The 57,671-nt window shown below is 72.5% G+C and carries 45 protein-coding genes and 1 tRNA gene (2 of these 46 running past the window's edge); 11 read left to right on the top strand and 35 right to left on the bottom strand.

Translation table 11 applies throughout. From position 1 onward, the window contains the following. The 9 genes from KV381_RS31715 to KV381_RS31675 all read right to left on the bottom strand — a co-directional run. Positions 1 to 812, bottom strand: the 5' portion of a protein-coding gene (locus tag KV381_RS31715) for an aldehyde dehydrogenase family protein (protein WP_086777673.1). Its footprint begins 691 nt before the window's first position; 812 of the gene's 1,503 nt are visible here — the first part of the coding sequence; the start codon lies at positions 810 to 812; its stop codon lies off the left edge, out of view. A 210-nt stretch (positions 813 to 1,022) separates the two neighbouring features. Continuing rightward, entirely contained in the window at positions 1,023 to 2,876 is a 1,854-nt protein-coding gene (locus KV381_RS31710; RefSeq protein WP_218786873.1) for an HEXXH motif domain-containing protein, read from the bottom strand. Between the two features lie 364 nt (positions 2,877 to 3,240). Beyond that, positions 3,241 to 4,392, bottom strand: a complete 1,152-nt coding sequence (locus tag KV381_RS31705) for a caspase family protein (RefSeq protein ID WP_078611026.1) — start codon at positions 4,390 to 4,392, stop codon at positions 3,241 to 3,243. Then, positions 4,389 to 5,561, bottom strand: a complete 1,173-nt coding sequence (locus tag KV381_RS31700) for a hypothetical protein (RefSeq protein ID WP_030623481.1) — start codon at positions 5,559 to 5,561, stop codon at positions 4,389 to 4,391. The genes KV381_RS31705 and KV381_RS31700 overlap by 4 nt, the downstream gene beginning before the upstream one ends. A 97-nt stretch (positions 5,562 to 5,658) precedes the next feature. Beyond that, positions 5,659 to 10,104 (bottom strand): FxSxx-COOH system tetratricopeptide repeat protein, encoded by a 4,446-nt coding sequence (gene fxsT / locus KV381_RS31695; protein ID WP_218786872.1) that lies wholly within the window; start codon positions 10,102 to 10,104, stop codon positions 5,659 to 5,661. Then, positions 10,104 to 11,192, bottom strand: a complete 1,089-nt coding sequence (locus KV381_RS31690) for a MoxR family ATPase (protein WP_218786871.1) — start codon at positions 11,190 to 11,192, stop codon at positions 10,104 to 10,106. Before KV381_RS31690 ends, fxsT begins: the two co-directional genes overlap by 1 nt. Beyond that, positions 11,189 to 12,706: a hypothetical protein gene (locus KV381_RS31685; RefSeq protein ID WP_218786870.1), complete on the bottom strand. Its 1,518-nt coding sequence runs from the start codon at positions 12,704 to 12,706 to the stop codon at positions 11,189 to 11,191. Before KV381_RS31685 ends, KV381_RS31690 begins: the two co-directional genes overlap by 4 nt. A 204-nt stretch (positions 12,707 to 12,910) precedes the next feature. Next, on the bottom strand, positions 12,911 to 14,164 hold the full coding sequence (locus KV381_RS31680) for a cytochrome P450 (protein WP_030076150.1): 1,254 nt from the start codon (positions 14,162 to 14,164) through the stop codon (positions 12,911 to 12,913). After that, positions 14,161 to 15,462: a cytochrome P450 gene (locus tag KV381_RS31675; protein ID WP_218786869.1), complete on the bottom strand. Its 1,302-nt coding sequence runs from the start codon at positions 15,460 to 15,462 to the stop codon at positions 14,161 to 14,163. Before KV381_RS31675 ends, KV381_RS31680 begins: the two co-directional genes overlap by 4 nt. A gap of 424 nt (positions 15,463 to 15,886) precedes the next feature. Between KV381_RS31675 and KV381_RS31670 the strand changes: the two genes are divergently transcribed. The 5 genes from KV381_RS31670 to sph all read left to right on the top strand — a co-directional run bounded on the left by KV381_RS31670 (position 15,887) and on the right by sph (position 21,152). Next, a complete protein-coding gene (locus KV381_RS31670) occupies positions 15,887 to 16,612 on the top strand; it encodes a response regulator transcription factor (protein ID WP_179889614.1) in 726 nt (241 codons plus the stop codon). After that, a complete protein-coding gene (locus KV381_RS31665; protein ID WP_256995189.1) occupies positions 16,605 to 18,635 on the top strand; it encodes a HAMP domain-containing sensor histidine kinase in 2,031 nt (676 codons plus the stop codon). Before KV381_RS31670 ends, KV381_RS31665 begins: the two co-directional genes overlap by 8 nt. Before the next feature lie 196 nt (positions 18,636 to 18,831). After that, a complete protein-coding gene (locus KV381_RS31660; RefSeq protein ID WP_218786868.1) occupies positions 18,832 to 19,272 on the top strand; it encodes a hypothetical protein in 441 nt (146 codons plus the stop codon). Positions 19,273 to 19,393: 121 nt separating this feature from the next. Further along, a complete protein-coding gene (locus tag KV381_RS31655; RefSeq protein ID WP_218786867.1) occupies positions 19,394 to 20,035 on the top strand; it encodes a class F sortase in 642 nt (213 codons plus the stop codon). 136 nt (positions 20,036 to 20,171) lie between these two features. Next, complete coding sequence (gene sph / locus KV381_RS31650) at positions 20,172 to 21,152, top strand: sphingomyelin phosphodiesterase (protein ID WP_030623504.1); 981 nt, start codon at positions 20,172 to 20,174, stop codon at positions 21,150 to 21,152. Positions 21,153 to 21,280: 128 nt separating this feature from the next. On the opposite strand, the gene KV381_RS31645 is transcribed toward sph, so the two are convergent. Continuing rightward, the gene (locus KV381_RS31645) at positions 21,281 to 21,610 is read right to left on the bottom strand and encodes a hypothetical protein (RefSeq protein ID WP_086777532.1); all 330 of its coding nucleotides are present in this window, start codon (positions 21,608 to 21,610) and stop codon (positions 21,281 to 21,283) included. Between the two features lie 125 nt (positions 21,611 to 21,735). Here KV381_RS31645 and KV381_RS31640 point away from each other — a divergent pair, with 125 nt between their 5' ends. Next, positions 21,736 to 23,142, top strand: coding sequence for a hypothetical protein (locus KV381_RS31640; RefSeq protein WP_306438532.1), 1,407 nt, complete (start codon positions 21,736 to 21,738; stop codon positions 23,140 to 23,142). On the opposite strand, the gene KV381_RS36740 is transcribed toward KV381_RS31640, so the two are convergent. The 3 genes from KV381_RS36740 to KV381_RS36730 are packed head-to-tail and all read right to left on the bottom strand — an operon-like array spanning position 23,057 to position 25,220. Next, positions 23,057 to 23,569, bottom strand: a complete 513-nt coding sequence (locus tag KV381_RS36740; RefSeq protein ID WP_256995188.1) for a tetratricopeptide repeat protein — start codon at positions 23,567 to 23,569, stop codon at positions 23,057 to 23,059. The two genes, KV381_RS31640 and KV381_RS36740, sit on opposite strands and share 86 nt — an antisense overlap. Next, a complete protein-coding gene (locus KV381_RS36735; protein ID WP_256995187.1) occupies positions 23,560 to 24,243 on the bottom strand; it encodes a hypothetical protein in 684 nt (227 codons plus the stop codon). Before KV381_RS36735 ends, KV381_RS36740 begins: the two co-directional genes overlap by 10 nt. Continuing rightward, positions 24,240 to 25,220 carry a hypothetical protein gene (locus tag KV381_RS36730; protein WP_256995186.1) on the bottom strand — a complete coding sequence of 327 codons (981 nt, stop codon included), beginning with the start codon at positions 25,218 to 25,220 and terminating at the stop codon, positions 24,240 to 24,242. Before KV381_RS36730 ends, KV381_RS36735 begins: the two co-directional genes overlap by 4 nt. Positions 25,221 to 25,420: 200 nt before the next feature. Here KV381_RS36730 and KV381_RS31630 point away from each other — a divergent pair, with 200 nt between their 5' ends. After that, entirely contained in the window at positions 25,421 to 26,230 is an 810-nt protein-coding gene (locus KV381_RS31630; RefSeq protein ID WP_218786866.1) for an N-formylglutamate amidohydrolase, read from the top strand. 15 nt (positions 26,231 to 26,245) lie between these two features. Here the strand turns inward: KV381_RS31630 and KV381_RS31625 are convergent, their stop codons facing one another. From KV381_RS31625 to KV381_RS31605, 5 genes are all read right to left on the bottom strand, one after another. Then, on the bottom strand, positions 26,246 to 27,262 hold the full coding sequence (locus KV381_RS31625) for an alpha/beta hydrolase family protein (RefSeq protein ID WP_030623513.1): 1,017 nt from the start codon (positions 27,260 to 27,262) through the stop codon (positions 26,246 to 26,248). 116 nt (positions 27,263 to 27,378) lie between these two features. Further along, on the bottom strand, positions 27,379 to 27,756 hold the full coding sequence (locus KV381_RS31620; RefSeq protein ID WP_218786865.1) for an RICIN domain-containing protein: 378 nt from the start codon (positions 27,754 to 27,756) through the stop codon (positions 27,379 to 27,381). A gap of 269 nt (positions 27,757 to 28,025) precedes the next feature. After that, positions 28,026 to 29,279, bottom strand: a complete 1,254-nt coding sequence (locus KV381_RS31615; protein ID WP_218787340.1) for a VWA-like domain-containing protein — start codon at positions 29,277 to 29,279, stop codon at positions 28,026 to 28,028. Between the two features lie 2 nt (positions 29,280 to 29,281). Continuing rightward, positions 29,282 to 30,523 carry a MoxR family ATPase gene (locus KV381_RS31610; RefSeq protein ID WP_218787339.1) on the bottom strand — a complete coding sequence of 414 codons (1,242 nt, stop codon included), beginning with the start codon at positions 30,521 to 30,523 and terminating at the stop codon, positions 29,282 to 29,284. 142 nt (positions 30,524 to 30,665) lie between these two features. Then, positions 30,666 to 32,129 (bottom strand): hypothetical protein, encoded by a 1,464-nt coding sequence (locus tag KV381_RS31605; RefSeq protein WP_218786864.1) that lies wholly within the window; start codon positions 32,127 to 32,129, stop codon positions 30,666 to 30,668. A 408-nt stretch (positions 32,130 to 32,537) separates the two neighbouring features. On the opposite strand from KV381_RS31605, the gene KV381_RS31600 reads away from it, so the two are divergent. Continuing rightward, positions 32,538 to 35,819, top strand: coding sequence for a type ISP restriction/modification enzyme (locus KV381_RS31600; RefSeq protein WP_256995185.1), 3,282 nt, complete (start codon positions 32,538 to 32,540; stop codon positions 35,817 to 35,819). Between the two features lie 12 nt (positions 35,820 to 35,831). Here the strand turns inward: KV381_RS31600 and KV381_RS31595 are convergent, their stop codons facing one another. After that, positions 35,832 to 36,212, bottom strand: a complete 381-nt coding sequence (locus KV381_RS31595) for a hypothetical protein (protein WP_218786862.1) — start codon at positions 36,210 to 36,212, stop codon at positions 35,832 to 35,834. Between the two features lie 142 nt (positions 36,213 to 36,354). Next, positions 36,355 to 36,747 (bottom strand): VOC family protein, encoded by a 393-nt coding sequence (locus tag KV381_RS31590; protein ID WP_086777534.1) that lies wholly within the window; start codon positions 36,745 to 36,747, stop codon positions 36,355 to 36,357. A 110-nt stretch (positions 36,748 to 36,857) separates the two neighbouring features. Between KV381_RS31590 and KV381_RS31585 the strand changes: the two genes are divergently transcribed. Further along, positions 36,858 to 37,511: a TetR/AcrR family transcriptional regulator gene (locus tag KV381_RS31585; protein ID WP_218786861.1), complete on the top strand. Its 654-nt coding sequence runs from the start codon at positions 36,858 to 36,860 to the stop codon at positions 37,509 to 37,511. Between the two features lie 110 nt (positions 37,512 to 37,621). Here the strand turns inward: KV381_RS31585 and rbsD are convergent, their stop codons facing one another. From rbsD to KV381_RS31560, 5 genes are all read right to left on the bottom strand, one after another. Next, a complete protein-coding gene (gene rbsD / locus KV381_RS31580; RefSeq protein WP_103538374.1) occupies positions 37,622 to 38,011 on the bottom strand; it encodes a D-ribose pyranase in 390 nt (129 codons plus the stop codon). After that, positions 38,008 to 38,931: a ribokinase gene (locus KV381_RS31575; protein ID WP_086777536.1), complete on the bottom strand. Its 924-nt coding sequence runs from the start codon at positions 38,929 to 38,931 to the stop codon at positions 38,008 to 38,010. The genes rbsD and KV381_RS31575 overlap by 4 nt, the downstream gene beginning before the upstream one ends. 94 nt (positions 38,932 to 39,025) lie before the next feature. Continuing rightward, positions 39,026 to 40,981, bottom strand: a complete 1,956-nt coding sequence (locus KV381_RS31570; RefSeq protein ID WP_098025533.1) for a substrate-binding domain-containing protein — start codon at positions 40,979 to 40,981, stop codon at positions 39,026 to 39,028. After that, the gene (locus KV381_RS31565) at positions 40,971 to 42,569 is read right to left on the bottom strand and encodes a sugar ABC transporter ATP-binding protein (RefSeq protein WP_030076105.1); all 1,599 of its coding nucleotides are present in this window, start codon (positions 42,567 to 42,569) and stop codon (positions 40,971 to 40,973) included. The genes KV381_RS31570 and KV381_RS31565 overlap by 11 nt, the downstream gene beginning before the upstream one ends. Beyond that, positions 42,566 to 43,582 carry a LacI family DNA-binding transcriptional regulator gene (locus KV381_RS31560; RefSeq protein ID WP_218786860.1) on the bottom strand — a complete coding sequence of 339 codons (1,017 nt, stop codon included), beginning with the start codon at positions 43,580 to 43,582 and terminating at the stop codon, positions 42,566 to 42,568. The genes KV381_RS31565 and KV381_RS31560 overlap by 4 nt, the downstream gene beginning before the upstream one ends. A gap of 256 nt (positions 43,583 to 43,838) precedes the next feature. Here KV381_RS31560 and KV381_RS31555 point away from each other — a divergent pair, with 256 nt between their 5' ends. Beyond that, the gene (locus KV381_RS31555) at positions 43,839 to 44,198 is read left to right on the top strand and encodes a hypothetical protein (protein WP_098025534.1); all 360 of its coding nucleotides are present in this window, start codon (positions 43,839 to 43,841) and stop codon (positions 44,196 to 44,198) included. Between the two features lie 77 nt (positions 44,199 to 44,275). On the opposite strand, the gene KV381_RS31550 is transcribed toward KV381_RS31555, so the two are convergent. Further along, a tRNA-Leu gene (locus tag KV381_RS31550) sits at positions 44,276 to 44,363 on the bottom strand. Positions 44,364 to 44,538: 175 nt separating this feature from the next. Between KV381_RS31550 and KV381_RS31545 the strand changes: the two genes are divergently transcribed. Beyond that, positions 44,539 to 45,843, top strand: coding sequence for a DUF2254 domain-containing protein (locus tag KV381_RS31545; protein WP_218786859.1), 1,305 nt, complete (start codon positions 44,539 to 44,541; stop codon positions 45,841 to 45,843). Between the two features lie 95 nt (positions 45,844 to 45,938). Here KV381_RS31545 and KV381_RS31540 read toward each other — a convergent pair whose 3' ends face one another. The 9 genes from KV381_RS31540 to KV381_RS31500 all read right to left on the bottom strand — a co-directional run. Then, positions 45,939 to 47,033, bottom strand: a complete 1,095-nt coding sequence (locus KV381_RS31540) for a sugar phosphate isomerase/epimerase (RefSeq protein ID WP_030076100.1) — start codon at positions 47,031 to 47,033, stop codon at positions 45,939 to 45,941. Between the two features lie 63 nt (positions 47,034 to 47,096). After that, on the bottom strand, positions 47,097 to 48,515 hold the full coding sequence (locus KV381_RS31535) for a nucleotide pyrophosphatase/phosphodiesterase family protein (RefSeq protein ID WP_218786858.1): 1,419 nt from the start codon (positions 48,513 to 48,515) through the stop codon (positions 47,097 to 47,099). After that, entirely contained in the window at positions 48,512 to 49,687 is a 1,176-nt protein-coding gene (gene eboE / locus KV381_RS31530) for a metabolite traffic protein EboE (RefSeq protein ID WP_098025537.1), read from the bottom strand. The genes KV381_RS31535 and eboE overlap by 4 nt, the downstream gene beginning before the upstream one ends. Positions 49,688 to 49,694: 7 nt before the next feature. Further along, positions 49,695 to 50,543, bottom strand: a complete 849-nt coding sequence (locus KV381_RS31525; RefSeq protein ID WP_218786857.1) for a TatD family hydrolase — start codon at positions 50,541 to 50,543, stop codon at positions 49,695 to 49,697. Continuing rightward, entirely contained in the window at positions 50,543 to 51,202 is a 660-nt protein-coding gene (locus KV381_RS31520) for an EboA domain-containing protein (RefSeq protein ID WP_218786856.1), read from the bottom strand. The genes KV381_RS31525 and KV381_RS31520 overlap by 1 nt, the downstream gene beginning before the upstream one ends. Next, on the bottom strand, positions 51,196 to 52,068 hold the full coding sequence (locus KV381_RS31515; protein ID WP_030076090.1) for a sugar phosphate isomerase/epimerase: 873 nt from the start codon (positions 52,066 to 52,068) through the stop codon (positions 51,196 to 51,198). Before KV381_RS31515 ends, KV381_RS31520 begins: the two co-directional genes overlap by 7 nt. After that, complete coding sequence (locus KV381_RS31510) at positions 52,065 to 53,699, bottom strand: SCO3242 family prenyltransferase (RefSeq protein ID WP_218786855.1); 1,635 nt, start codon at positions 53,697 to 53,699, stop codon at positions 52,065 to 52,067. Before KV381_RS31510 ends, KV381_RS31515 begins: the two co-directional genes overlap by 4 nt. Continuing rightward, positions 53,696 to 54,952, bottom strand: coding sequence for an inositol-3-phosphate synthase (locus tag KV381_RS31505; RefSeq protein ID WP_193462708.1), 1,257 nt, complete (start codon positions 54,950 to 54,952; stop codon positions 53,696 to 53,698). The genes KV381_RS31510 and KV381_RS31505 overlap by 4 nt, the downstream gene beginning before the upstream one ends. A 93-nt stretch (positions 54,953 to 55,045) precedes the next feature. Further along, a protein-coding gene (locus KV381_RS31500; protein ID WP_218786854.1) for a ThuA domain-containing protein crosses the window boundary here: on the bottom strand, positions 55,046 to 57,671 show its 3' portion. Its footprint extends 1,094 nt past the window's final position; only the last 2,626 of its 3,720 coding nucleotides appear in the window; its start codon lies beyond the right edge, outside the window — the gene reads right to left on this strand; the stop codon is at positions 55,046 to 55,048.

Genomic DNA, 57,671 nt, shown 5'->3' with positions numbered 1-57,671 from the left:
CCCTCGTCGGTGGCGCAGGCGTCGGCGAAGACCACGTTGGGGTTCTTGCCGCCGAGCTCCAGGGCGACCTTCTTCACGGTCGGCGCGGCTGCCTGGGCCACCTTCGTACCGCTGGCGAGGCCGCCGGTGAAGGAGACCAGGTCGACGTCCGGGTGCTCGGAGAACCGGGCGCCCACCGGGTCGCCCGCGCCGGTGACCAGGTTGGCGGCGCCGTCGGGCAGTCCGGCTTCGGAGAGCAGCCGGATCAGGTGGACGGTGGAGAGCGGGGTGACCTCGCTGGGCTTGAGCACGAAGGTGTTGCCCGCGGCGAGGGCCGGGGCGATCTTCCAGCTGGCCTGGAGGAGGGGGTAGTTCCAGGGGGCGATCAGGGCGCAGACGCCGACCGGCTCGTGGACGACGATGCTGTGGACGTCGGGGTCGCCCGCGTCGACGACCCGGCCGCCGCTCTCGTTCATCACGAGGTCGGCGAAGTAGCGGAAGGCGTTCGTCACGTCGTCGACGTCGACCCGGCCCTCTTCGAGGGTCTTACCGGTGTCGCGGCTCTCGGTGATCGCGATCTCCTCGCGGTCCCGCTGGAGCAGCTCGGCGACCCGGCGCAGCAGCCCGGCCCGCTCGGCGACGGGCTTGTGCGGCCAGGGGCCGTCGTCGAAGGCGCGCCGCGCCGCCGCGATGGCCGCATCGGCATCCTCGGCCCCGCCCTCCGCGACGACGGCCAGGACCGTGGCGTCGGCGGGGTCCAGGATCTCGCGCGTCGCGCCTGATCCGGCGGCCCGCCAGGTGCCGTCGATGTGGATGGTAGTGAGCGCCGACATGTCGTTTTTCGCCTTCCGTGCCTGAAATGCCCCCTCCGGTTCGGCCAGGGCATGCTGCGCGGTGGACCGGGGTACGGCACACCAGCGGCCTGGACCCCTCCCCGGTCCGGCGAAATGTATGCCGAGAATTTCACGCAGAGTGATGCGCCTCACGCGTGACGGCCTCTTCCGGGTGCTTCCCCGGCTCCGTGGGGAGCGGCCCGGTGCTGGTCAGCCGGGTGGTTCCGTACCGGCCAGCAGATGGGCCGCCCGCTCCCACACCTCGGGCCCCTCCCCCGTGACGGCGGCGGCGAACCGTTCCGGGCGGGCGAGGAGCCGCCGGTGGCCGGGGTGGAGCGCGGCGTGCGCCAGCAGCCAGCCCGTCAGGAGGTGCGGATCCCCCGGCGCGTCGGACCAGCGCTCCCGGTACGCCGCCCGTGCGGCCGCGGCCTCTCCCCGGACCAGCAGCACATCGGCCCGGGGCGGCGCGGCGGCCGGGGCGAGGTCCGGTGCGGCATCCGGGCGGAGGTAGAGCGCGCCCCGTACGTCCTGCCAGTGGGTGCGCTCCGCTGCCGGGACGAGCCGGGGCGGCCGGGCCCGCGGAAGCGGCGTCCCGGAGCGCACCGCCGCCGCCAGCCCGGCGCGTTCCTCGTCCGCGCACCGCAGATGGCGCAGCCGCCACTCGGCCCGGTGGCCGGCCGCCGCCGCGCGGGCCCGCGCCACGGCCCGCCCGTCCACCGGTTCGCGCAGCCAGCCGTCGACGGTGCGGGTGAGCCCGGCGACCAGCCGGCGGCCGGGGCCGGTGAGCGCGGCGCGGGTCGCCAGGGTCCGCAGGACCGTACGGGTCTGGATGCGGCGCAGCGCGAACCGGAAGGGCGCCAGCTCCAGCGGGTCGGCCGCCCGGTCCCCGATCCGGTCCCGCCAGAATCCGGCGACGCCGACGAAGGCGTACGCCCCGTGGAGCAGCCCCGGCAGATGGCGCGGGTCCGGACGCCACGGGGCGTAGTGCTCCTCGGTGCGGTCGTCGTCGAGCATCGCGAAGAGGTGGAGCAGCGCGCCGAGCTTGCTGTGCTGGAACTCGTGGACCATCGTCTCGGCGAGCGCCGCGCCGTTCGGCGGCTCCGCCACCACCATGGAGCCGAACGCGTCCGCCGTGGAGGCGCTGAGCCCCTCGACGGGGCCGTTCGGCATCCGTCCGGGCCAGGGCACGATGCGCCTGATCTCCTCGGGACGCAGCGTGCCGGGCCGGGTGGGGCCGGATCCGGTGGCGGGATCAGGGCCGGCGGCAGGCGGGGCGTCGGAGCCCGGCGCGGGGGGCAGGGCGGGGCGGGCATCGAGCAGCTCCACCGCTTCGGCGAACAGCCGCTGCCAGGCGCCGAGTTCGCGTGGAGTGAGCCGACGGGGCGGAATCGGGCGGTCGAGGTCGCGGTAGGGGTCGGTGTCGTCGAGGGCGACTTCAGGCCCGCCCGGCCGGACCGGCAGCCGGTGCGTCGGCCACCACACGGCGCTCGGCGGTGCGGTGAGCGGGCGCACGGTGAGCGCGATCGCCCCCATGCGCCGTACGGTCGGGGTGAGGTGCAGCTCTCCCTCGCGCACGCGCGCCCGGACCGGCTGGAAGCCCAGCAGCGGGGTGCCCGGCAACCGGGCGAGGCCGAGCGTCGGCAGCGACACCGCGCCCTCCCTCGCGGGCACGACGAGATCGGCGGCCGTTCCGGCGCGCAGTGCGGCCACCAGGGCGACGGCGGCCAGATGTCCGGTGTCCACCCAGAGCGGCGGACCGACAGCGGTACCGTGCAGGCGGCGCAGCGTATGGGCGAGCCAGCTGCCCACCTCCGGGCAGAGCAGCAACTCCTCGGCGCAGCCCGGCCTGCGCGCCTCGGCCTCTTCCACGGTCCGCCAGACGGCGCCGAGGACGGCGGGGCCGAACAGGGTGGGCCGATCCTCCAGCCGGCCCAGCAACTCGCCGATCAGCAGGAGACGTCGGGACCGCTCGGCCCGCGCGAGGAAGCCGACCGCCGCCACCGACCCTCCGCCCGCGGCCAGTTCGTCGAACCAGCGGCCGGGCATCCGTATCGGTCGGTGCACCCGCTCTCCTCTGTCGTGGTCCCGACGTGACTCGGGGATCCCGCTCCTGGGGAAGGCCACACAGCGCTCAGCCGGGCGCCACCGCCAGGAGGGTTTCCGCCCGCCAGCATGCTGGTGCGCGCTCTTCGGATCTCCTCCAGCAGACGCCGTCCGGGAGCGGGAGCGAGGGCGCGCACGGCGGCGACGCCCACCTCCGCGAGGTCCGCGACATCGGACTCCAGGTAGTCGGCCGGATCACCGGCCGATGCCGTCTGCTGCAAGGCCTGTTCCCCCTTGTCGGTCCGGCGGCACACGATGCCACCCGTCCCTCCCCATCATGACGAATAGGTTGCCTTCCGGAAACCCGTGCGATCACGCCGTACGATCACGGGCCCGGTCGGTCCTCGTCCTGGAACTCCCGCAGGGCTTGCTCCAGTTCGGCGGCCCGGTCCGGGTCGTCGTCGAGCAGGGTGACGGCCCGGTAGAGGTCCCAGGGGCCTTCCGGACGCCGCCGCAGCGTCCGCAGGATGCCCAGGATGTCCGTACGGGGCACCGCGTGCCGCGGCATCCGGGCCACCAGGACCGGGTCCAGCTCCGCGACCATCGTCTGGCGTTCGTCGCGGTCGCTCATCAGCGGATAGGCGAGCAGCGCTTCGACCACCCGGACCAGCCCGCCGCCCGCCCGGTCCCGCCCGGGGGCCTCTCCGTTCCGTGGTGGGGGCGGGGCGGGCAGATGTTCCGTGTGTCCGGGGCGGTGCAGCTGGAGCGTGGGGAGCTGGGTGGGGCCTCCCTCGGCGCGCAGCCGGTCGAAGTGGCCCCGGACGGCCGCGAAGAGTGCTTCCGGGTCGGGGGCCGGGCCGCCGGGCAGGGTGGCCAGTTCGCGCAGGAGGATGTCCGAGAAGACACCCTGACCGCGTACGGGGTCGTTGGCCGCGCGCTGTCCCCGGTCGGCGGCCAGCAGCACGCTCTGCCGGTGGATCCGCAGGCGCTGCCCGGCGGGGAGGCTTCCGTCCGGGATCGTGACGGCGGGGCGGTGGCGCTCCTCGAAGGTCTGGCAGGCGTCGACGACCCAGTTCTGCCTCTCGAACCCGGGCAGGACATCACTGCTCAGCCGGCGGCGGGCGGACTCCAGGTCGATGTTGCGGCGGTCGGTCTCCGTGGCGTCGGCGCAGTACAGCCGCAGGTGTTCGTCCCGGTCCAGGACGCCGTGCCCGCCCCACCAGATCCAGAGCATGTCCCCCTGGCGGGCGGGCAGTTCGTGGACCAGAGCCCGTCGCAGGGTCTCGTGGTCGGCGGCGCGGTGGCCGGTGACCGCGTCCGGGCCCTGTGCCGGGGCGAGGTGCAGCAGGATGTTGGCGTCCGGCACGCCCGTGGACCGCAGCCAGTCCCGGAAGCGCAGGGCGTCGCGGACCGGGCCCGGCAGCGTCCAGCCGGGCCCCGCCGCATAGGCCTCGACGCCGACGACGAGCGCCACCACCCGGGCAGGGTCGACGGTGGGTGCGCTCAGGCCGGCCGAGTGAGCCGGGCCCGCGCTCACGGCAGCCGCTCCGCGATGGCGCGGTAGACGGCCGGGTCGCTCCAATAGGCGCTGTGGGCGGCGGGGAACGGCTGCCGGTTGTCCGTCGCGATGTCCTCGGCCCGGCCGGGGAACACCGGTGCGGCGGCGAAGCCGAGAAGATCGCGGCGGTCGTGGAGGTTGAGCCAGCCGGGGACATGGTCGGGCAGGGGCTCCGGGTGGTCGAGGTGGGGCAGCGCCCCCGTCTCGTACAGGAACGGCGCCTGCGAGCCCACCGTGACCAGCAGCCGGACGCCGGGCAGCGGGGCCTCGATCAGGGTGTCGAGGGCGATGATCCCGCCGAGGCTGTGGCCGAGGAGGACGACGGGCGGCTCCACGGCGGCGGCCAGCTCGCGCAGGGCGGTGCGCAGGGGACCGCCCCGTACGAGGAACTTGAGCACATCGCCCGCGGCCGGGTGGGCGGCCCCGGTGAGGGCGCGGCGGCGGCGCACCGCGTAACGGGAGCCGAGCCGCAGCACGGGCCGGCCGATCAGCCGGCCCACCGGCCCCCTGGTGGAGCCGGACCCGGTGGCGCCGAGCTCCCGGGCGATCCGGTCCACGGCGGCGTCGCGGGTGGGGCCGTCGGTGATCACCGGCGCGTCCTCGGCGAGGGCCGCGCCGATCACGGCGGCGGCCAGCGCGCGGGCCAGCAGCGGCGCCAGGTCTTCGGGGTCCAGGGCTTCCGCGGCCGGCGTCAGCAGCGGGCTGCGGGCGAGGTCGGCGGCCCGTGCTCCGAGGCCGGGCCCCAGCTCCGGGGCGACGCTCTCGCCACGGGCCGCCAGCCGGGCCAGCCGGTCCCGGAACTCCTCGTCCGGGAAGGCCGCGCCCGGGGGTATCGCTCCCGCCGGACCGTGCGCGGCGACCAGGGCCAACTCCGCCTCCGGGTCCTCGTACAGGCGCTCCCAGGCGGCGGTCTCCGCGTCCTCCCCGTCCTCCTCGCCCGCCACGTCCCGTTCGGTGGCCCCGGCCCCGTCCGGCGGAATGCTGGCCCCGCCCGCGGCGAGCCGGGCGCCGTACCGCTCGCCCCAGTCGAGCGGCACGACCCGCACACCCGGGGCGGCCCCGGCGAGTGAGGCCGTGACCTTCGCGTTCAGTGCCTCGGTGTGCGGCGGCCGCACGCCCGTACCGTGGATGAATATGACCGTGGTCATGCATCGCCCCCCGTCCGTGGTGTTCCCGCCGACCGCACCCCGTCACACATCGGGCGTCCGCGGCCTCCCGGCCCCGCCCCCGTACCGATCCGTCACCTCACAGCGGGATCACCGTCGGGTCGTACTCGATGCGCTGGTGCAGCCGGGCCGAGGTCCGCCACGGGTGCTCCTCCCCCAGCACACGCGTCAGACCCTCCACCGCCTGGGCGTTGAGCCGGTCCGCCTCCGCCGAGTGGCCGAGTCCGCGATGGTCCAGCGAGAGGTTCGCGACGCAGACCAGGGTGAAGGGGTGATCCTCGCCCGCCACCTCGGTCAGCAGCGGCAGGGTGGCGCTGTCGGCCTCCAGGGCGCCGGCGAAGTCCAGCCTGGCGTAGTGGTCGTTGGCCCGGCCGAACGCGGCGGCCAGTGAGTAGACGTGCCGCTCCCCCAGGTCCGCCCGGAGCCGCTCCCCCGCGACCGTGTCCAGCCGCTCGGCCTCCTCCACCTCGCCCAGGGCCCGCAGGGTGGCGGCCACGTTGATCATGGCGCACAGGGTGTACGGGTGGTGCTCGCCGAAGATGTCCCGGTAGCCGTCGAGGGTCTGCCGGCCGAGGCGGCGGGAGTCCTCCAGCCTGCCCGCGATCCGGCGGTCGACGACCGCCGCCAGGGCCGCCCCCAGGGTTTCCGGGTACGCCGCGCCGTACCTGCTGGTGAAGCTCTCCAGGATCTCCTCGACCAGCTCCGCCGCCCCCTCCAGGAATCCGGCCCGGCGCCGGCAGATCGCGAGGTTCAGCGCGGCCCGGATGGTCGCCGCGTTGGTGGGGCCGAAGTGGGTGCGGTAGGTCTGGTAGGTCGACTCCTGAAGGGCCCTGGCCTCCAGGAAGTCGCCCGCCTCGCGGGTGTCCACCGCCAGGGCGCTCAGGGTGTTGACGGTGAGCCCGCTGGTCGGGCCGTAGAGCAGCTCCCGCTGCCTGGCGGACTCCCCGTCGATCGCCCGCGCCTGCCGGAAGTCGCCGTTCACCCGCAGCGAGAGGCCGTAGCTGTGGGCCGCGCTCAGCGTCGTCGGGTCCTCCGGGCCGTAGAGGTCGCTCGCCCGCTCGTAGGCCTCGGCGCTCAGCTCGCGGGCGGCCTCGAAGTCGCCCCGGTACCGCAGCGATCCGGCCTGCTGGAGCATGGAGTCGATCACCTCCTCCTCGGGGATCGGCGCGGTGCGCGAGACCTCCATGGCCTGTTCGCTCAGGGCCGCGGCCTCCGCGATCCGGCCGAGGTGGTGGAGGTAGAAGCCGAGCATCTTGGTGATCCGGATGACGTGCAGGTCCTCCTCGGCGGACTGCTCGCTCCAGGCCTCCCACGCCTGCCGGGTCAGGTCCGCGCCCGCGTCGTGGGCGCCCCAGTAGTAGAGGAAGGTGACCATGTCGAAGACCAGGTCGCGCACCCAGGCGTCCGAGCTGTTGACCGCGCCGGAGGCGATCATGTGGGGCAGCAGTCCGAGGTAGGTCGACCACTGTTCCGGTGAGGCGGGCAGGCCCGGCTTGGCGGTGGTCAGGAGCAGATGGGCGGCGTTGCGCATCCGCTCCCGCTCCTCCGGGTCCAACCGGGCGACGATCACGTTCTGCATGAGCCGGTGCATCTGGAGCGTGCCGGCCTTGTGGTCGAGGCGGACCAGCGAGAGCTTGCTCAGATCGCGGGTGGCGCGGGCGAGCAGCAGCGGGTCGCGGAGCACGGGGTCCAGCTCGGGGGTGATCTGGACGTTGCGGCCGCCGCGGAGCATGTTCAGCGGGATGGGTTCGGGCGCCATGCAGGCGCAGATCTGGAGGAGTTGGCGGGCGGCCGGGTTCTCGGCGGTGAGCCTGCCGAGCGAGATGTCCCACACCGCGGCGACGGGCAGCGGATAGTCCGGGGACGGGGCCAGTTCGAGGATTTCGGGGCGGCGCTCGTCCAGCAGCTGGAGGTACTCGTCGACCGGCATACCGGTGGCCGCGTGCCAGGCGCCGGCCTGCTCGACGGCGAGCGGCAGATCGCCGAGCGCCTCGGCGAGCCGGCCCGCGTCGTGGGTGCTCAGTCCCCGGGCCCGGCGCTGGAGCAGGGCGATGCTCTCCTCGCGGTCGAAGACGTCGACGCTCAGGGGCGTGGCGATCCGCTCCCACTCCCGGTTGCGCGAGGTGACGATGATCTTTCCGGGGCCGCCGTTGGGGAAGTACGAGCGCACCGCCTCGATGTCCTCGGCGTTGTCGAAGACCAGCAGCCAGTTATCGAAGGGCTTTCCGGTGCGCAGGGCCTCGCGGACGGCGGGCACGGCGGTGTTGGCCTGCGGGCCGACCTGGAGGCCCAGGCTGGCCGCCAGCTCGGCGAGCGCGGCCAGGATCAGGCTCTCCTGCTCGGCGGGGATCCACCAGATGACGTTGTAGTCGCCGCTGTGGCGGTAGACGTACTCCACCGCGATCTGCGATTTGCCCACGCCGCCGAGGCCGTGCAGAGCGTGCGGGAGGACCGCCGTCGTCTCGTCCTCGGTCAGCTGCCGCTCCACGGCGGCGAGGAGCGACTCGCGGCCCGTGAAGTTGGGGTTCTTGGGCGGCACATTGCCCATGATCTTCGGCTGGCCCGTACGGACGAAGCGTGCTTCCGGCGTTTTGACTTCCATCTCCTTGTGGGCCCTCCGGGCGGTGTTGTCAGCTGGTGCCGAGGTGTCAGCTGCTGGGGGTGTCGTGGGCGGCACGGGTCCTCCTGGTGAAACGACGCTGTCCGGTGGCAGCTTTGCCCAATTCGGGGCGCCTTTCATCGGTTTCGCACCGATCTCACCCGGCCGGGCAGGGGGGCCGCCCGGCGGGCGCACCAGGCGGGCCGCCACCCGGGCGGCCCGGCCCGCGTACGGGCCGGCCAGCGCCCGCAGGACCGCGAGTTCGATCCGGAGCCAGGGGCGGGCGCCGGGTTCCGTGCCGGGCAGGGCGGTGCGCACCGGGTCGTGGAGGGCCGCGCGGAGCCGGGCGCCGTGCCCCTTGCCCGTCCGCAGTTCGGCCAGCAGGCCGACGGTGCGGGCGAGTTGGGTCCTGGTGCTGGTGGCGAGCAGGGCTTCGCGTACGTCGTCGGCGAAGTCCGGCCCGCCCTCGGCGTCGGCGTCCCAGTCGATCAGCCCGCCCATCATGACCTCGGCGAGGTGTTCGGGCCCGGCGTCCGGCAGGGCCGCCTCGCGCAGTTCCTGGATGACGGCGAAGTCCATCGGGGCGAGGGCCAGCAGCACGGCGAGCTGCCGGGCCAGGGGGCTGGCGAGCGAACGGAACCTGCGCACGGCCGCGGCGGCCGCCCGGGGGCCGTCGACGACCGGGGTGCGCAGCCCGGGGGCGGAGGCTCCCTTGGCCATCGCGCCCGCCAGCACGACCGGCAGGGTCCGTCGCACCCCGCGTTCGCCGGTCACCAGGTCGGCCCAGGCGCGGAAGGACCCGGCGCGGACGCTGAGCACCGGTACGGGCACGGTGTCGTCGTCCGGTTCGGGCAGCGGCCGTACGGGGTCGTGGGCGCCGTGCGGCGGGCGGCAGTGGAAGCGGCGGTTCGGCGCGCCGAAGCCGCCCGCGTCCAGTTGGGCGCGGAAGGGGAACAGCGAGGAGCGGTGGCGCAGATAGGGCGGCAGGAGGTGGACGAGCGCGGTGGGCCCGCCCGAGGTCAGCCGTTCCAGCAACCGGTCGGCGCCGGGGCCCGCCCAGCCGTGGGCGAGCCCGTCCGTGACGACGAGGAAGAGCCGTGCGTTACGGCCGTCGAGCAGTTCGGCGGGGTGCCCGTCGCGTCCGCCGGGCCAGCGCAGGGCGGGTTCGCCGTCGGCGGGCAGGGTCACCCCGACGGTGCGGACATCGCGGAAGGCCCCGCTGCGGGTGGCCTCGTCGGCGATCTGCCGGACGGTGCCGTGCCAGGGCGGCATGGTGGGGGCCCGGTCGACGAGGAGCACCAGGTCGAAGGCGCGCTCACGGTCGGGGAGGAAGTAGGGGACCCAGAGGCCGTCGGTGAGCCCGTGCTCGGCGGTGCTCTCCTCGTCCAGCGCGCTGCGGCCGCCGGTGGGCACCCTGCGGCCCAGCCCGCGCAGCGACCTGGCCAGCCGTAACGGGGCCGTCCGCACGACGGCCCGGTCGCGTCCGGCGCCCGGCAGCCGGTCGGGGCCGGTGCGCGTGTGCTCCCGAGCGGTCAGGATCTCGCGTTCGTACGCCGCGGGCCCCGGCAGCCCGGAGACCCCGGGCACGGTGTCGGGCGCGGGGTGCGGTGGTGGGCCGGGGAGAGGGTCGGGCCGGGGCTCGGGGGTTCTTGCGGGTGGTGGCTCGTGGGGCGCCGGGCGGGTGCGGCGGGGCGTGTCGGGGCGCGGTTCGGCGTGGGGAGGGTGGTCCGGGGCGGGCCCGGTGGCGCGGTGGGCTTCGAGCCGGGCGGCGGCGAGCCAGGCGGCGTCGGCGAGCTCCGTCCAGTCGGCGCCCGCGTCCGGGTCGTACGGGCCGCCGTCCTCGGTTCGGTCGCCGGTGGCGCGATCGGGGGAGGCGGCCGGCGCGGACGCGGGGTCCGGAGCGCGCTCCCTGGGCAAGCCGTTCATCAGCGGCCCTTCGAGAGGTCTCGGAGGAGCATCTCGACGAGCTTACGCCCGTCGGCGTCGGGTTGAAAACCGCCCGCGGTCGTCAGCTGGACGGCGTTGAGCAACTGGTCGATCGACTGGGTGCCGCCGCCGCGTTGGCGGTTGACGAACTCGTCCACCAGCGCCTCGACGCCTTCCGGGCGTTGGCGCAGATGGCTGACGACGATGCCGATCAGCTGCTCGCGGCCGGGCGGTTCCATCTCCAGCGGCAGACAGCGGCGGCGGAACGCGGCGGGGAACTCCCGTTCGCCGTTGCTGGTGATGACGACGACGGGGAACTGCGCGCATTCCACCCGGCCGCCCTCGATCCTCGCCGTGCCGCGCGGGTCGTCGGTGAACACGGTCGCCGACTCCTCGTTGCTGCGCACGAGTTCGGGGATCTCGTAGCTGCCGTTCTCCAGGACGTGAAGGAGATCGTTGGGCAGGTCGATGTCGCTCTTGTCCAGCTCGTCGACGAGCAGCACCCGGGGGCGCGCGTAGGCGAGCAGGGCGGTGCCGAGCGGGCCCAGGGTGACGAAGTCGCCGAGCGCGGGCGGCCCTTCAGCGGTCGCGCCCTCTTCGCCCGCGTCCGCGCCGGTGCCGTCCGGTGCGGGGCCGTGCGGGTTCCCGGTGTCGGCCGCCCGCCAGGCGGCGATGGCCTGGGCGCGGCCGATCGCGTCGTACGCGTACAGACCGCCCCTGAGCGTGCTGCGGCTGACGACGCTCCAGGGCAGTACCCGGCCGAGCCCCAGCTCACGGGCGAGCAGATAGGCCAGGGTGGACTTGCCGACGCCCGGCGGTCCGGTGATGAGCAGCGGGCGGCGCAGCAGCAGGGCGGCGTTGACCGCGTCGGTCTCCTCACGGCGGAGCTGCGGCCCGTCCTGGATCCGGCCGAGGCGGCGGTCGGCGGCCCGGTCGTCCTCGGGCGGCGGCGGCTGGAGCGGTTCGCCGGGGAACGTCCGCCAGGGCGGCGGCGCGGGCAGCTCCGGCGGCTCGCCCTCGGGCGCCCTGCCGGTCGCGTGGAAGACCCACCACGGGGGCGGCGGGGCGGCGGAGGTCGGTCCGGTCATGCCGACAACAACTCCTCACGATCGACCAGTCGGTACGGGTCGTCCCAGAAGAACGCGATGTGCCTGCCCACCCACAGCGGGCCGTCCTCGTCGACCTCCGCTCCCATCCTCAACCTGTTCACCGTTTCCGGCAGTTGGGTGTAGGCGTGTCCCAGGAGCAGGGTCAGCAGCTCACTGGAGTGCGAGGTGCTCTCCAGCCTGCGGTCCCAGGCGGCGAGACCGATGCCCTCGACGACGGCGGCCTGCAGCGCCTCCAGGCCGTGCCCCTGGACGGCGGGCGCGTCGAGGATGACCGCGGTCAGCGACTCGTCACCGGCGAGGTGGGCGCGCCAGCGCTCGAAGCCGTCGCGGTCCGCCGCCTTCCAGCGGTGCGGGGCCGGGGCGGGGGCGGTCCGCAGCCGGTCCCAGCGGGCCTGCCAGCGGCGCAGTTGCCCGGCGTCGCCGCGCATCCGGTCCAGGCTGCGCAGATGGACCCGGTAGCGCAGACCGATCGGCCAGGGCCTCGGGGCTCTGGTACCCAGTTCCAGGCGGGCCATGTCGTGGTTGAGCAGGTCGAAAGGGAGCAGGAACTCGACGTGGACCGGCCCCTGTTCGCCGGCCGCGGGCCGGTCGGCCCACAGCGCCTCGCCCTGCTCGACGGCGTGTTCGACCGCTCCGGCCAGCGTGTCCAGGGTGGCGGTCTGCACCTGGCCGGGCTCCGGCCGCCAGTAGCCGGGGGCCTTGTTGATCCAGTGCCGGACGAAGACGTCCGGTGAACCGTCCCGGGCCGGGTCGACCATCACGACCAGGCACCGGGGCACGGTCGGGTCGGGGGCGGTGGGCCGCTCCAGGCGCTGCCGGCAGACGGCGAGCGCGTCCGACGCCCCGGGAACCCCGGCCCGGGCGTCGTCGGCCGCCGCGGTGGGGTCGCCCGTCGCCCAGCGGTCCGACCACCGGCGCAGCGGTGCGCCACGCTCGGCCGACAGGGTGGCGGCCGCCTCGACCAGCACGACGGCGGCCGGGAGACCGTCGGCGCGCGCGGTCATGTCCTGGGCCTGGTCGAAGAGTTCGGCAGGCGTTCCGCTGTCGGGCAGTTCGCCGGGCAGCTCCTCGGCGAGGAGGGCGCGCAGCCGTGCGCCGTCGATGTCCGTCGCCTCGTCGAGCAGCCGGCGCGCCTGCCGGGCGATGCTCTCGGCGAAGACGGGTGCGGGCCAGGGGCCCGGCCGGTCGCCGTCGGTCCGGATGCCCGCCTCGGCGGCGATCCGCTCGGCGTCGTCCTTGCCGGAGACGACGCGGACCGCGTAGAGGATCGCCTCCGGGCCGCCGGGCCGGTGGATCACCTTGCGGACCAGGTGCATCATGTCGATGCGGGGGGTGCTGTCCGGGTAGGTCAGCTCGATGTCGAGCCGGTAGGCCACCGTGTCCACGAACTCGTACCGCTGCCCCCGGTCCTTGACGCACTCGAGCAGGGTCAGCGCATCGACCAGCGTCTGCACCAGGTCCGGTCCCGGGTGCCCGTGCGGGACAGCGTTCACAGCCGACCATCCCCCGCCGAGTCGGTCCAACTCACATGGCTAGCGGCGAAGTTACCACGATTGAATCTTCGGCAACCAGGATCTTGTCCGGCCCTGCCGCGCCCCTTTCGCACCCCGTCCCACGCCCGGGGCACGGCCCCGGCGGGACGGGCCCGCAGGAACGCCCGGTCCCCTTCGCGGCCCGGGCGCCCGGGCCGGCCGCCGTCAGCCCAGGAGGACGGGGAAGGCGGCCATGTCGTTCTGGGTCATCACCGGAAGCTTGGTGATCTCCTCGTCCGGGACGGCGAGGCGGAGCCCGGGGAAGCGGCCGAACAGGGCGGGCAGCGCGATGCCCGCCTCGACGCGCGACAGGGCCGCGCCGGGGCAGATGTGCGGGCCGTGGCCGAAGGTCATGTGGCGGTTGCGGGTGGGCCGGGTGATGTCGAAGGCGTCGGCGTCGGGGCCGTGCTGCTCGATGTCGCGTCCGATGGCCCGGTAGGAGATGACGACTCCTTCGCCCTTGCGGATCACCTCGTCGCCGACGGCCAGGTCCTCGGTGGCGAACCGCATCAGCAGGTGGGTGGTGGGGGTGTCCCAGCGCAGCGTCTCCTCGACCACCGCGTCCCAGCCGATCTCTCCGGCGAGCACCGCGCGGAGCTGGTCGGGGTGGGAGAGCAGGGCCCGCACGGCGTTGAGGACGAGGCCGATGGTGGTCTCGTGCCCGGCGGCGACCATGGCCTTGAGGTTGCCCACCACCTCTTCCTCGGTGAGCGGGTCGCCGCCCTCCTCGGCCAGGATCAGCGCACTGGTGAGGTCGTCGGTGGGCCGGGCGGTCTTCTCCCGGACGAGGTCGGTGTAGAAGACGTCCAACTCGGCGAGCAGAGCCAGGCGTTCGTCCTGCGGGGTGAGCATGGAGAAGAACGCCTTGTACTGCCGGGTGAGCATGGCGTGCTGGGACTCGTCGACGCCCATGAGCATGCCGACGACCTTCATCGGCAGCGGCTGGGCGAACACCGCCTTCAGGTCGACGACGCCGTCCTCGCCCTGCGCGGCGTCGAGGGCGTCCAGCAGTTCCTCGGTGAACTTCTCGATGTCCGGGCGGATCGCCTCCAGCCGGCGGGGGGTCAGCGCCTGCGAGGTCTTGGTGCGCAGCCGCCGGTGTTCGGACCCGTCGACGGTGAACATGGAGCGCCCGGCGTCGATCATGCCGATCAGCGGCCATGCACGTGTCACCACTCCGCTCTGCCACAGGCCCCAGGCGTCGATGTCCTTCACCAGCCGCGGGTCGACCAGGAGTTGACGTGCCTCGGCGTGCCGGGTGACCGTCCAGGCCGGCACACCGAGCAGGTCGATCCGGGCGAGGACCCCGGCGTCGCGCAGTCGCGCGGTCTCGCCGTCCAGGTCCTGGACCATGGGGTCGATGGTGATGACCCCGGCGTTCCGGTCGGCTTGTGCGGCTTCGGCGTGCGGGCAGTTCACAATGCGTCTCCTGTCGTACGTACGGGAGTGAAGCGGACGGGCAGCGCGGTGGTCCCGCGCAGGAACGCGGACGGCCGGCGGACCAGTTCGCCGGCGGGTACGGCCAGTTCGAGGTCGGGCAGCCGGTCCAGCAGTACCTCGATGCCGGTACGGGCGATGATCTCGGCGATCTCCTGGGCGGGGAAGGGGCAGCGGTACTCTCCGTGGCTGAACGCCAGGTGCGCGCTGTTGCCTCCCTGCCCGGAACGTACGGCGGAGGCGGTGACCTGCTGCCGGATGTGCGGGTCGGCGTTGGCCGCGCCGAGGCCGAGGAGCAGCATGTCGCCGCGGGCGATGTTCCGGCCGCCGAGCCGGCTGTCGCGGGCGGCCCAGCGGCCGGCCAGGATCTGGGTGGGTCCGTCCTCCCAGAGCACTTCGTTCATGGCCTCGGCGACGCTGTGCCGGCCGCCGGACAGGGCGTCGGCGAACTGGTCCTCGGTGAGCATCAGCCGGGTGGAGTTGCCGATCCAGTCGGCGGTGGTCAGGTGCCCGGCCGCCGTGATGGCCATCAGGTCGAGCGCGTACTCCTCGTCGGTGAACGGTTCGGGGTGGGCGAGCATCCGCGAGGTCACGTCGTCGCCGGGGCGCGCGCGCTTGGCCGCGACGAGCTGGTGCATGTGCTCGCCGAAGCGCAGATGCGCCTTCTGCGCGTCGGGCCCGCCGTCGGCGAGGTCCTTGAGCACCCGCGCGATGTCGGCGCCCTCGTCGTCGGGGAAGCCGACGAGGCGGGCGAGCACCAGGACGGGCAGCGGCTCGGCGAACTCGGCGACGAGGTCGGCGGTGCCCCGGCTGCACACCGCGTCGATGAGCCGGTCGGCCAACTGCTCGCAGTGCTGCCGGATTTCGAAGGGGTCGGCCCCTTCGAGGGCCGGTACGACCATCTCGACGTGTCGGCGGTGCTCGGCCCCGGCGGTGAAGTAGATGGACGGCATGGGGGTGCCCACCATGGGCAGCAGCGGCCAGTCGGCGGGGATGTTCTCCCACTGGTTCCACAGCGAGACGTCCCGGGGGTACAACTCCCCGTCGCTGGTGACCTGGTGGAGTTCCCGGTAGCCGATCACCAGCCAGGCGGGGAAGCCGCCGGGCAACTCGACGGGGACGACGGGGCCGTGCTCGCGCCGCATGGAGCGGTAGAGCTCCTGGGGTTCGGTGGTGAAGCCGGGTCCGCCGAGCTGGACGGCGCCCGTACCGGCGCCCATCGGGCAGCCTCCGCCGGCACCGGTCGTGGACGCGGGCAGGGCGGACGAGGGGTTCGTCATCGTACGGACTCCAGTGGCGACGGCTTCGCGCGTTGTGACCATACGATCAACGCGGCACCACTATAAGGAGATTCCGTGAACCCTTGGAGGCCTTGAGCGATCATTTTCGACCGACCTTGGAGCAGTTCGGTCTCACTCTCCATCTCTTCCCCGGAGTGAAGGGCCACCTGGACGCCCTTCGGTGGTGACGGCATGGAAGCCGGGCGTCTCCGTGTGGTGCCCGGCGACCGGCGGCCGCCGCCGGACCTCGGCCACGCCCCACGCGTCATGCGTCCCGGTCACGTCGTACGCCGTGACCTGCGCCCTGCGCACCGGGGAGCGGCCACTCTCGCGCAGGTGAACGCGCCGGTCCCCTTCCCGGCTTCCGTGGACCGGAACCCGCCCCGGCCCCGCACCGTGGTCCCGCCGCTCTACGATCGGGGGCGTGTGCGCAGACGTCATAGTTGCCGAGGACGACGAGAAGCAGGCCGAGCTCGTACGCCGCTATCTGGAACGGGAAGGACACGCCGTACGGATCGTGGGCGACGGCCTCGCCGCGCTCGACGCCGTCCGGCACCAGGAGCCCGACCTGCTGGTCCTCGATGTGATGATGCCCCGGGCCGACGGCCTGGACGTGGTGCGGGTGCTGCGGGCCGAGGACCGCGGACTGCCGGTACTGATGCTGACCGCCCGGTCGACCGAGGACGATCTCCTGCTCGGTCTCGACCTCGGCGCCGACGACTACATGACCAAGCCCTACAGTCCGCGCGAGCTGATGGCCCGCGTCCGTACGCTGCTGCGGCGGACCCGGCGGCCGCTCGCCCCGGAGCCGGTGGCCGAGGACCCCGTCCTGCGCGTCGGCGCCCTCGTGGTCGACCCCGAGCGGCACGAGGTGTCGGTGGGCGGTGCGGCGGTGGAGTGCACCCCGGGCGAGTTCCGGATCCTGGCGGCCCTGGCGGCGGAGCCGGACCGGGTGTTCAGCCGTCAGCGGCTGCTGGAGGAACTCCACGGCTTCGACCGCTACATCAGCGCCCGGACGGTCGATGTGCACATCATGAACCTGCGCAAGAAGATCGAACGGGCCCCGCGCCGGCCGGAGCGGCTGCTCACGGTCTTCGGCGTCGGCTACAAACTCACCGACCCGGCGAAGGCCGCGGCCCGGCGTGGGTAGCGCGCGCGGTCACGGAGCCCGGGCGGAGGGGCCGGGCCGGGCGCGGCTGCCGCTGCGCCGGAGCCTGCTGGGGCGGCTGCTCGCCGTCTCGGCGCTGGTGGCCGCGTGTTCGGTGGCGGCCACCGCCTGGATCGCCGTGCAGACCACCTCGGGTGCGATCAAGCAGGAGCAGGGGCAGAACCTCACCGCGGACGCCCGGATCTACGACACCCTGCTGGAGTACGCCGCCCGCAATCCGACCTGGGACGGAGTCGGCGCGACCGTGCGGGAGCTGGCCCGGGAGTCGGGCCGCCGGGTCGCCCTGACGACGCAGAGCCGGCAGCCGCTCGCCGACTCCGCCACCGCGGCGACCGCCCCGGCGCTCCCGCCGCAGGCGTCCGCCGTGGTCGACCCGTTGTCCGTGGACACCGTCCTGGCGGCGCGGGGCACCGACGGGCAGCGCACGGCGGCCGACCGGATCGATCCGCGGGCGGTGGGTCCGTTCCGGCTGTCGACGGCCGACAGCACGGCGTTGCGGCGGACCGCCGACGCCGAGGTGGCGTGCCTGAACCGGGCGGGGATCGCCTCGGACGTGGTGGTCGGCGCGAGCGGCCGGCCCCGGGTGCAGATCGTGGGCAACGATCCCGAACGCGCTCTGGGCACCCGTTGCGATCTCGCCGCGCTGGACACGCCGACCCGTTCGGAACAGAAGGCGCTCGACGCGCTCACCGCACTGGCCGACGCCTGTCTGAAGCGCCAGGGCCGCGAGGGGGTGCGGCTGAACAACGATCTGTCCTGGGGCGATCAGGTCCCGGTGACCGTGCCGGGCGAACCCGGGGCGGTCGCGCCACGGCCGGTGCCCGCGCCGCGCGACGCCCCCTCGGAGCAGGCCGCGCCGTCGGTCGGGATGCCGGAGCGGACCGGGGAGAACGACCGGGCCATCGCGTCCTGTGTGGGCACGGCCCGCAGCGAACAGCTCAGTTCGTACGTGGCCTCCCCCGCCCTCCTCTTCATCGGCGACGAGGGCGGCGCGACCCTGCCCGGCTTCGACCTCTCCCCCGCGAACACCGCCAAGATCGCCGGAGCCGCGGCGCTCGTGCTGGCCCTCACCGTGGGCGCGTCGGTGTTCGCGGGCACCCGGCTGGTGCGCCCGCTGCACGCCCTGACCGGAGCGGCGCAGCGGATGCGGGACGGGGAACAGCCGGCGTCGGTGCCCGTGTCGGGGGACGACGAGGTCGGGCGGCTGGCCGCCGCGTTCAACGACATGTCCGCGCACCGGGCGCGGCTGGAGGAGCAGCGCAAGGCCATGGTGAGCGACGTCGCCCATGAGCTGCGCACCCCGCTGAGCAACATCCGGGGCTGGCTGGAGGCCGCCCAGGACGGACTCGCCGACCCCGACCCGGCGTTCGTCTCCTCGTTGCTGGAGGAGGCCGTGCAGCTCCAGCACATCATCGACGACCTCCAGGACCTGGCCGCGGCCGACGCCGGGGTGCTGCGACTGCATCCCGAACCCGTCGGGGTCCGGGAACTGCTGAGCCAGGTCGCCGCCGCCCACCAGGCCCGGGCGGAGAACGCGGGCGTGACGCTCACGGTCGCGGTCGCGGCAACCGACCCGGAACCGGCCCTGCGCGCGGACCCGGTCAGGCTCCGGCAGGCGGTGGGCAACCTGGTGTCCAACGCCGTACGGCACACACCGGAGGGCGGGCGGGTGACGCTGAGCGCGTACGCCTCCGATGCCTCCGATACCTCCGAAGGTGGCGGTGAGGGCGACGACGAGGGGAAGGCGTGCGACGGCACGGTGGTGATCGAGGTGCAGGACACCGGCTCCGGCATCCCCGCCGAGGATCTCCCGCACGTCTTCGACCGGTTCTGGCGCGCCGAGAAGTCCCGTAGCCGCCGCACGGGCGGCAGCGGACTGGGCCTGGCCATCGTCCGCAAACTGGTCGAGGCGCACGGCGGTGCGGTGGAAGCGACGAGTACCGAGGGCGAGGGGTCGACGTTCGCTCTCCGGCTGCCCGCCGGAACGGAGCCGTCCGGCCCCTGACGGGATGACCCCGGTGAGACGCTCCTGATGAGACCCCCCGGATGAGACGTCGCTGATGAGGCGCCCCTGATGGGATGACCACAGCGTTCTGACAGCTTCTTCATATCTCCACGCCAGCCTGGCCGCATGCCCCGTCCCCGGTGCGCACCCGCGTCCGGGACCGTCACGGGGCCGAGTATGGAATGGAGCCATCCGTATGACCGCTTTGATCTCTCGCCCCACCCTGCGTGCGGCCGTCCTCGCCGCTGTCGCGGCCGGTGCGGTGCTGGTCCCGTCCGCCGCCGCCTTCGCCGACGCCTCGCCGAAGCCGTCGGAGCCCGCCGCCGTGACCACGCCGTCCCCGGAGCGGAGCGAGGCCGCCGCCGAAGCCCCGAGGGACGCCGCCGCCCCGTCGGCCGTCCCGCGCGGCGGCGTGGCGGCGGGCGACCGCCCGGCGCCCGCGCCGAAGGAGGCCGTCCCGGCGGAGGCCGCGCCGGCGGTCACGCCGCGCGGCGGTGTCGCCGCCGGGGAACGTCCCGCCGGCAGCGGCGACAACAGCACCGCCGTGCTGGCCGGTTCGGTGGCCGGGGCCGCGCTGCTGGCGGGCGCGGGCACGCTCGTGCTGCGCCGCCGCTCGGCGGCCGGCCACAACGGCTGACCCGCACCGGGCACCACCGCTGACCGTGGCGTCGCCCCGCACCGGGGCGGCGCCACACCCACGCGCGCCCGCCTCGCCCACGTCCTCGCCCCGCCCTTCCTCCCCGCTTCCGGAGCCCTCTGTGCCGTCGCCGTCCCGTACGCCCCACCGTTTCCGGCGGACCGCCGCCCTGCTGACCGCTGTCACGGCCTGCGTCGCCCTGGCCGGATGCTCGTCCGCCGAGCCCTCCGCAGCCACCGCCGCCACCCCCTCCGCCTCGGCGCGGGACGAGGCGGGCTCCGGGTCGACCACGCCGCCCCGGACCGATGAGCCGGAACGGTCGGCTCCCACCGAGGTCTCCATCCCCTCGATCGGCGTACGGAGCACTCTCATGGAGCTGGGTCTCAACGCGGACGGCACGGTAGAGGTCCCGCCCGCGGAGAAGGGCATGACGGCGGGCTGGTACAGCGGCGGGTCCACGCCCGGCGCACCGGGGCCCGCCGTACTGATCGGCCACAACGACACCCGCTTCGGCCGGGCCGTCTTCCACGACCTCGAGAAGATCCGCGAGGGCGCCGAGGTACTGGTCCGCGACGGGGCGGGGAGGACTCTGCGCTTCACGGTCACGGGCAAGGAGGCGGTCAGCAAGAAGGCGTTCCCCACCGAGAAGGTCTACGGCCCGACGAAGGACAGCACGCTGCGGCTCATCACCTGCGACGGTGAGTTCGACGCGGAGGGCCATCCGGTCGACAACCTCATCGTGTACGGCGCCCTCGCCCGATAGGGGGCGTGTTCGGTCCGGGAATCCGGATGGCGGCCGTCCGGACAGACTCGTGCCATCCGATGTCTACCCGTGGGTAACTGCCGCTGCTTTGATGGGTGGCACCCGGTACGCCCCCCACCTACCCACAGGAGATTCCGTGCCGAACACCGCGTTCCGCCGCCTGACCGGCGTGGCCCTGTCCGCCACTCTCGCGTCCGTCACCCTGGCCGTGAGCACACCGCAGGCGGCGGCTGCCGAGACCCCCGAGCTGCGGGTGCTCTCGTACAACGCGTTCCTCTTCAGCAAGAACCTCTACCCCAACTGGGGTCAGGACCACCGTGCGGCCGAGATCCCGAAGACCTCGTTCTTCCAGGGCAACGACGTCGTGGTGATCCAGGAGGCCTTCGACAACAGCTCCTCCGACGCGCTGCTGCGGAACGCCGCCGCCCAGTACCCGTACCAGACCCCGGTGGTCGGCCGGAGCAAGAGCGGCTGGGACGCGACGGGCGGCTCGTACGCGGCGGCGACGCCGGAGGACGGTGGCGTCACCATCCTGAGCAAGTGGCCGATCGTGCGCAAGGAGCAGTACGTCTACAAGGACGCGTGCGGCGCCGACTGGTGGTCGAACAAGGGCTTCGCGTACACGGTGCTGAACGTCAACGGCGCCCGGGTCCACGTCGTCGGCACCCACGCCCAGTCCACCGACCCCGGCTGCTCGGCGGGCGAGGCCGCCCAGATGCGCAGCCGGCAGTTCAAGGCGATGGACGCGTTCCTCGACGCGAAGAACATACCGGCCTCGGAACAGGTCGTCGTGGCGGGCGACTTCAACGTCGACGGGCACTCGGCGGAGTACGCCTCGTTCCTCTCCGACGCCGGCCTCACCGCACCGGACGCGCGGACGGGCCACCCGTACTCCTTCGACACCCGCGACAACTCCATCGCCTCCGAGCGCTACCCCGACGACCCGCGCGAGGACCTGGACCACGTCCTGCACCGCGCGGGCCACGCCAAGCCGGCGGGCTGGAAGAACGATGTGATCAAGGAGGAGAGCGCCCCCTGGACGGTGTCCAGCTGGGGCACGAGCTACACGTACACGAACCTCTCCGACCACTACCCGGTGATCGGTTCCGCACAGTAGCCGCACCATGACACCGCCGTCCCCTTCCGCCCCGCGCCGGAGGGGACGGCGGCATCGCCCGGCTCCTGCCGATATATCGTGGCCAGCGCTGGTGTCCGGGAGCGCGAGAGGGCCGGTATGGACGAGGGTCAGGACCAGTGGATACGGGTGCCGGTCGGCGACGACGCGGCACGCTGGGCCACACGGGTGCGCTGCCGTCGCGTGCTCCTCGTCGTCCACAACGTCACCTCGGCGACCCGTCTGCTCGACGTCCTGCCGCTGTTCCACGACGACCTCGGGATCCAGCTCCTCGCCACGTGTACGGGGTCCTCGGCGTTCCGCTCGGGCATCGCCGACCTGCTCGCGGACACGGGGGTGCCCGTACTGCCGTGGGAACAGGCCCTCGCGACGCCGGTGGACCTGGCGATCTCGGCCAGCTTCGGCGGTGAACTCCACGCGATCCAGGGGCCGTTGGTCATACTTTCGCACGGTATTGGCTATACTAAGAGGCTGGCAGCACCGAGCACCGAGCACCGAGCACCGAGCACCGAGCACCGAGCACCGAGCACCGAGCACCGAGCACCGAGCACCGAGCACCGATGCGGTGGGCGTGCCCCGGGGTGCGCCGGCCCCTGTCTTCGGGCTCGCGCCGGAGTGGCTGCTCTCGAACGGCGCGCCTCTCGCCGACGCGCTCGTCCTCTCGCACCCGGAACAGTTCGACCGGCTGGCCGCCGCCTGCCCCGAGGCACTGCCCACCGCCGTTCTCGCGGGTGACCCCTGCTTCGACCGGATGCTGTCGGCACGCCCGTACCGTGAACGCTTCCGCAGGGCGCTCGGCGTGCGGCGCGGGCAGCGTCTGGTACTGCTCAACTCCACATGGAGCTCTCAGTCGTTGCTGGGCGATGGAGGCGGAGACGGGGACGGGGAGGGGCCCGGTGACGACGTGCTGCCCTCGCTGCTCCCACGGCTCGCCTCGGAGCTTCCCGCCGACGAGTACCGCGTCGCCGCCGTCCTCCACCCGAACATCTGGCACGGTCACGGCCCCGGCCAGATCAGGGCCTGGCTGGACCGGGCCAGGCGCAGCGGCCTGACGCTGATCGACCCGCTGAAGAACTGGCGCCAGGCTCTTGTCGCCGCCGACCTGGTCATTGGCCGATCGGCACCCCGCTGCTCGCAGCACCCTGGACGGTCTCGACCCCGACGCCCCCATCGCCGACTTCATCCGGACCGCGCCCAGACTGAACGCCAGGTCGCCCCTGCGCGGCCAGGTAGACGCGCTGATCGAGAGCCACGTTCCGCAGCCGGGCCCGATGCGCTTCACGGCTACGAACTGATGGGCGCCCCCGAGCCGTCGGGCCCCGCCCTGCTCGAACCGCTGCCGCTGCCGGCCCCGGAGCCCGCTCCCCGTACGGCTCCCCTGTGGGTGCTGACGCGCTTCCTCGCGGGGCCGGAGGTCGCAGTCACCCGGTACGCCGACCCCGCCCGGGAACCGGCCGGGAGCGGGGACGACCACCTCGCCGTTCACGAAGACACCCGTGATCCGGGTCAACTCGACCTGGCCGACGTCGTCTTCCGCGACGGCTCCCCGGACGACCAGCGGTTCGGCCCGCCCGGCCGGTGGGCCGCCGAGGTACTGGACCGGCACCCGCACTGCGCGCTCGCGGCGTACGTCACGGGCCCCTCGTCCTGCCTCGTCCGGACCCGCGACGGAGCCCTGCTCCGGCTCACCGCGGGAGCGGAGGCCGACGCGGACCCGGCGGTGTACGCATCGGCGGTGCACGCCTGGCTCGCGGCGGGCAGGGCCCGCGCCGCGCTGGTCGCGGACGGCCTCACCGTCCGCACCGGCGGCACCGCCCACCGGGTGGTGGTCACCGCGGAGGCGGACGACGCGATGGCGGGCGGCGGGACGCGGCAGGGAGGCCGTACTACTCCCGCCGACCGGAGCACCGCTCACGCAAGCGGCGCAGATATTCCACGTGCTGGTCGGCGTTCTCCTCGGACAGGATCCTGATCGCCTCGTCGGCCAGTGACAGCGCCTCGGCGGGCTCTTCACCGGCCAGCCGGATTTCCGCCAGGTCCGTGAGAGCCCGGGCCGTGTTGTACGCCTCGCCGCGCGCCCGGAAGGCGGTGAGGGCCCGCTCCACGTGCTCCTGGGCCTCGTCCAGCCGCCCGAGACCTCGCAGGGCCCGACCCCGGTGGCGTTCCAGCAGGGCCCGCGCTCGCGGCACGTCCGCCGCGCCCTCGTCGTCAGGGCCGATACCGTCAAGGACGGCGTAGGCCTCGTCGAAGCAGTCGTACGCGTCCGCGAAGCGCCACTGCCGCAGCCGCAGCAGTCCCAGGAACTCGATCGCGGAGGCCAGTCCGCGAGTGTGCCCCGCCGCCCGCTCGTCGCGTGCGGCCGCCGCCGCTTCCGCAGCGGCCTCCTCACCTAGCTGCAACTCTCCCAGCGTGTGCGCCAGTTGTGCGTGGAGAGCGCCCGCGGCCCGGCTGCCGGGGAACCGGGCGTCGGCGACCGCCGTCCCGATCCGCAGAGCGGGCAGCAGTTCCTCGTGGTGGCCCGCCTTGAGCTGGAGCGGCACAGGGCCCGGCAGAGCGTCACCGCTGTGTCCGGCTTCCCGAACTCCTCGGCGGTCGCGACGGCTTCGACGAGATTGGGCAGTTCGACGGCGAGGCGGGTCACGGCTTCTCCTCGCCCCGCGTAGCCGTCGCCCGGACTGTCGGGCACCGCGTCGGGCACCCGCCAGCTCTCCGGGAGCGCGGCCCGCGCCGCCGTCACGGACAGTCTCAGATAGTGCTCCACGGCGCGGGTCGTGGCCGCCGAGCAGCCGGCGATGCCCTCCTGCCGGTAGGCCACTTCCTCGGCGTGGGCGCGGACCGAAGGCCGGTAGCGGTAGCGGCCGTTGTCGGTGTGCTCCAGCAGCAGCGCGTCGGCCAGGGTGCCGAGCAGTTCCTCGGCGGCGTCGACATCGAGGCCCGTGACCTGTGCCGCCGCCTCCGCGTCGAAGGCGGGCCAGTGCCGCAGTCCCATGAGGCGGTAGAGCCGGGCCGCGTCGGGCTGCAGCAGCCGGTAGGCGTCCTCCGCGGCCGTACGCATCGGGTCGCTGTCGCTCATGGTGAGGCCTCCCGTCGGTTCGTGCTGGAGCTGAGGGAGCGGCGGGGCCGCGGCGAACGGCCCGGGGGGGCGAGGAGTCGGGGCGCTGCGGCGCGCAGGGCGTACGGCGATCCGCCGCAGCGTTCCAGCACGGCGGGGAGCGCCGCACGGGCCGAGCGCATGACCTGCTTGCCCACGATCTTGGTGAGCAGCCGGGCCGCGTCCCGGTCGCTGAGCGGCCCGACGGGCACCGGGAACGCGTCGAGGCCGGGGAACGGGCGCCGGGCCACGACGAGAGTGAGAACGGAGGGGGCGGAGGTGAGGAGCGGTGCGATCTGTGCGGCGGACCGGGCGTGGTCGAGGACGAGGAGCAGCTTGCGGTCCGCGACGATTCGGCGGAAGGCGTCGACGCGCTCCGGCTCGGAGGCCGGGATCTGCTCGTCCCGCAACCCGAGTCCGCGCAGCAGTTCCCGCAAGGCACTACCGGCGGTGTGGGCGCCGCCCGCGCCGCGGCGGCCGAGGTCAACGTAGAGCTGTCCGTCCGGGAACAGGCTTTCCGCCCGCCAGCCCCAGTGCACGGCAAGGGCGCTCGTGCCCATGGAGTCGTCCCCGTACAGCAGGGCGACCCGGGGGCGCCCGTCCGCCTTGCGGCCCGCCTCGCGGTCGAGCAGCCTCATCGCCGTCTTCCGGTCCGTGAAGAAGCGCACGGAAGCGGGCAGCCGGGGCCGTCCGATCGTGGCCCCCGTCGTCTGCACGCCGCGGGCGAACGTGTTCCAGGTACGGGCGAGTTCGGGGTCGCTGCGCACACTGTCGTGGATGATCCGCGCCACGGCCTCGCGGTCCTCGGGCCGGGTCGGCGCGACGACCTCGCGTCCGGCCATCCGCCGTACCAGCCCGCCCGCGGTCTCCCAGGCCCATTTGCCCGCCTCGCTCGCCACGCCCGACCCGACAGCGCCGAGGACGGCCGTGATGGCGGCCATCGATATGGGATCCAGCATGCGGTGCGCCCCCTGTTCCCGCCGGTTCGCCCGGTGCACCCCTCCCGGGCACCGCCGCGACCGATCACAAGGATCAACGGTATCTGCTGGACGGGCCCGCTGACGGGCAGCCAGGAGAACGGCGAGGGCCGTCCGACGGCTTCCGGGAGCGGTCGGGGATGCTGGTGCGGGAACGGACGAAGCACACCGAAGGAGTACCCGTGAGTGATCCGCACCAGCCGTTCGCACTCATCCCGGGAGCTGCCGACTCACCGGTCCTCCTGCACGTACCGCACGGATCCCGCCACCTCCCCCAACAGGTGCGCGCGGGCATCACCTTGAACGACGCCGCCCTGGAACGCGAGCTCGACCACATCACCGACGCCCACACCGCCGAACTGGCCGCCGCGGCGGCGAGGGCCGCGCCGTCCACCCCGTGGCGCTTCGTCAACAACCTCTCCCGGCTGGTCGTCGACCCGGAACGCTTCCCGGACGAGCGGGAGGAGATGCTCGCCGCCGGCATGGGCGCCGTCTACACCCGCACCACCCACCGCGAGCCGCTCCGCCCGCCGGAGACGGACCCGGGCCCACTGCTGGAGTCGTACTTCCACCCGTACGCCGAGGCGATGACGGCGGCGGTCGAGGCGCGCCTCGCCGCCACGGGCCGCGCGGTGATCATCGACGTCCACTCGTACCCGACCGCGCCCCTCCCGTACGAACTGCACGGCACGGGCCCCCGCCCACCCGTCTGCCTGGGCACCGACCCGTTCCACACCCCGCCCGGGCTCCTCGCGGCGGCGGAGAAGGCGTTCGGCGGTCGCGTCGGTCACGACGGCATCGGGCACGACACACCGTTCGCCGGTACGTACGTTCCGCTGCGGCACTACGGAACGGACCGCCGGGTCAGCGCGCTGATGATCGAGATCCGCCGCGACACGTACATGAGCGAGCCGGGCGGCCCCGCGGGGCCGGGGCTCGACGCGCTGGCCGGGGCGCTGGCGGAGCTGGTGGGGCTCGTCGGGCCGATGTGATCGTTCCGGCCGCCGCTACGCCTTGCGCAGCCGGCCGATGATGCCGTTGAGGTCGTCCTCGAAGATGCGGCGGTCGACGTAGTGGCCACCGCCCCGCTCGCGCCACTCGTGGTGGATGCCCGCGCGGTCGAGGAAGCCGCGGAACTCCCGCTGGGTCTCCAGCACGCCGACCTCGTTGAACGTATCGAACCAGTTGACCGGGTCGGGGCTGGTGCCGGCGGCCAGGAAGATCCGCTTGCCCCGGTAGCTCTCCAGCCGCTCGATCGGGTTGTCCGCGGTGACCCTCGCCTCGTCCCAGAACGGCGCGCCGTAGATGGTGCCGCCGCCCAACTCCACGGCGGCGGACGAGGCATTGGCCCAGTGGGTGACCGCGCCGTTCACACCGGCGACGGGGCCGCGCAGGCTGGCCGGGCCGGAGTGCGAACTCACCGAGGCGAAGTGGCCCCAGTACTTGGCCGCGTACTTCAGGGCGCCGAAGCCGCCCATGGAGAAGCCGGAAACAGCCCGGCCGTCGAACTCTGCGTACGTACGGAAGTTGGCGTCGATCCACGGGATCAGCTGCTCGATGTGGAAGTGCTCCCAGTTGCGGGGGCCGACGTTGGTGCTGACCGGGTTGGAGTACCAGCCCGCGCGTCCGCCGTCGGGCATCACCACGATGATCGGCTTGCCGGCCGTGATCGCCCGGATCTCCCTGCGGTCCCAGGAGATGAAGTCCTCCTCGCCGCCGTGGAGCAGATAGAGGACGGGGTAGGTGCGTCCGCTTCCGTGGTAGCCGTCGGGGAGCAGGACGTTGACGGCGGGCGCCCAGCCGATCGCGGCGGTCTCGAAGCGGTAGTACCACATGCGGGGGTCCTGCTCCATGCGGTCCACGATGCGCAGTCCGAAGCCGTCCCCGGCCGCGGCCCCCCGGGCGGCGGCGGTCGCCGACGACGCCGACGCGAGGACACCCGCACCGCCGAGGGCCATGGCCGCGGAGACCCCTCCGACGGCCCGGAGGACGTTCCTGCGGGTGGGCGGCTGCTTGTCGTTCAACGTGATCTCCTGTCGCGAGGGTTCATGGAGCGGGTCGGTCCGGGTCGGCCCGGGTCGGTCCGCATCAGTCGACTTCGGTCGGCCTCGGTCGGCCTCGGTGGGCTGTCGTGCCGGTGTCAGAACCAGCTCTGAAACGCGGTGTCGTTGCACGCCCAGGTGCGGAAGCCCAGGCTGCTGTCGTCGATGCACCGGCCGGTCGCCTGGTTCTGGAACCGGATCGAGCCGTCGTTCCAGACCTTGACCCACCAGCTCTGCTCCCGGCTGGAGTTGCAGGTCTGCACGGTGCGGAAGCCGTTGTCGGTGTCCTCCATGCAGCGGGCCGTGTTGACGCTCCGCAGTTGGCGCGTGCCGTCGTTCCAGGAGATGATGTTCCACTTCTGCGCGGTGCTGCCGTTGCAGCTCCAGGTGCGGAAGCCGTTGTCGGTGTCGTCGATGCACCGGCCCGTGGCCTGGTTCTGGAAGGACTGGGCGTCGCCCGGGTTCGCAAGAGCCACGGCGCCGGCCGACGGGGATACGGACGGGGCGCCGGCTGCCAGGGCGGCGGGCGCATGGACGAGGGACACGAGGGCGGCGAGGGCAACAGCCCCGCCCGCAGAGACTTTTCGCGTACTGCGCACGTCTACGCACGCTTCCTTCCCGTGGTCGAACCAACGACCGATGCCGAAGGTTCCGCTGGTCCGCAATGTATTCACCGGCCCCCGTGCCACGGCATCCGGAACGATCCGGAGTGACAGCGCTCGAAGGCCCCTGATGCGCTGCGCACTCAGCCGATCTCGACCACCCGCGCCCACTGCGGCGGTCCGGGCGGCACGTAGTCGGGGTCTTCCTCGCTGTAGGAACGCCTCCTGCGCTCACGTGGAAACAGTCCGATGACCGTCCGGCACGCAGGTTGCGCCGAAGGCCATGGTGTCTGGCCGTCGGTGAGGACGACGATCGTGTCGGGACGCGGCTGTGCCCGCAGCGCCCTGGCGAAGCCCGTACGCAGATCCGTTCCGCCTCCGCCCACCAGCGGGATGCCCTCGGCCTGGCAGAGCGGGTGGACGACCCGGGTCGCCGCGTCGCAGGCGAGGACGGTGACGAGGTCGCGGCGGCCGCCCACCGCACGGGAAATGGCGGCGACTTCGAGGAGGGCGCTGCCCAGTTCGGCGTCGCTGACCGAGCCGGAGGTGTCGATGACGACGGAGACCCGGGGCGGTCTGCGGCGCAGGCTCGGCAGGACGACACCGGGCAGCCCGGTGGAGCGACGCGAGGGGCGGCCGTAGGTGTAGTCCTCCCCCGCTCCCGACCCCGAGGCTGCCGAGCGTACGGCCGCGCCCAGCAACTCCCGCCAGGGCTGCGGAGGATGGAACGCCTCCTCCGCCCACCGCTTCCACCCCTTCGAGGCGTTGCCCGGCCGGCCCGTGATGCCCTGCGCCACCCGGAAACGGACCGCGTCCTGTTCGTGCGGGCTGAGCCCGTGCGCACCGTCGGGCCCCAGCTCCCATTCCCTCTCCAGCCCGTCCGCGCCGCTGCCGCAGTCCAGCCAGGCGAGGTCCTGGGTGCGCGAGCCGAGGCGGAACTGGTACAGGTAGTCCTCCATCAGCTCGCCGGACTGCAGGTGCAGCGTCGACGGGTAGACGGCGCCCTTCGGCCGGGCCAGGCCGTCGCCGTACACGTCGTCGTTGATCTCGCAGTCGGCGGCGATGTTCATCCGCAGCCGGTCGCCCGGCCCGGTCAGCCCGCGCTGCCGGGCGACCCGGTCGCTGCGGCCGTGGTGGTCGCGCAGCAGGTGCGACACCTCGTGGACCCAGACGCCGGCCAGCTCCTCCACCGGCGTCCGGGCCACGAAGGACGGCGAGACGTAGCACCGCCAGTACCGGTCGACGGCCATGGTCGGGACCTGCCGTGACTCCACGGTGTGCAGGGCGAACAGCGCGGTCGCCAGATAGGGGCGGGCGCGGGCGGCCTGCAGTCGGGCGGCGAAGAGTTTGTCCAGGTCCAGCGCGCCCGGCGCTTCCGGTGCTCCCGTCGTCGTCATCGTCACCGGCCCACCGTCGCCGGGGACTTCGCCTTCGCGGCGACCCGGGCCGCCGCGCGGTCCGCGCGTCCGGACAGGGACACGACGCCCGCAAGCTGCTCGATGGCCGCCGGTACGTCCCAGTCCTCCTGGCGCAGCGCGGCGAGTGTCGTCGCGGGGACGACCACCAGATCCGGGGCTCCGGTCTCCAGCGCCCGGACGAGCAGCGCCCATGCGGCGTCCCAACGGGCCCGGTCCGGGCGGGTACGGACCGCCGCGACGACCCCGTCCAGCGCGGCCTGGCGAAGATCGCCGCGCTCGGGCAGCACCGCCCCTGCCGGGTCGGCGAGGAGGCCCTCGGGGTCCGGAAGGTCCATCCGGTCCAGGCTCGCCAGCAGCTCCAGCCCAGGACCGTCCCCCACCGTGCCCCTGACCAGCAAGGACAGCACCTCCTTGGAGGATCCGGCGGCGGTCGCGAAGGCGATCAGGCTCAGGGTCATGTCCCAGCTGCGCGGGGAGGGCCACGGGCCGCCCCGGCGGGTCTCCGTGGTGGGCAGCCGGTGGACGAGCGTGGGCCGGGCGGAGAGCAGCCCGCACACCGCGCGCCGGGCGAAGTCCACGGCTTCGGGCAGTTTCTCGGGATCGAGGAGGGGCAGCGTCGCGCGGGGCCAGGTGCCGGCGAGTCCGCGTACGACGACCTCGTGGTCGTGGGTCCACTGGAGGTGGACGAACCGGTTGGCGAGCGGCGGGCTCAGCTCCCAGCCGTCGGCCGCCGAGGATCGCGGGTTGGCGGCGGCGACGATCCTTACACCGGGCGGGAGTTGGAGGGCGCCGATGCGCCGCTCCAGTACGAGACGGAGGAGCGCGGCCTGCACGGCGGGCGGTGCGGTGGACAGCTCGTCGAGGAACAGCAGGCCCTTTCCGGCCCGTACGAGGCGGACGGCCCAGTCCGGCGGGGCCATCGGAACTCCTTGTTCGGCAGGGTCGTCGCCCACGATGGGCAGCCCGGAGAAGTCGGACGGCTCGTGCACGCTGGCGATGACCGTGGTGAGCGGCAGGTCCAGGGAGGCGGCGAGCTGGGTGAGGGCGGCGGTCTTGCCGATCCCCGGCTCACCCCAGAGCAGCACGGGCAGATCGGCGGAGACCGCCAGGGTCAGCGCCTCCAGCTGAATGTCGGGGCGCGGCTCGGTGGTGGTGTCGCGGAGCAGGCTCGTCAGTGCGTCAGCGACGGCGAGTTGGGAGGCGGGAGCGGAGTCCGGGAGCACGGGAGCGGACGGGCTGTTCACAGACAAGGTGATCACCTGAGGGTATGCGAGAGGGCGAATGAGCACGGGTGCGTACGGGTGTGGGTGCAGGTACGTGTGGTCGGGGAGCGAGAGCCGACGGGCGCGGCCCTGAGCCCCGGGGTCAGCGGTCGGCTGTGCGGCGCGGGCGCCGTTCCCGGCGCGGACGGGGGTCGACGATGCGGCGAGCGTCGGAGCGGTGGCGGATGGGGCCGGGCCCGAGCAGGTCGGCCCGGAACAGCCCGTAGGTGATCCGCCGTTGCGCGGCGGCCTCCAGTTCGTCCCGCAGAGGACCGTTCCTCATGACCGCTCCGGGCCCGAGCAGCCCCTCGACGACGGCCAGGGCACCGGCTATGTCCCCGTGGTCGAGGCGTTCACGCACCCCGGTGAGACAGTCCGGCCGCCGGTGCGCCTCGTCGATGGCCTGGAGACAGGGCAGTGGAGTACCGGTCAGGGCGACCAGCAGTTCCTCACGGCGGATCTCGGCCGGGTCGTGATCCAGCGGAGCGAGCGCCCCTTCGACCAGGCCGATCCGGTGCTGGGCCCCCCGGCATTCCACGAGGCGCGGCGCCCCGGCCGGTTCACCGTCGCGAGAGCGAGCCGCCGCCGGATCCGGCGGCGGCAGATCCGGCACGAGGGCCCGCGCGACCAGCGGGTGCAACCGGCCGGCCTCGATCGCCCCGGTACGGAGCAGATCGAGATCGGGCAGCACCCAGGTGGCCGCGTCCGGCAGCACCGGCGAGGTGGACGCGCCCGGGTCCGGGGTCACGGCCGCGATCCGCGCGACCGCCGTTCCGCCCCCGCCTTCCTCCCCGGCCTCCACACGCAGGAGAAGCCGCCGCCGGCCGCCCAGCCGCACGCCCACCGTTCCGCCCGGCCCCAGCCCCTCGGCCCGGAGCAGGATCGCCGCCTCCGCCGCCCACCGTTCAACGGCGCAGTGCCGGTCCGGCGGCACGACGCGCCACAGATCCGGTTCAACACCACGGACGGCACCAGCACGTGACGATCCGTCGGCTCCGGCACGCGTCCGCAGCTCATCAACCCTGCGCGCATCCCACAGATGCCGGTGCAGATCGAGACGGTAGCGCCGGTTCGGATGCGGGTGAGGGTGACGGCGGGCGCCCGGTTCGGTGTGCGACCCGTCCCACAGCGCGAGACTGATCCGCTGCCCGGCGTCAGCCCAGGCGGGCGGGGTCCGGACGACCAGATGCAAGGGGCTCGGCCCATCGCGCCCGGGTGCGTCGTAGCGGGCCAGCGCGGTCGTCAGCCCCGGGCGCAACAGCCCGTGCGGGGCGATTCTCGGCAGATGCCAGCGCAGGAGGTCGGGGGCCAGATGGCGAAGGTCCGCCCGGATCCGGGCGGCGCGTTCCCGGCCGTGGCTGCGCGCCACGGACCGGAGGCGGAAATCGATGTCGACGCCCGCCGCGGCGCACGCTCCTGCCCAGTCCCCGGCCTCTCGGCGGGCGGTCGCCGTCTCGATCATCGAGGCCGGCACGGCGAACTCGCGTACGCGAGGCCAGAACGACGGGAAGAAGGGGGAAGGCGGGAAGGACGGGTGGAAATCCCGATTCGCGATCGAAGTGAGCATCAGCACTCACCTTGCGCGGACGGGTCCCCCAATCTGTTCATGGAGTGAGTCATCGCGGGAAGCGTAACTCCGGGCACCGAGTTCCGCCAGGTCCTTTTTCCGACGGAGCAATGCCCGACCCTGGCAGAGCACTCACACCGCCGCGCAGGTCACTACCGGCACTCCCCATCGGAACCTTCCAGCGCATGGCACCGGAGCAGGTGCCGGGGCCGGCACGCCCAGCACGCAGACCGAGTCGGGAACACGGGAACGGTACGCCTGATCCGATCAGAATCGGTATCCCCTGAGTCCCGTTGACCCCCACCACCCCGGCAGTAACAGACCGTCTTCCGCCGCACACCATGCGTAGCTAGGCTCCGTCTGACGCGACCCGGGGGGAATATGTCAGAAGGGCTTTACGGCTGGCTGTTGGCCGCCGTAGCAGAGTTCGGCCGTCAGTCGAAGACCAAGTTGTCCGGTGGCGGCAGCGAGGAAGCCGCGATCCGTGGACCGCTCGAGAATCTGCTGCGGGCGGTCGGCGAAAGGCATGATCAGCACGAAGTCACCTGGCACGACGAGTACCGCATCGCGGACCTCGGCGTCCGCCCCGACTACGCCGTCCGGGCCGGCGGTGACCTGACGGGCTATATCGAACTCAAGAAGCCCGCACTGTCAGTGGATCCGAGCACCTTCAACAAGGCGAACCGCGAACAGTGGGAGAAGCTCCGCAATCTGCCCAACCTGCTGTACTCCAACGGGACGGAATGGCGCCTGTTCCGCGACGGGCGACAGCTGGGCGAGCCGGTGTACTTCAGAGGGACGCTCCGAAGCGCGGGAGACAAGCTCGCGCCGACCGATCCCGCTGCCTTCGACGCCTTGTTGAGGGTCTTCCTCAACTGGAAGCCACCGCACATCTCCAATGTGTCCCGCCTGGTCCACCATCTTGCCCCGTTGTGCAGACTGCTGCGATCAGCCGTGCTGGAACAGCTCCAGGCCGAGGCCAAGTCACCGCACGCCGACGACGACCTAGGCGCCAGGCCGTTCACCGGACTCAAGAACGAGTGGCGTCGGCTGCTCTTCCCATCCGCCGACAACGCCACCTTCGCCGACGGCTACGCCCAGGCGGTCACCTTCGCGCTGCTCCTCGCCCGCTCGGAGGATCTGCTCCTGGAAGACGTCGGGCTGCATGATGTCGGCCGCAGCCTCAACGCGGATCACGCGCTCATGGGCCGGGCACTTCAGCTCCTCACCGACAATGTCAACGAGCGTTTCAGCGTGACGCTCGATCTCCTGCAGCGAACGATCGCCAAGGTGGACTGGCCCGCGATCAGAGCCGGAAACCGGGACGCCTATCTCCATCTCTACGAACACTTTCTCACCGTGTACGACCCGGAGCTTCGACAGCGGAGCGGCTCGTACTACACCCCTCATCAGGTGGTGGAGGAGATGGTTCGTCTCACGGAGGATGTGTTGCACACCCGTCTCGACCAGCACACCGGGTTCGGAGGGGAAGACGTACACATCGTGGACCCGGCCATGGGCACGGGGACGTATCTGCACACCATCATCGACCGAGTGGCCGAGCAAGCCGCTGACCGATCCGGCCCTGCCATGGCCGCTGACGCCATATCGCGCCTCGCCACGCGCCTCTATGGTTTCGAGCTGCAGATGGGGCCCTACGCCGTGGCTGAGCTGCGGACGTCGGACCTCCTGAAACGCCACGGATCAGCGCTGCCCGAGGGAGGCCTCAGCCTCTTCGTCACGGACACCCTCGACAACCCCTATGTCGAGGACTCATACCTGTCGTACGACGCGTTGGCCGCATCCCGGCGTCGCGCCAACAGGATCAAGGCCAGCACGCCGGTCAATGTGGTCATCGGCAACCCGCCCTACGACGACAAGGCCGAGAACCGCGGCGGCTGGGTGGAGAAGCATGATCACGGCCGGACCGCTCCGCTGTTGGACGGATTCCGACTGCCAGGAAACGGCCGCTACGAGCACGTGCTCAAGAACATGTACATCTACTTCTGGCGCTGGGCGACGTGGAAAGTGTTCGACGCACACCAGGACGACCGGCACGGTGTCGTCTGCTTCATCAGCCCGTCAGGGTGGACCACAGGCCCGGGCGGACGGGGCATGAGGAGCTATCTGCGCCAAACCTGCGATGAGGGCTGGGTCATTAACCTCTCGCCCGAAGGACACCGCGCCGATGTCGCCACCCGCGTCTTCCCCGGCGTCGCCCAGCCCCTCGCCATCTGCGTCTTCGTCCGCAGAGCCGGGGAGCCGACGGGAACGGATGTCCGCCAGGCGCGGGTGCACTACCGTGCCGTGGCCGGCAGTCGCGACGAGAAGTTCCGGCAGCTGCGCGATATCCGGCTGGGCGACGGCGGATGGAGGGAAACGCACGCCGAGGGAGTGCTTCCGTTCACACCGCTCACTTCATCAGGTTGGCAGGATTTCCCCGCCCTGAACGACCTTCTGCCTTGGGGCAGTCCCGGATTCAAGGCGAACCGGTCCTGGGTCAGCAGCCCCTCGGCAGAGACTCTCAGGCGCCGGTGGACAAAACTGGTGCGCGAGCCTGATCCGGCGGCCAAGTCCATGCTGTTCAAGGAGACCCGCGACCGCGACCTGAACAGCAAGCGCGATCCACTGCCCGGCTTACCTGCCCACCCTCGCACGGTCGGAAGCGAGACCGACACCCGCCCAGAGCTGGCGTGCATCTCTCTGCGCAGCTTCGACCGACACCAGCTGATCGCTGACAACCGTGTGATCGACTACCCGCGGCCAAGCCTCTGGGCATCGGTTCAGCCCGATCAGATCTTCCTCAACCAGCAGTCTTCGCACGAGATCGACTCGGGCCCTGCGGTCGTGGCCACCCATCTCATACCGGACACACACCACTTCAACGGCCGTGGCGGCCGCGTGATGCCTCTCCTGCACCCCGACGGCACGCCCAACGTCCCAGCGGGCCTGCTGTCCCATCTCTCACGCAGTACAGGTGCGGGGTCGGTGAGCGCGGCAGACCTGGCCGCCTACATCGTCGCCGTCACCGCACACAGCGCCTTCACCGAGCACTTCGCGGAGGAACTGCTCACGCCGGGCGTACGTCTGCCGCTGACCAGGGACCCGGCACTGTGGCAGCGGGCGACGGCGCTCGGGGCCGAGATCCTGTGGGCGTCGACGTACGGAGAACGGTGCGCCGATCCGGGGACCGGCCGCCCCTTCGGCGATGTCCGGTTCCCCCGGGGAGATCCGCGGCAAGTCCGCTACGAGACCAACATCGGCCGCGACGTCCCGGACCGTATCCGGCACGAGGCGGAGACCGGGACGCTGCACCTGGGCAGCGGTACGTTCGCTCCCGTGCCCAAAGCCGTCTGGACCTACCACGTGGGCGGCATGAGGATCGTGAACAAGTGGTTCGGCTACCGGAAAGCGAAGCCGACCAGCAAGAGGACGAGTCCGTTGAACGATCTGCACGTGGAGAGCTGGCCGACCGAGTGGACGGAAGATTTGCTCGATCTTCTGTCCGTACTGCGTCGACTCGCCGATCTGGCCCCGGCGCAGAGAGATCTTCTTGCCGAGATTCTGGCGGGGCCTGTCTCCACCTGTGACGAACTGACAACGGCCGGTGTATTGCTCGGTCGGGAGAGCGACCGCAAGCCGCGTCATCGCCCTACCGGCGCCCTCTTCACCGATCTGGGGGGCGGGTGACCCTGCCGAGGCTCACGCCGTTCGCCGGGGCTCTCTCATGGCGTCCGCGAACGACAGGGAGCCGTCGGCGAGGCGACGCACGTTCCGCGCGAACTGTGGCACCGACGACTCGTTGACTGCCGCGTACCTCACCACCTCGCTCAGCCGGAGCTCCAACGACTCCTGAAGACGCCGATAGTGGAGGGCGGTCCCGAGGTCGGTCGCCATCAGCTGATCGCCACTGCGTTCAGCCAATTTCATCCAGGCGAGGAGGGCGGCATCGGTCGGAAACCGCCGCGTGTCGAGGCCGCGTGCCGCCGCGGCTGCCACCTTGTCGACACTGCGCGACGGATCGGTGAGGGGTGCGGAGACCAACTCGCCCAGGAGTTGCCACTGCGCAGCCGTGAGGTCCACGTGTGGCAGAGGGGCTGGAGAAGACATGCAGACATGCCTAGCACATGAAGGCGCCGAGACCGACGAAAGCGGACTCGCACACGTCTCGCACCTCCTATATGTGTGTGTCGACATCGGCCACATCGCCCCTCCCGCACGCGCCTCACCCCTCCGCGGGCGTCGCCCATTCGACGAACTGGACGATCACGCCGTTGGGGTCGGTGACCTGGAAGAGCCGTTCGCCCCAGGGCTCTTCGCGCAGCGGCATGGTGATCTCGACGCCCTCGGCGCGCAGCCGCTTCTCCTCGGCGTCCAGGCCTTCGGCGAGGGTGAAGGCGAGGATCAGGCCGGAGGCGCGCTGATCCCGCTGGTCGGCCGGCAGGATCTCGATGCCGCGGCGGAGGAGGACGATGTCGACGGCGGCGTCCTCGCGGGCGAGTGAGGCGAAGTCCTCGGTGGCGGCCGTCTCCTGGTAGCCGAGGTGCTCGGTGAAGAACCTCTTGGAGGCGACTACGTCGTCGACGGTGAGGGAGACGGTGGAGGTGGCGATGTGCACGGGCGCTCCTTGCAGATCGTTGCAGCAGGCGATTTTTACGACGAGCGTAACTTTAGGGCGGACGCACCTCGCCGGTCAAGATATTCTTGCCACCGACGTAAACTTCTCTCATGAGCATCCACACTGACGACGTCGGAGCGGTGGGCCTCCGGGAGTCCAAGAAGCGGGAGACGCGTCGGCTGATCTCCGATCACGCCACCCGGCTCTTCATCGAGCAGGGCTTCGAGCGCACCACCATCGCGGAGATCGCCGATGCGGCCCGGGTCGCCAAGAAGACGGTGACCAACTACTTCGCGCGCAAGGAGGACATGGCCCTGGACCATCAGGACGCGTTCGCCGCGAGCCTCGCCGATACCGTCGGCGACCGGGCGCCGGGCGAGTCGGCCCTGATGGCTCTGCGCCGCGCCTTCCTCGCCTCCGTGGCCGCGCAGGACCCGGTCGCCGGGTTCGCGGGGGCCGCGTTCTCGCGGATGATCGCCGACAGTCCCACGCTGACGGTCTGCCTGCGCGGACTGCACGACCGCCGCGAAGAGGCCCTGGCCGAGGTGCTCCGCAGCGCCACGGGCGCGGCGGCCGGGGACATCACGCCGCATACGGTCGCGGCGCTGCTCGGCGGGGTGCACCGCGTGCTCTTCGGACGCATCCAGGAGTTGACGCTCGCCGGGCGGACCAACCCGGAGATCGCCGCGGTCGTGGCCGAGGAGGCGGAGCGCTCCTTCGATCTGCTCGGGCCCTCGCTCGGCGACTACGCCGTGGCCGGCTGAGCGAGGCCGCGGACGGTGGTTCATCGGCGCCGGGACGGCAGAGGACGGGCCGCACCCCGCATCGGGGGCGGCCCGTCCTCGTACCGTCGTGCCGTCGTCGTGTCAGTCGCTCAGAAGAACACCCCGCACCGCAGCAGCACGTTCGCGTACGGCCGCGCCTCCCCCGTGCGGACCACCAGGCGGGCCGTCGCCGTCAGCGCCTTCAGGTCGTCGTGCGGGACCACGTCCAGCCAGGGGAAGTGGCCGTCCAGGAGCGCCGCTGCCTCCGGGTTGGCCTCGCGGATCTCCTCGGCGGCCGTCGCGCCCTCCACGACCAGGTCGTCGAGCAGGCCGTCGAGCACCTCGGCGAACGACGGGGTGCCGGCGCGGAAGGCCAGATCGACGACGCGGGGGCCGGGTGGGATCGGCATACCGGCGTCGCAGATCAGGACGGTGTCGCCGTGGCCGAGTTCGGCGATCGCGCCCGCCAGGTGGCGGTTGAGGATGCCCGACTTCTTCACAGCGCGTCGACCTCCTCCAGCGTCGGGAACGACTCCTGCGCCCCCCGTGCCGTGACCGCCGCCGCGCCCACCCGCACCGCGAAGGCCGCCGCCTCCCGCAGGCCGTCGCCCCGGCCCAGCCGCCAGGCGAGAGCGGCCGTGAACGCGTCCCCGGCGCCGGTCGTGTCGACGGCCTCCACCTTCGGGCTGACGAGGTGGTCCAGGGAGTCCGCTCGGCTGTCGGCCACCAGGGCGCCGGCCGCGCCCAGGGTGATCACGACCGAGCGCGGGCCCAGCGCGAGGAGCGCCGGGGCCCAGTCGTGCGGCGTCTCCCCCGCGCCCTCGCCCAGGATGTACCGCGCCTCGTGCTCGTTGACCACCAGCGGATCGCAGGCGGCGAGCACCTCCTCGGGGAGCGGGGCGGGCGGCGACGGGTTGAGGACGAGGCGGGTGTCCGGCCCCCGGCCGCGTACCGTCTCGGTCACCGTGTCCAACGGAATCTCCAGCTGTACGGAGATGACCCGGGCGGCCGCCAGCAGCGGGGCCGCCGCCCGGACGTCCTCGGGCGTGAGGCGTCCGTTGGCGCCGGGCGAGACCACGATGCTGTTGTCGCCCGAGGGGTCGACGGTGATCAGCGCGACGCCCGTGGGCGCCCCGCCCACCAGCACGCCGTCCGTGTCCACGCCGGCCGCGCGCTGGGTCTCCAGCAGCAGCCGTCCGTGGTCGTCGTCGCCGACCCGGGCGAGCAGGGCCGTCCTGGCGCCGAGACGGGCGGCGGCCAGTGACTGGTTGGCGCCCTTGCCGCCGGGGTGGACGGCCAGGTCGGAGCCGAGGACCGTCTCGCCGGGCGCGGGGCGGCGCTCGACGCCGATCACCAGGTCGGCGTTGGCCGACCCGACGACCAGCAGGTCGTACCGGTCGTCGGGGGCGTTGTCGTGCATGTGCGTGCTTCCTGCTTTCGTCGGTCCGGGATCACCGGAGTCACCAGGCCGGTGCGCGGGACCGGTTCAGGAGAACCGGCCCCGCGGGCCGGGTTCAGGAGAAGTCGGCGACGTTCTCGCGGGTGACCACCTTGACCGGCACCTTCACCGTGCTCTCCACCTTCTCGTCCTTGGCCGCCTTCACGGCGTTCTGTACCGCGATCCTGCCCAGTTCGGCGGGCTGTTGGGCCACCGACGCGTAGAGCGTGCCGGCCTCGACCGCCTTCAGGCCGTCCGGGGTTCCGTCGAAGCCGACGACCGAGACGGACTTTCCGGCCTTGTCGCCGAGCGCCTTGACCGCGCCGAGCGCCATCTCGTCGTTCTCCGCGAAGACTCCGGTGACGCCCGGGTGCGACTGGATGAGGTTCGTCATGACGTCCAGGCCCTTGGTGCGGTCGAAGTCCGCGGGCTGCTTGGCGACCACCTTGATGTCCGGGTACGCCTTCAGACCCTCGGTGAAGCCCGCTCCGCGCTCACGGCTGGCGGAGGTGCCCGCCGTGCCCTGGAGGATGACGATGCTGCCCTTGCCGCCGAGCTTGTCGGCCAGCGCGTCGGCGGCGAGCTTGCCGCCCGCCACGTTGTCGGAGGCGACGAGCGTCGCGGTGTCCGCCTTGTTGACGCCCCGGTCGGCGGCGATCACGGGGATGTCCGCCTTGTTGGCGCTGCGGACGCCCGGTCCGACGGCGTCCGAGTCCACCGGGTTGACGATGATCGAGGAGACGCCGGAACTGGTGAAGTTCTGGAGCTGGTTGGCCTGCTGGGAGGCGTCGTTCTGGGCGTCGGTGACGGTGAGGTCGATGCCCGCCTTCTCGGCCTCTGCCTGCGCGCCCTCCTTCATCTGCACGAAGAAGGGGTTGTTGAGCGTGGAGAGCGACATGCCGACCTTCGTCGTGCCGCCGGAGGAACCGGAGTTGAAGAAGGAGACCGCGCCGACGACGACCGCCACGCAGAGCGCGGCGCCGCCCAGCTTGAGCGCGTTCTTGCGGCCGGACCCTGGTGCGCCGGGTGCGGCGCCCGCCGAGGAGGCCGCTCCCGAACCGGCCTTGCGCCGCAGCGTGTCCAGCAGGACGGCGAGCGCGATGACGACGCCGATGACGACCTGCTGCCAGAACGCCGACACGGACAGGAGGTTGAGGCCATTGCGGAGGACCGCGAGGATGAGCGCGCCGATCAGGGTGCCGGAGGCCTTGCCGACACCGCCGGCCAGGCTGGCGCCGCCGATGACGACGGCGGCGATGGCGTCGAGTTCGTACCCCTGGGCGGCCTGCGGCTGCGCGGAGACGAGGCGCGAGGCCAGGACGATGCCCGCGACGGCGGCGAAGAGGCCGGACAGCGCGTAGATGACGATCTTCTGGCGCTTGACCCGGAGCCCGGAGAGCCGGGCCGCCTCCTCGTTGCCGCCGATGGCGTACATCGAGCGGCCGATGAACGTGCGGCCCAGGATCAGCGCGGTGATCAGGCCCATCGCGATCATCACGAGGACCGGTACGGGGAGCCAGCCGCCGAGCGTGTCGCCGAGCCGCGAGACGGACTCGGGGAAGGCGATCGGGCTGCCCTGCGAGATGACCAGCGAGAGGCCGCGGGCGATGGAGAGCATCGCCAACGTCGCGATGAACGGCGGGAGTTTGCCGTACGAGATGAGCGCGCCGTTCACGAAGCCGCAGGCGATGCCGGTGACGATCGCGAGGACGACGGCCAGAACGACGGGCACGCCCGCCGATGTCGCCGACCAGGCGAGGACGGTCGCGGACAGGGCCGCCACCGATCCGACGGACAGGTCGATGCCCGCCGAGACGATGACGAAGGTGACGCCGAACGCGAGGATGGCGGTGACGGCGGCCTGGACGCCGACGTTCAGCAGGTTCTGGGTGGTGAGGAAGTCGCCGGAGAGCAGCGACATCGCCACCACCAGGACGACCAGGGCGCTGAGTGCGCCGTTGTCGAGCAGGACGCGGCGTATCACGGAGGTGCCCCCTGTGCCCGTGTCACTCTTGAGTGTCTCAGTGGCCACGGGGGCCCTCCTCTTCCTTCTTCGGTGCGGGGTGTTCGGTGGGCGCGGGTGCGTCGGTGGGCGGGTCGGCGGGGCCCTGGGTGCCGACGGCGAGGGCCATGACGGCGTCCTGGGTCGCTTCGTCCGCGGGGAGTTCCCCGGCGATCCGGCCCTGGGCCATGACCAGCACCCGGTCGCTCATGCCGAGGACCTCCGGCAGATCGCTGGAGATCATCAGGACGGCGTGGCCGGAGGCCGTCAGCTCGTTGATGAGCTGGTAGATCTCGACCTTGGCGCCGACGTCGATGCCCCGGGTGGGTTCGTCGAGGATGAGCACCCGGGTGTCGGCCAGCAGCCACTTGCCGATGACGACCTTCTGCTGGTTGCCGCCGGAGAGGGTGCGGACATGCTGGCCGAGGCCGGACATGCGGACGCCGAGCTGCTTCGCGATGCGGGCGGCGGCCGTGCGCTGGCCCTTGAGGTCCACGAGTCCGGAGCGGGTCGCGGAACGCAGGGTGACCAGGCCCAGGTTCTCCTGCACGGAGGCGTCGAGGACCAGGCCCTGGCCCTTGCGGTCCTCCGGCACGAGGCCTATTCCGGCGCCCATGGCCGCCGGGACGTCGTGCCGGGCGAGGCGTTCGCCGCGTACGTCGACGGTGCCGGTGTCGTACGGGTCGGCGCCGAAGACCGCGCGCGCCACCTCCGTACGCCCGGCGCCGACGAGTCCGGCGAGGCCGACGACCTCACCGGCGTGCACGTCGAAGCTGATGTCGTGGAAGACGCCGTTGCGGGTCAGCCCCCGTACGGACAGCAACGCGTCGCCCGCGTCGGGGCGTTCGCGCGGGTACTGCTGCTCGATGCTGCGGCCGACCATGAGCTGGACGAGCTCGTCCTCGGGGGTGGAGGCCGGAACCTGGTCGATGCTGCGGCCGTCGCGCAGGACGGTGACGCGGTCGCCGAGTGCGGCGATCTCTTCCAGGTGGTGGGTGATGAAGACGATTCCGACGCCGTCCTCGCGGAGTTGGCGCACGATCGCGAAGAGCTTGTCGACCTCCTCGGAGGTGAGCACGGCGGTCGGCTCGTCCATGATCAGGACGCGGGCCTCCAGGCTGAGCGCCTTGGCGATCTCCACCATCTGGAGCCGGGCGATGCCCAGTTCACGGACCTTGGCGTCGGGGCGTACGTCGACGCCGACCCGGCGCAGCAGCTGCTCCGCGTCCTGGCGCATCCGCCGGTGGTCGACAAGCCCGAAGCGGCGCGGCTGGCGGCCCAGGAAGATGTTCTCGGCGACCGTGAGGTCGGGTACGAGGTTGAACTCCTGGTAGATGGTGGCGATCCCGAGCCGTTCGGCGTCCTGGGCGCCCTCGATGCGGACCTCGCGGCCCTCGGCCAGGATGCGGCCGCGGTCGGGGCGGTAGGCGCCGGAGAGCATCTTGATGAGGGTGCTCTTGCCCGCGCCGTTCTCGCCGAGCAGGACATGGACCTCGCCTCTGCGGAGGTCGAAGTCGACGTTGTCGAGCGCCACCACGCCGGGGAAGGTCTTACGCAGACCTTCGATGCGCAGCAACTCGTCCGGCGCGGTGGCCGGTTGCTCCTCCAGTGGGGTCACCGGTCGCTCCTCTGGTTCGTTGCGGCCCCGCCGCACGAGCGGCGTACGACGAGGCGGGCGGGCAGGGTGACGGACTGCGGGGTCCGCCCTTCGATCAGGTCGGCCAGCGCGCGCACGGCGGCCCGTGCCAGGTCGGCGGTCGGCTGGGCGATGGTGGTGATCGGCGGATCGGTGTGGACGAACCACGGGATGTCGTCGAAGGCCGCGAGCGCGATGTCGTCGGGCACCCGCAGGCCGTGGGCCCTGATGGCGTCGAGCGCGCCGAGCGCCATCAGGTTGTCGGCCGCGAACACGACCTCGGGCGGCTCGTCCAGCGCCAGGAACCTCTCGGTGGCGCGTCGGCCGCTGGCGGCCTGGAAGTCGCCCTGCCCGATATAGGCGTCGGGCAGGGCGAGCCCGAGCTCCCGCATCGCGTCCCGGAAGGCCTCGACCCGCTCGTTGCCGGTGGTGGTGGCCGCGGGCCCGGCGATGATGGCGAGCCTGCGGTGACCGCGTCCGTGCAGATGCGCGACGAGATCCCTGACCGCGCCGGTACCGTCCGCCCGGACGACGGGTACGTCGATGCCGGGGATCCAACGGTCCACGAAGACCATCGGTGTACCGCTCGGGGCGACCTCGCGCAGCACCGGGGAACCACCGTCGGCGGGCGATACGAGAAGCCCGTCGATCCTGCGGTCGATGAGCGTGCGGATGTGGTGGTCCTGGAGCTCGGGCCGCTCGTCGGCGTTGCCGATGATGACGCTGTAGCCGAGCGCGCGGGCTTCCTCCTCGACGAAGCGGGCCAGCTCGGTGAAGTACGGGTTGAGCACATCGCTGATGACCAGCCCGAGGGTGCGGGTCTGGGCCGTGCGCAGCGAGCGGGCAACCGCGTTGGGCCGGTAGCCGAGGGCCTCGACGGCGGCGAGGACGCGGGTGCGCGCCTCCTCGCTGACGGACGGATGGCTGTTCAGCACGCGCGAGACCGTCGCGACGGACACTCCCGCCTCGGCCGCGACATCCTTGATGCCCGCCATGTCCGGACCACCTCCTTGTGGTTTCCGTACACCTCGAAACCCGGGGGTGATCGGCGACGAACCGGTGAGAACCGGCGGCACGACGTCCGTGGAATCGATTACACGGATGATTGGAATCGATTACATGGCCGAAAGCAAGACCCCCTCCCGTGGCCGAGACCGGATCGTGACGGGAGGGGGGAGTGAGTACGGGCCCGCGGTGGGTTGAGTCATCCGCCTCATGCCCGGACGGCGGGCGCCCGGCGAGGATCAGGGCATGGATCCCCGCACCTATGACACCCTCTACCGGCCGGCCCGGATCGCGCCTCCGCCCCGGCACCTCGGCGTGGTGCTGCTGTCCGCGGCGCTGTGGCTGCTCACGTCGCTGTCCCTCTCCTGGCTGTGCTTCATGGTCGGGATGACAGCACTGTGGAGCGCGGCGGCGGGCGTGCCGGTCGGCGGCTTCCTGCTGTGCTGCTCCGCGGTCCTGTGCGGTGGCGCGGGCGTGTTCGTCGCAGTCTGCCGGGCGCCGGCGGTGCGGCGTATGTCCGGTGAGGGACGCAGCCTCCTGCTGGGAGCTCTGGCCTGCCCGGTTCCGCTGGTCCTGGCGGCGGTCGCGTGGTTCTCCGCCGGGTGACCGATTCGGCCGGGCGCCCTGCCCACGCCGCCGCGCGCCCGGCAAAGCAAAAGACCCCACGTGATGTGGGGTCTTGCTGGTGTCCGAGGGGGGACTTGAACCCCCACGCCCGATAAAGGGCACTAGCACCTCAAGCTAGCGCGTCTGCCATTCCGCCACCCGGACAAGGTGTCTGTCGTTCGCGGTGTGTTCCCCGCGGCGACATGGAAAACAATACCAGGGGTTCGGAGTGCGTTTCACCTGCGTATCCGGTGCATATCTGGTGGTCAGTGCGGTGCGGCGTGCCGATGCGACCTCGGCCTCCCCGGTCCGTGGAGCTCCCGGGGCTACCTTCGCGTCCATGAGTGATCGCGGCTACCGCCGGCCCCGTCCGCTGTCCCCTCTGCGTGAGCATCTGCGTGACACGTTCTGGTCCGCCCCGACCATGGGGTTCGTCTGCGTGTTCGTGCTGTGGTTGATCGCCACCGAGCTGGACGACGCGATCGTCGCGCTGCTCCGGCGGGAGGAGGCGTACGACGAGCTCAGTCAGCTCATCGCGTTCTCCCAGGACGCGAAGACGATCGTCACCACGATCAGCTCCGCGATGATGACCTTCATCGGTGTCGTGTTCAGCATCTCGCTGGTCGCGGTGCAGATGGCCAGCGGCCAGCTGACGCCCCGGGTGGTGCGGATCTTCGTCAGGAGCCGGATCAGCAAGCTCACGCTGACGGTGTTCCTGGCGACGTTCCTCTTCTCGCTGCTCGTCCTCTCCTCGTACGAGAGCGAGACCGACCCGCGCCTGGTGGTTTCGGTCCCGCTGGTGCAGAGCCTGCTCATCCTGGTGCTGCTCGGGCTGAGTCTGCTGCTCTTCGTCGTCTATGTGAGCGCGACGCTGCGGCTGATGCAGGTGGGGCCGGTCGTCGACAAGATCGCGCGGGACTCGTTCCGGGTGCTGGGCAGGCTGCCGAGGGGGCCGGGCGGCGAGGACGATCCGGGGCCGGAGACCGCGCGGGTGACGCACGAGGGGCGGGCCGGGGTGCTGCGGGACGTGAACACCGCGCGGCTGGTCCGGGCCGCGCGGCGGCAGGACGTCGTGCTGCGGCTCATCCCGCGGATCGGCGACTTCGTCGTGCCGGGGACGCCGGTCCTCGCCGTCCACGGTGGGTCCGTGCCACCCCGGCACCGGCTCCGGTCTTCAGTGTCCGTCTCGGTGGAGCGCACCCTGCACCAGGATCTGGCGTTCGGGCTGCGGCAGCTCACGGACATCGCGCTGCGGGCCCTGTCGACGTCCGTGAACGATCCGACCACCGCCGTGCAGTGCCTGGACCGGATCGTGCAGTTCCTCGCGGCGGTGGCGCGTCTGCCGCTCGGCACCGTCCACCACCGGGACCGGGCCGGGCGGGTGCGGCTCGTGCAGGACGGTCCGGGGTGGGACGACCTGGTCGACCTCGCCTTCGAGGAGATCCGCTGGTGTGTCGCCGGAAGTCCCCAGGTGACGCGTCGGCTCATGGCCGGCCTCGACGACCTGCTGCTGCTCGCTCCGGAGGACCGCAAGAAGTCGCTGCTCAGGCATCGTGAGTTGCTCGTGCAGACCGTGGAGCGGAACGTAGCGGTGGCCGCCGACCGGGAGTTCGCCCTGCTTCCGGACCGGCAGGGCATCGGGTAGTGGCCACGGAGCGGTGAGCGGGGCGGAGGCCGGGCCCGCCGGAGTGGTTCCGGCGGGCCCGGCCGCGTACCTCGGTCGCCGCAGCGGCCCTCGGGTCAGTCGCCGCAGCGGCCCTCGCGCAGGGAGTGCAGGTGCTCGCTCGACTTGCGGGCGAAGGCGAGCGACTCGACCGGGTTGTCGTGCTCGGTCTGCCAGTGGTGGTAGGTCCGGCCCTGGTGCGTCCGGTGTGTGACCTTGGACAGGAACGTCTTGTAGTCGATGTCCCCGTCGCCGACGTCCGACATGCGGTAGCCGTCGCGCGTCGTCTCGTCGCGGACACCGTCCTTGACGTGGAACAGCGGGTAGCGGTTCGGGTGCTTCAGGACGTACTTCAGCGGGTCGAGGGGGGCCGGACTGCCGTCCGCGCGCTTGCTGAAGCGGAACTGGGCGCAGAACGCCCAGTAGATGTCCATCTCCAGGTAGACGAGGTCCGGGTCGGTCTCTTCGAGCAGCACGTCGTAGAGGCGGACGCGCGGCTTGTCGGTCGCGAAGGAGAACTCCTCGGCGTGGTTGTGCTGGTAGAACTTCATGCCGCGCTTACGGGCGGCCGCCCCGTACGTGTTGAAGTCCTCGGCCGCCCGCTTCCAGCCGTCGACCGTGTCGCCGTAGCGGAAGGGGCCCGAGGCCGTGCCGATGTGCTTGAGGCCGAGCGCCTGGGCGTCGTCCAGGACCTTCTCCAGGTTCTGGGCGAAGGTGTAGGCGCCGGGGTTGTTGTCGTCGTAGTAGCCGACGTGGCTGCCGATCGGGTTGAGGCCGTGGTCGCGGGCCAGCCGCTTGAGCTGGGCCAGCGTGATGGCGCCCGCCGAGCCCTGGGTGTAGCCGGCGAACTCGATCTCGTCGTAGCCGTACTTCTCCAGTTCGGCGAAGACGGGGGCGAAGCCGAGGGTGGAGACCTGGTCGCGGAGGCTGTAGAGCTGGATGCCGAGGCGGCCGGGCGGCAGGACGGGCTTGCCCTTGCCGTGCCCGTGACCGTGGCCGTGGTCATGTCCGTGGCCGTGGCCCTTGCCGTGTCCCTGGCCGCGGTCGCGGCTGTCGGCCTGGGCGCTCGCCGTGCCGATGATCGTGGCGGCGGTGGCTCCGGCGGCGACACCGAGGATGTTGCGGCGGCTCAGTCTGCGGGCGAGTTCGGTGTCCTTGGAGGTGCGGCTCATGTTCGCGTGACTCCCTTGGTGACATGGGTGACGTGGGGTGAGCTGTGCGGTGCCGGGGCGTTGTCAGTGCAGTCCGGCAAGCTGGAGGAGCAGGGCCTTCACTTCGGTGGCCCTGACCCGTTCGGTGAGCGCGTGGGGGGTGGAGCAGAGGATGAGCGGACCTTCGTCGTCGCTCTCGGGGTGGCGGCCGTGGCTGCCGCGAATAGGTGAGGGGTCCAGGGGGACGACCGCCATGCGGTAGCGCAGGCCGAGCTTCTTGCGGGCGACCGCAGAGACGGCCTTGACCCGGACGTAGGGGTCCTGGGGGTCCATGAAGAGCTCGACGGGGTCGTAGCCGGGCTTGCGGTGGATCTCGACGAGCTGGGCGAAGTCGGGGGCGCGGGCGTCGTCGAGCCAGTAGTAGTACGTGAACCAGGCGTCCTTCTCCGCGACGGCGACCAGTTCGCCGGAGCGGGGGTGGTCCAGGTGGTGCGCCTTCTTGCCCTCGTCGTCGAGCAGCTGCTCGATGCCGGGCAGGTCCGCGAGGGCCGCCCGGGTCGCTTCCAGGTCCTCGGGGCGGCGTACGTAGATGTGGGCGAGCTGGTGGTCGGCGACGGCGAAGGCGCGTGAGGCCATCGGGTCCAGGTATTCCATGCCGTCCTGGGTGTGGACCTCCAGCAGGCCCGCCCGACGCAGGGCGCGGTTGATGTCGACCGGCCGGTCGACGCGGGTGATGCCGTATTCGGAGAGGGCGACGACGGTACGCCCCTCGGCCCGGGCGTCGGCCAGCAGCGGGGCCATGGCCCGGTCGAGGTCGGTGGCGGCCTGGTGGGAGCGGGGGTCGTCGGGGCCGTAGCGCTGGAGGTCGTAGTCGAGGTGGGGCAGGTAACAGAGGGCGAGGTCGGGTGTGCGGGTGGCGATGATGTGCCGGGTGGCGTCGATGATCCACTGGGAGGAGACGAGGTCGGCGCCGGGGCCCCAGAAGTGGAAGAGGGGGAACGTGCCGAGTTTGTCGGTCAGTTCGTCGTGCAGGGCGGGGGGCCGGGTGTAGCAGTCGGGTTCCTTGCGGCCGTCGGCGTAGTAGACGGGGCGCGGGGTGACGGTCCAGTCGGTGTCGGCGCCCATCGCGTACCACCAGCAGATGTTGGCGACGGTGTAGCCGGGGTGGGCGCGGCGGGCGGCGTCCCAGAGTCTGTCGCCCTCGACGAGCCCGTTGTGCTGGCGCCAGAGCAGGACGTCGCCGAGCTCGCGGAAGTACCAGCCGTTGGCGACGATGCCGTGTTCGGCGGGCATGGCGCCGGTGAGGAACGTGGACTGGGCGGCGCAGGTGACGGCGGGCAGCACGGTGGAGAGCGGTGCCTGTGCGCCCTGCTCGCCCAGGGCCCGGAGGTTCGGCATGTGGGCCAGGAGCTGGGGGGTGAGGCCGACGACGTCGAGGACGAGGAGCGGGGTGGGGCCGCCGGTCTCCTGTGCGGTTTCCGTGCCGGTTTCGGGCGCGCTCATGGCAGTTCCTTGAGGCCGAGGTCGACCAGGAGGTCGCGGGCGAGGGTGAGTTCGGCGGCGATGCCGTCGGCGAGCTGGGTGCGGGTGCGGGGCCGCAGTTCGGCCGGCAGCGCCTGCCAGGTGTACGTCTCGACCTCCAGGTGCCGGGTCAGCGGCGCGGGACCACCGACGAGCCGGGCGAGTGTGTCGCGCAGCACGGGCAGGGTCGAGGTCAGCGGGGGCGCGGGGGGTGCGTGCAGCGGTACGTGGAAGTGGGCGCGCCAGGGGGTGGAGTCGGGGAGCGCCCGGCCGGTGACGGCTTCGTCGAGGTCGTCGGTGCCGCGCAGTCCGGCGGCGGTGCTGGTGCGGGTCTGGTGCAGGAAGCGTGGTTCGGCGAACGCGGCGAGCGCGGAGCGGACCTCGGGCAGGTGGGGCTGGTCGGCGTGCAGGGCGGCGGAGAGCTGCGACTTCACGACGCGTACGCCGGCGGCGGCCAGGGCGTGGAGGGCGGTCCCGGGGTCCTCGAAGGAGGTGGCGAGGTGGCAGGTGTCGACGCAGATGCCGATGCGGTCGTGCCCGACGTCGGTGAGCGGGGCGATGGCGTCGGCGGTGGTCTCGACCGTGCAGCCCGGTTCCGGTTCGAGGCCGATCCGGATGGACTTGCCGGTCATCTCGGCCAGGGCGTCGAGGCGCTGGGCGAGCGTGGTGAGCGCGGCTCGTGCGGTGCGGGCGGCCTCGGGGTCGCCGTCGTAGGGGGTGCGCCAGGCGAGCGGCAGGGTGGAGATGGTGCCCTCGGTGACGTCGTCCGGGAGCAGGGTGGCCAGGAGGCGGGCGAGGTCGGTGGTGTGGGCGAGCCGGTCGGGTTCGGTCCAGTCCGGCCGGTAGACCCGGTATTTGACCTCGTCGGCGCCGAAACCTTCGTACGGGAAGCCGTTGAGGGTGACCACTTCGAGGCCGCGGCTGTCGAGTTCGGCGCGCAGGGAGCGGAGTTCGGCGGGGTCGTTGATCAGGGCGCGGGCGGCGTCCCGGGCGAGCCAGAGGCCGATGCCGAGGCGGTCCCGGCCGAGTCGGCGGCGGACGGGTTCGCAGTGGTCGCGGAGCTGGGCGCGGACGCCGTCCAGGGTTTCGGCGGGGTGGACGTTGGTGCAGTAGGCGAGGTGGACGGTGGAGCCGTCCGGGTGGCGGAAGCGCATGGCCGCCTCACTCCCCGCCGCGCAGGATGGAGTTGCCCTCGTGGAGTGGATCGGGGGCCGGGACGTCCAGCTGGAGGCGGCCGCTCTGGCCGTAGAAGGCGACGGGGTTGCGCCACAGGACCTGGTCGACGTCGTCCTCGGTGAAGCCGGCCTTCAGCATGGCGTCGGCGACCTTGCGGGTCTTGAGGGGGTCGCTCTTTCCCCAGTCGGCGGCCGAGTTGACGAGGACCTTCTCGGTGCCGTGGTTCTGGAGGATGGTGACCATGCGGTCCTCGTCCATCTTGGTGTCCGGGTAGATGGAGAACCCGGCCCAGCAGCCGCTGTCGGTGGCGGCTTTCACGGTGGTCTCGTTGAGGTGGTCGAGCAGGACGAACTCCGGGGGGAGGTTCGATTCGCGGACGACGTCGATGGTGCGGTGGAGACCGGCGAGCTTGTCGCGGTGCGGGGTGTGGACGAGGGCGGGCAGCCCGTGGTCGGCGGCGAGCTGGAGCTGGGCGGCCAGCGCGTGGTCCTCGGCCGGGGTCATGGAGTCGTAGCCGATCTCGCCCACGGCGACGACGGAGTCCTTGACGAGATAGCGGGGCAGTGCGTCCAGGACGGGGGTGCAGCGGGGGTCGTTCGCCTCCTTGGGGTTGAGGGCGAGCGTGCAGTGGTGCGCGATGCCGTACTGCGAGGCGCGGAAGGGCTCCCAGCCGAGGAGTGCGTCGAAGTAGTCGAAGAAGCTGGCGGGCGAGGTGCGGGGCTGGCCGAGCCAGAAGGAGGGCTCGACGAGCGCGCGGACGCCCGCGTCGTACATCGCCCGATAGTCGTCGGTGGTGCGGGAGGTCATGTGGATGTGGGGGTCGAAGATGCGCATCAGGACTCCTCCGTGGGGGCGGGGGCGGTGGGGGCTCCGGTCCGCCGGGCATGCCCCAGGACCGTGCGCAGGTCTTCGGGGACGGTGCGGCCGGCCGCGGTGCGTTCGGCGGCGAAGTCGCCGAGCATGCGGGCGAGTTCGGCGTCGCCTCGGGCCCGGTCGGCGAGCCGGGCGACCGCCGCGACCGGCACTTCGGTGAACAGGCACTTCAGTACGGCGTGCCGCCAGGCGTGGGCGTCGAGGTGGTCGGCGGCGTAGGGGCCGACGGCCGCGGCGACCAGCCGGGTGTCGTTGGCGCGCAGGGCGTCCTCGACGAGCGGGAGGGCGGTGTCGCCGAGGTCGAGCAGGTGCAGGGTGAGGAGGACGGCGCGGCGTTCGGCCGCGGTGCCCTGCTCGTAGAGCCGGGTGACGGAGGGCAGGGAGGCGCGGGCCTCGACGAGCAGAAGGGAGCGTACGGAGTCGGCGTGCTCCGGTCCGCAGTGCCGGCCGGCGGCGGCGTAGCGCAGCTCCCACGGCGGGGAGGCGTACGGGCTCGCGCCGGGGCGGGGGGCGTCGGAGGCGGCTGCCGCGTCGTGGGCTGCCTCGGCGAGGGCCTCGTCCAGCCAGGCGCGGGCGGACCCGTCGAGTTCGGCGTCCAGTTCCTTGCGGGACTTCAGCACGGTGCGCCTCCCTTAGTCGCCGTACCGCGTGTCATGGCGTCGTGCAGGAAGTCGATGGACGCACGGGCCAGTTCGGGGCCGGCGTGGGAGTGGCGGGGCAGTTCGACGACGGTGAGGCCCCGGTAGTCCGAGGCGGCCAGGGCGGCGAGCACGGGCGGGAAGTCGATCTCCCCGTCGCCGAACGGAAGGTGTTCGTGGACTCCGCGCCGCATGTCCTCGATCTGTACGTGCCGGAGCCAGGGGGCGGAGTCCTTGATGCACTCCACCGGCGAGGCCTCCTCCAGGCACTGGCAGTGGCCGATGTCGAGGGTGAGGCCGAGCGGTCCCGGGTCGCCGAGCAGGCCGCGCAGGTGGTGGAAGTCGGCGAGGGTGGCGAGGAGGTGGCCGGGTTCGGGCTCGATGGCGACAGGAACGCCGGACCGGTCAGCGGCTTCGAGTACGGGGGCGAGCGCTTCGGTGAGCCGCTTCCACGCGGTGTCCGTCGAGGCGCCGGGTGGCGTGATGCCGCTGAAGCAGTGGACGGCGTGCGCACCGAGTTCGGCGGCCACGTCGACGGCGCGGACGAGCAGCGCGGTGCGGGCGGCTCGGGCGTCGGGGTCCGGGTCGAGGAGGGAGGGGCCGTGCTTGCGGCGCGGGTCGAGGACGTAGCGGGCGCCGGTCTCCACGGTGACCCGGAGCCCGAGGGAGGTGAGCCTGCGGCGGACCTGGCGGGTGCGTTCGGCGAGGTCCGGGGCCATGGGGTCCAGGTGCATGTGGTCGAGGGTCAGGCCGACGCCCTCGTAGCCGAGGTCGGCGAGCAGGCCGAGGGCGTCGTCGAGGCGGAGGTCGGTGAGCCCGTTGGTGCCGTATCCGAGGTGGAGGGTCATGTGAGGCTCACCTTCCGGGCGAGGCTGCGGGCGAGGGGGACGAGCCCCATGACGGCGAGTCCGGTGACGGGCGCGCCGGCGCGGGCGGCGAGCGCGGCCTGGAGCGGGATCATGGCCCGGATGCCCCCGCCGACCGCCCGCTGGGTGAGCGGCGGGGACGGGTTGAGTGCGGCGTGCAGGAGGGGTGGTCCGGCGGTACGGAGGTAGGCGCCGGTGAGCGCGACGACGAGGAGCCGGAGGGGGTCGGTGGCCCGGCCGGGGAGACCCCGCCCGGGGATGCCCCGCCCCAACAGGTCTTGCCCGAGGAGGTCTTGCCCTGGGGTGTCGCCGGGCTGTGGGCCCGCACCGCGGGCGGTGGCCCGGCCGGGGACGGCTGTCCTTCGGGCCGTCGCTCCGCGGGCGGGCGCCCCTGCGGGACCTGCTCCGGTCCCCGGGCCCGCGCCGGAGGCGGTCACCGTCGCTCCGGGCAGGCCGAGGGTCCTGCCCCACCGCTCCCCCAGTACCGCTGCCGCGAGTGCCGTCGTCGTGGCCAGCACCGCGAGCGGGGTTCCGGTGGAGCCGCCCTGCGCCTCGTGGCGCGATACGGCGGTGACGCCGTAGGTGTGCGCCCCGAGCACGAAGGCGGCGGGAAGCGCGGGGAGGCACGTGGTCAGGCCGCCGAGCACCGGCGTCGGGGCCGCTCCACCGCGCGCCGGTGCCGGGCCCGCTGCTCCTCGCGCCGAGATCAGGCTCGCCCGTGCGGGTGTCGCGCCCGCCCGGGCCGCCCGTCCGGCAACGTTGTCGAATCGGGCTCCGACGGCCGGCGTTCCGGTGCCCGACGCGGCCACCTTGCCGGTCGCCGTGGCCGTCGCGCCCAGCAGGAGGTCCAGCGAGCGGGCCGCCGCCATGGCCGCCGGGCCCGCCTTCGTGTGCTTCAGGTGCAGGTCGTAGGCCCAGACCGTGGCGGCCAGCCCCGTGGCCACGGTCAGCGCGGGGCGGCCGGCGCGGGCCGCCAGGGCGAGGCCCGCCGCGGTCAGTACCCCGGCAGCGCCCAGGGCCGCCGCCGGGCTGATGCGGCCCGAGGGGATCGGGCGGTGCGGGCGGTCCACGGCGTCCTCTTCGCGGTCGGCCCAGTCGTTGAGGGCCATCCCGGCCTCGTACAGGCAGAGCGACGCGCCGATCGCCAGTGCGGTGCCCCGGCCGGGCCGGCGGCCCACCGCCGCGGCGCCCGCCAGCGCGTCCCCGGGCACGGAGAACAGGGCGGAGACGCGGAGCAGTTCCGCCCAGGCCCGCAGGCGCTGCCGGGGCGCGCTCCGGCCGGAGGCCTGGTGGGCCCCCTGGCCGGAGGCCCGGTCGGCACCGCGGCCGGAGGCCCGGCCCGAGGCCTGGTCGGCGCCCTGCTCGGCGTCCGGTCCGGAGGCCGCCCGCGATCGGCTCGCGTCCGCGTCCTCCGCGCCCTGTTCTCCGTTCCGGCCCGTGGGGGGCGGTCCGGGCCTGTCCGGTGCGGGCGCAGTCCCACCCGCACCGGACAGGCTGTCATCGGTCACGGCAGCGGGCGGGCCGCCGTGTGCAGAACCGTTCCGCCGCCCGGCCGGGAGCAGCGACAGGGCCGCCACCAGCGCGGCCGGAACGGCTCGGCCTCCCCGCCTCACGCCTGGGCCCGCAGCCGCTCGGCGAAGGAGAGCAAGGTCGTGTACTGCTCGGCGAGCGCCGCCGAGGTGCCGCCGTCCGGGTCCTTGAAGTAGAAACCCAGCTCCGGCAGCGGGCCGCTGATCCCGGCCTCGTGGGCGCGGGCGAGCAGCCGGGCCAGGTCCAGGACCAGCGGGGCCGCGAGGGCCGAGTCGCAGCCCTGCCAGATGGTCTGGAGGATCATGCGGGAGCCGAGGAAGCCGTCGAAGGCGATGTGGTCCCAGGCGGTCTTCCAGTCCCCCATCGCGGGCACGTCGTCGATGTGCACCTCGCCCTCGGGCGCGGTGCCGAAGGTGTCGGCCAGGACGCGTTCCTTCCCGGCGTTCTTCGCGGCGGCGGCCGCCGGATCGGCCAGCGCCGCCCCGTCCCCGCCGCCCAGGAGGTTCGACCCGGACCACGCCCGTACGGCGAGGGCGCGCTGGAGGAACATCGGGGCGAGCACGGAACGGAGCAGCGTCTGGCCGGTCTTGCCGTCGCGTCCGGCGTGGGGAAGTCCGCTGGAGGCGACGGTGTCGGTGAGCGCGGGGGCGCGCAGTCCGGTGGAGGGGGTGAAGTTGGCGTAGCCGCAGCCGGCGCGCAGGGCGGCGGCCGCGTAGAGCGAGCTGGCGGGCAGCCGGGTGTCGTCGGGGCCGGGCGCGGGTTCGGTGGAGGCGACGTTGACGACGACGACGCGGGCCAGGTCGTGGCGGTGGGCGAAGTCGGTGAGGTCGGCGGCGAACGCGGCGATGAGTTCCTGGTCGCTGCGGGTGTCGCCGGGGAGCGGTCCGCCGGGGCGGATCTCGGCGTCGGCGGCGTCGAGTTCGGCGCGTACGGCGGAGGGCAGTCCGTGCGGCAGCACACCGCCGTCGGCCAGCGCCTCGGCCCGCTTGGACAGCGGGCAGTCGAGGGTGTCGTGGCCGCCGAAGACCAGGTCGGTCAGGGCGGGCAGACCGGCGTCGGCGAAGGGGGGCGTCTCGGTGACCATGCCGGTCGGCGGGTGCAGACCCGCGGCGATGGCGGCGCAGCCCGCGGTGGCGGTGGTCGCCACCGAACCGCGCGCTCCGATGAACCAGACGCCGGTGCGACCCGCGACCTCCGCACGGTCCCCGGCACCGGCGAGGCCCATGGCCTCCGCGCGGTCCGCGGAACCCGCGAGGCCGGAAGCCTCCGAAGGGCTCGGGGTGTCGGTTCGGCCTGGGGCGTCGGTTCGGCCTTCACGATCGGCGTGTGCGGTCACGGGCTGCCTCCCTGGGGCGATGTCGGGGGTGGTGGACGACGGGCGGGGGAAGGCGCGTGCTTCCCCCGCCCGTCGTCGGCAGAGGCGGCCGCCCTACTTCGAGGGCAGCTCCTTCAGTTGGATGTTGCGGAAGGACACCTGGTCGTCGGCTCCGTGGTTCTGGAGGCCGATGTAGCCGTCCTTCAGACTGCGGGCCGGGTCGGTGTTGGTGAAGTCGTTGATCTTCGCTCCGTTGAGGAAGACCTGCAGACGTTCACCCTGGACCTTGATCTCGTAGCTGTTCCACTGTCCCGGCGGCCGCAGGACGCGGTCGCGGGCCTTGATGTTGGCGGACTTGAAGGTGTAGACGGCTCCGGTGGTGCGGTCGGCGGCGTCGGTGGCGTCGATCTGGATCTCGTACCCGTTGTTGACCGCCGACCAGGGGTCGTCGGACTCCGGGAAGCCCACGAAGACACCGGAGTTGTCGTCGCCGGCCATCTTCCAGTCGAGCTTGAGCGAGTACGACTTCAGTTCCTTGGCCTGGTAGGTGAGCAGGCCCATGCCGCCCTCGGAGTGCAGGGCGCCGTCACTGATGGAGAACTTCCCCGGGCCCGCCTGCTTCCATCCCTCCAGCGTCTTGCCGTTGAAGATGGTCCGGTAGCCCTTGTCCGGCTTGCAGTCGGCCTTGACCTGGCCGGTGGCGTAGCGCAGGCCGCCCAGGACGTGGCTGCGGAAGGCCGGTTCGGCGTAGGACTCCTTGGTGTGGCCGAGGCCGGTGTAGAAGGAGCGGCCGCCCTCGTAGGTCTGGCACCAGGAGATCGGGTGATCGCCCTTCATGGTGCCGCCGGTGTAGGTGGTCTCGTCGAGGGTGGCCAGCACCTTGGCCTTGTCCCGGGGGTTGGTGCGGTAGTTGTACCACTCGTCGGTGCGCTCCCACTCCTCGTCCAGGTGCGCGGTGGCCGGATGGTCGTGGTCCTCGACGCGGACGGTGGCGGGCTGGATCTGCGGGTGGGAGTCGAAGTAGGCGCCGACGAGGCCGCCGTAGAACTCCCAGTCGTACTCGGTGTCGGCGGCCGCGTGGATGCCGACGTAACCGCCGCCGGTGGCCACGTAGTTCTCGAACGCCTTCTGCTGATCGGCGTTGAGGACGTCACCGGTGGTGGAGAGGAACGCGACGGCGTCGTAGCGGGCCAGGTTGCTGGTGGTGAACTGGGCGGCGGACTCGGTGGAGTCGACCGTGATGTTGGTTTCCTTGCCGATCTCCTTCAGGGCGGCGATGCCGTCCGGGATGGAGTCGTGGCGGAATCCGGCGGTCTTGGAGAAGACCAGGACGCGCTTGGCGGTCTTGTCGACCGGGGTGTTGGACAGCTCGAAGTCGTCGATGTCGTAGAGGGCTCCGTCACCGCCCTTGAAGACGAGGAAGAGTTCGGTCTGCTTCTTGGGCGCTCCGCGCAGCGGGATGTCGATGTCCTGGAAGGTGTCCCAGCTGCCGGTCACCGGCACCGGGCCCGAGCCGAGGATCTTGCCGGTGGGCGATCCGGTGCGCACTTCGAGGAAGCCGCCGGAGCCGGCCGAGGAGATCCGGGCGGTGAGCTTGGTGGTGTTGCCGAGGACGTAGGTCTTGAAGGAGATCCAGTCGTCGTTGTGGATGTCGCCGACCGTCTTGCCGCCGTGGGCGCTGGACTTGCTCGGCGTGGTGACGCCGGAGGAGTCGTCGAAGTGCTCGGCCTGGCGGTGCCGGGGCTGGAGCCGGGAGGTGTCCTTGCCGGTCAGCTTGGGCTGGCCGCCACCGCCGTTGTCGGTGTACGAGGCCGAAATGCCGCCGTAGATGTTGGCGTTGGGGTCGTGGCCGCCTTCCATGGCGGTCTTGATGGTGCCCTCGCAGCCGTGCTCGGTGGTGATGTCGTGGCCGTGGCTGTCATGGCCCAGGGTGAACTTGACCTCGACCTTGGTGCAGTCGATGGTGCCGTCCTCCGGGTCGCTGACGTTCACCTTGAACGGCACGGCGTCGCCGAACTCGAAGAGCTGTCCGTCCTCGGGGAGCACCAGCTCCACGGTCGGGGCGGTGTTGCCGACGGTGACGTGGACGCTGGCGGAGCCGGTGCGGCCGGTCGGGTCCTCGGCGGTGAGGGTGGCGGTGTAGGTGCCGTTCTTCTTGTACGTGTACGTGGGGTTGGCGGCGGTGGAGGTGCCGCCGTCACCGAAGTCCCAGGAGTAGGTCAGCGGGTCGTCGTCGCCGTCCGCCGTGCCGGCCGAGGAGAACTTCACCTTCAGCGGTGCGGTGCCCGAGGTCTTGTTCGCCGAGGCCTCGGCGATGGGCGAGCGGCCTCCGGTGGCGTTCTCGATGCGGTAGAGCGCGGAGTTCTCGTCGCCGCCGAACCAGGCGAGGCCGTAGTCGAGGACGTACAGCGCCCCGTCCGGGCCGAAGGCCATGTCCATGATCTGGGTGCCGGACCACGGCACGTCGTTGATGGACTGGACGGTGCCGTCGGCGTCCTGCTCGATGCGCTTGATCCACTGGCGGCCGAACTCACCGGCGAAGAAGTCGCCGTCGTAGGCCTCGGGGAACTTCACCGGGGAGTCGAGGTCCGCGTCGTAGCGGTAGACGGGTCCGCCCATCGGGGACTCGGAGCCGGTGCCGAACTCGGGCACGGAGCCGCCGTCGTACGGGATCCACGCGGCCTCGGCCGGCGGCAGGTCGACGAGTCCGGTGTTGTGCGGCGACTCGTTCTTCGGGGCG

The organism is Streptomyces sp. WY228, assembly GCF_019287315.1.
Lineage (GTDB): Bacteria > Actinomycetota > Actinomycetes > Streptomycetales > Streptomycetaceae > Streptomyces > Streptomyces caviscabies.
This window is presented reverse-complemented; position numbering and strand designations above follow the sequence as displayed.

What these genes read in the sequence shown, in the direction of transcription:
- KV381_RS31700 (WP_030623481.1), bottom strand. Translation starts at nt 5,561, where the DNA reads ATGACCACGGTCATATTCATCCACGGTACGGGCGTGCGGCCGCCGCAC.
- fxsT (WP_218786872.1), bottom strand. Translation starts at nt 10,104, where the DNA reads ATGAACGGCTTGCCCAGGGAGCGCGCTCCGGACCCCGCGTCCGCGCCG.
- KV381_RS31690 (WP_218786871.1), bottom strand. Translation starts at nt 11,192, where the DNA reads ATGACCGGACCGACCTCCGCCGCCCCGCCGCCCCCGTGGTGGGTCTTC.
- KV381_RS31675 (WP_218786869.1), bottom strand. Translation starts at nt 15,462, where the DNA reads ATGACGAACCCCTCGTCCGCCCTGCCCGCGTCCACGACCGGTGCCGGC.
- KV381_RS31660 (WP_218786868.1), top strand. Translation starts at nt 18,832, where the DNA reads ATGACCGCTTTGATCTCTCGCCCCACCCTGCGTGCGGCCGTCCTCGCC.
- KV381_RS31645 (WP_086777532.1), bottom strand. Translation starts at nt 21,610, where the DNA reads ATGACCAACGGCCCCTGGATCGCGTGGAGTTCACCGCCGAAGCTGGCC.
- KV381_RS36735 (WP_256995187.1), bottom strand. Translation starts at nt 24,243, where the DNA reads ATGAGCGACAGCGACCCGATGCGTACGGCCGCGGAGGACGCCTACCGG.
- KV381_RS36730 (WP_256995186.1), bottom strand. Translation starts at nt 25,220, where the DNA reads ATGCTGGATCCCATATCGATGGCCGCCATCACGGCCGTCCTCGGCGCT.
- KV381_RS31615 (WP_218787340.1), bottom strand. Translation starts at nt 29,279, where the DNA reads ATGACGACGACGGGAGCACCGGAAGCGCCGGGCGCGCTGGACCTGGAC.
- KV381_RS31605 (WP_218786864.1), bottom strand. Translation starts at nt 32,129, where the DNA reads ATGCTCACTTCGATCGCGAATCGGGATTTCCACCCGTCCTTCCCGCCT.
- KV381_RS31585 (WP_218786861.1), top strand. Translation starts at nt 36,858, where the DNA reads ATGAGCATCCACACTGACGACGTCGGAGCGGTGGGCCTCCGGGAGTCC.
- KV381_RS31575 (WP_086777536.1), bottom strand. Translation starts at nt 38,931, where the DNA reads ATGCACGACAACGCCCCCGACGACCGGTACGACCTGCTGGTCGTCGGG.
- KV381_RS31560 (WP_218786860.1), bottom strand. Translation starts at nt 43,582, where the DNA reads ATGGCGGGCATCAAGGATGTCGCGGCCGAGGCGGGAGTGTCCGTCGCG.
- KV381_RS31555 (WP_098025534.1), top strand. Translation starts at nt 43,839, where the DNA reads ATGGATCCCCGCACCTATGACACCCTCTACCGGCCGGCCCGGATCGCG.
- KV381_RS31545 (WP_218786859.1), top strand. Translation starts at nt 44,539, where the DNA reads ATGAGTGATCGCGGCTACCGCCGGCCCCGTCCGCTGTCCCCTCTGCGT.
- KV381_RS31540 (WP_030076100.1), bottom strand. Translation starts at nt 47,033, where the DNA reads ATGAGCCGCACCTCCAAGGACACCGAACTCGCCCGCAGACTGAGCCGC.
- KV381_RS31535 (WP_218786858.1), bottom strand. Translation starts at nt 48,515, where the DNA reads ATGAGCGCGCCCGAAACCGGCACGGAAACCGCACAGGAGACCGGCGGC.
- eboE (WP_098025537.1), bottom strand. Translation starts at nt 49,687, where the DNA reads ATGCGCTTCCGCCACCCGGACGGCTCCACCGTCCACCTCGCCTACTGC.
- KV381_RS31525 (WP_218786857.1), bottom strand. Translation starts at nt 50,543, where the DNA reads ATGCGCATCTTCGACCCCCACATCCACATGACCTCCCGCACCACCGAC.
- KV381_RS31515 (WP_030076090.1), bottom strand. Translation starts at nt 52,068, where the DNA reads ATGACCCTCCACCTCGGATACGGCACCAACGGGCTCACCGACCTCCGC.